General features: G+C 33.2%; 59 protein-coding genes (1 of these 59 only partly in view). 58 read left to right on the top strand and 1 reads right to left on the bottom strand.

Annotated features, from left to right (window positions below):
• From JOD07_RS04875 to JOD07_RS04800, 16 genes are all read left to right on the top strand, one after another.
• Nucleotides 1–714 carry the 3' portion of a penicillin-binding transpeptidase domain-containing protein gene (locus JOD07_RS04875; RefSeq protein ID WP_204612568.1) on the top strand. The gene continues 1,236 nt to the left of window position 1, outside the view, so 714 of the gene's 1,950 nt are visible here — the last part of the coding sequence; the start codon falls outside the window, past its left edge; the stop codon is at nucleotides 712–714.
• 104 nt (nucleotides 715–818) lie between these two features.
• Nucleotides 819–2,273 carry a UDP-N-acetylmuramoyl-L-alanyl-D-glutamate--2,6-diaminopimelate ligase gene (locus tag JOD07_RS04870; RefSeq protein WP_158738929.1) on the top strand — a complete coding sequence of 485 codons (1,455 nt, stop codon included), beginning with the start codon at nucleotides 819–821 and terminating at the stop codon, nucleotides 2,271–2,273.
• Nucleotides 2,274–2,276: 3 nt separating this feature from the next.
• On the top strand, nucleotides 2,277–3,677 hold the full coding sequence (locus tag JOD07_RS04865; protein ID WP_158738930.1) for a UDP-N-acetylmuramoyl-tripeptide--D-alanyl-D-alanine ligase: 1,401 nt from the start codon (nucleotides 2,277–2,279) through the stop codon (nucleotides 3,675–3,677).
• A 4-nt stretch (nucleotides 3,678–3,681) separates the two neighbouring features.
• Nucleotides 3,682–4,641 carry a phospho-N-acetylmuramoyl-pentapeptide-transferase gene (gene mraY, locus JOD07_RS04860; protein ID WP_158738931.1) on the top strand — a complete coding sequence of 320 codons (960 nt, stop codon included), beginning with the start codon at nucleotides 3,682–3,684 and terminating at the stop codon, nucleotides 4,639–4,641.
• 32 nt (nucleotides 4,642–4,673) lie between these two features.
• Nucleotides 4,674–6,044, top strand: coding sequence for a UDP-N-acetylmuramoyl-L-alanine--D-glutamate ligase (gene murD / locus JOD07_RS04855; protein WP_204612566.1), 1,371 nt, complete (start codon nucleotides 4,674–4,676; stop codon nucleotides 6,042–6,044).
• A 5-nt stretch (nucleotides 6,045–6,049) separates the two neighbouring features.
• Nucleotides 6,050–7,201 (top strand): putative lipid II flippase FtsW, encoded by a 1,152-nt coding sequence (ftsW, locus tag JOD07_RS04850; RefSeq protein WP_158738933.1) that lies wholly within the window; start codon nucleotides 6,050–6,052, stop codon nucleotides 7,199–7,201.
• Between the two features lie 120 nt (nucleotides 7,202–7,321).
• A complete protein-coding gene (murA, locus tag JOD07_RS04845) occupies nucleotides 7,322–8,575 on the top strand; it encodes a UDP-N-acetylglucosamine 1-carboxyvinyltransferase (protein ID WP_158738934.1) in 1,254 nt (417 codons plus the stop codon).
• A gap of 36 nt (nucleotides 8,576–8,611) precedes the next feature.
• Entirely contained in the window at nucleotides 8,612–9,352 is a 741-nt protein-coding gene (locus JOD07_RS04840) for a cell division protein FtsQ/DivIB (RefSeq protein ID WP_204612564.1), read from the top strand.
• A gap of 159 nt (nucleotides 9,353–9,511) precedes the next feature.
• Entirely contained in the window at nucleotides 9,512–10,633 is a 1,122-nt protein-coding gene (gene ftsZ / locus JOD07_RS04835) for a cell division protein FtsZ (protein ID WP_204612562.1), read from the top strand.
• 214 nt (nucleotides 10,634–10,847) lie between these two features.
• Nucleotides 10,848–11,777, top strand: a complete 930-nt coding sequence (gene spoIIGA / locus JOD07_RS04830; protein WP_158738937.1) for a sigma-E processing peptidase SpoIIGA — start codon at nucleotides 10,848–10,850, stop codon at nucleotides 11,775–11,777.
• Between the two features lie 24 nt (nucleotides 11,778–11,801).
• On the top strand, nucleotides 11,802–12,539 hold the full coding sequence (gene sigE, locus JOD07_RS04825; RefSeq protein WP_158738938.1) for an RNA polymerase sporulation sigma factor SigE: 738 nt from the start codon (nucleotides 11,802–11,804) through the stop codon (nucleotides 12,537–12,539).
• An 85-nt stretch (nucleotides 12,540–12,624) separates the two neighbouring features.
• A complete protein-coding gene (sigG, locus tag JOD07_RS04820; protein ID WP_158738939.1) occupies nucleotides 12,625–13,398 on the top strand; it encodes an RNA polymerase sporulation sigma factor SigG in 774 nt (257 codons plus the stop codon).
• A gap of 132 nt (nucleotides 13,399–13,530) precedes the next feature.
• A complete protein-coding gene (locus tag JOD07_RS04815; RefSeq protein ID WP_158738940.1) occupies nucleotides 13,531–13,794 on the top strand; it encodes a YlmC/YmxH family sporulation protein in 264 nt (87 codons plus the stop codon).
• 183 nt (nucleotides 13,795–13,977) lie between these two features.
• Entirely contained in the window at nucleotides 13,978–14,439 is a 462-nt protein-coding gene (gene nrdR / locus JOD07_RS04810) for a transcriptional regulator NrdR (RefSeq protein ID WP_158738941.1), read from the top strand.
• Nucleotides 14,440–14,458: 19 nt separating this feature from the next.
• Nucleotides 14,459–16,789: an anaerobic ribonucleoside triphosphate reductase gene (locus JOD07_RS04805; RefSeq protein WP_207756826.1), complete on the top strand. Its 2,331-nt coding sequence runs from the start codon at nucleotides 14,459–14,461 to the stop codon at nucleotides 16,787–16,789.
• Nucleotides 16,790–17,044: 255 nt separating this feature from the next.
• Nucleotides 17,045–17,857, top strand: a complete 813-nt coding sequence (locus JOD07_RS04800; RefSeq protein WP_204612560.1) for a MerR family transcriptional regulator — start codon at nucleotides 17,045–17,047, stop codon at nucleotides 17,855–17,857.
• A 51-nt stretch (nucleotides 17,858–17,908) separates the two neighbouring features.
• Here the strand turns inward: JOD07_RS04800 and JOD07_RS04795 are convergent, their stop codons facing one another.
• Nucleotides 17,909–19,438 (bottom strand): YifB family Mg chelatase-like AAA ATPase, encoded by a 1,530-nt coding sequence (locus tag JOD07_RS04795; protein ID WP_158738944.1) that lies wholly within the window; start codon nucleotides 19,436–19,438, stop codon nucleotides 17,909–17,911.
• Nucleotides 19,439–19,632: 194 nt separating this feature from the next.
• Between JOD07_RS04795 and dprA the strand changes: the two genes are divergently transcribed.
• From dprA to JOD07_RS04585, 42 genes are all read left to right on the top strand, one after another.
• Nucleotides 19,633–20,760 carry a DNA-processing protein DprA gene (dprA, locus tag JOD07_RS04790; RefSeq protein ID WP_158738945.1) on the top strand — a complete coding sequence of 376 codons (1,128 nt, stop codon included), beginning with the start codon at nucleotides 19,633–19,635 and terminating at the stop codon, nucleotides 20,758–20,760.
• Nucleotides 20,761–20,772: 12 nt separating this feature from the next.
• On the top strand, nucleotides 20,773–22,842 hold the full coding sequence (topA, locus tag JOD07_RS04785; RefSeq protein ID WP_204612558.1) for a type I DNA topoisomerase: 2,070 nt from the start codon (nucleotides 20,773–20,775) through the stop codon (nucleotides 22,840–22,842).
• Between the two features lie 313 nt (nucleotides 22,843–23,155).
• Nucleotides 23,156–23,935 carry a GTP-sensing pleiotropic transcriptional regulator CodY gene (codY, locus tag JOD07_RS04780; protein ID WP_158738947.1) on the top strand — a complete coding sequence of 260 codons (780 nt, stop codon included), beginning with the start codon at nucleotides 23,156–23,158 and terminating at the stop codon, nucleotides 23,933–23,935.
• A gap of 306 nt (nucleotides 23,936–24,241) precedes the next feature.
• Entirely contained in the window at nucleotides 24,242–24,619 is a 378-nt protein-coding gene (gene flgB / locus JOD07_RS04775) for a flagellar basal body rod protein FlgB (protein WP_180322420.1), read from the top strand.
• Nucleotides 24,620–24,634: 15 nt separating this feature from the next.
• On the top strand, nucleotides 24,635–25,075 hold the full coding sequence (flgC, locus tag JOD07_RS04770) for a flagellar basal body rod protein FlgC (RefSeq protein WP_158738948.1): 441 nt from the start codon (nucleotides 24,635–24,637) through the stop codon (nucleotides 25,073–25,075).
• A gap of 29 nt (nucleotides 25,076–25,104) precedes the next feature.
• On the top strand, nucleotides 25,105–25,413 hold the full coding sequence (gene fliE / locus JOD07_RS04765; RefSeq protein ID WP_158738949.1) for a flagellar hook-basal body complex protein FliE: 309 nt from the start codon (nucleotides 25,105–25,107) through the stop codon (nucleotides 25,411–25,413).
• A gap of 47 nt (nucleotides 25,414–25,460) precedes the next feature.
• Complete coding sequence (gene fliF, locus JOD07_RS04760; protein WP_204612556.1) at nucleotides 25,461–27,101, top strand: flagellar basal-body MS-ring/collar protein FliF; 1,641 nt, start codon at nucleotides 25,461–25,463, stop codon at nucleotides 27,099–27,101.
• Between the two features lie 6 nt (nucleotides 27,102–27,107).
• Nucleotides 27,108–28,121: a flagellar motor switch protein FliG gene (gene fliG, locus JOD07_RS04755; RefSeq protein WP_158738951.1), complete on the top strand. Its 1,014-nt coding sequence runs from the start codon at nucleotides 27,108–27,110 to the stop codon at nucleotides 28,119–28,121.
• Complete coding sequence (locus tag JOD07_RS04750; protein WP_204612554.1) at nucleotides 28,114–28,854, top strand: FliH/SctL family protein; 741 nt, start codon at nucleotides 28,114–28,116, stop codon at nucleotides 28,852–28,854. The genes fliG and JOD07_RS04750 overlap by 8 nt, the downstream gene beginning before the upstream one ends.
• A 20-nt stretch (nucleotides 28,855–28,874) precedes the next feature.
• Entirely contained in the window at nucleotides 28,875–30,188 is a 1,314-nt protein-coding gene (fliI, locus tag JOD07_RS04745) for a flagellar protein export ATPase FliI (protein WP_158738953.1), read from the top strand.
• A 23-nt stretch (nucleotides 30,189–30,211) separates the two neighbouring features.
• Complete coding sequence (gene fliJ, locus JOD07_RS04740) at nucleotides 30,212–30,652, top strand: flagellar export protein FliJ (protein WP_158738954.1); 441 nt, start codon at nucleotides 30,212–30,214, stop codon at nucleotides 30,650–30,652.
• A gap of 17 nt (nucleotides 30,653–30,669) precedes the next feature.
• The gene (locus JOD07_RS04735) at nucleotides 30,670–31,410 is read left to right on the top strand and encodes a MotE family protein (protein ID WP_204612552.1); all 741 of its coding nucleotides are present in this window, start codon (nucleotides 30,670–30,672) and stop codon (nucleotides 31,408–31,410) included.
• 19 nt (nucleotides 31,411–31,429) lie between these two features.
• Entirely contained in the window at nucleotides 31,430–32,833 is a 1,404-nt protein-coding gene (locus tag JOD07_RS04730) for a flagellar hook-length control protein FliK (RefSeq protein ID WP_158738956.1), read from the top strand.
• A gap of 32 nt (nucleotides 32,834–32,865) precedes the next feature.
• Nucleotides 32,866–33,666: a flagellar hook capping FlgD N-terminal domain-containing protein gene (locus JOD07_RS04725; RefSeq protein ID WP_243144507.1), complete on the top strand. Its 801-nt coding sequence runs from the start codon at nucleotides 32,866–32,868 to the stop codon at nucleotides 33,664–33,666.
• Nucleotides 33,667–33,682: 16 nt separating this feature from the next.
• Nucleotides 33,683–34,075: a TIGR02530 family flagellar biosynthesis protein gene (locus tag JOD07_RS04720; protein WP_158738958.1), complete on the top strand. Its 393-nt coding sequence runs from the start codon at nucleotides 33,683–33,685 to the stop codon at nucleotides 34,073–34,075.
• 94 nt (nucleotides 34,076–34,169) lie between these two features.
• Nucleotides 34,170–35,507 (top strand): flagellar hook protein FlgE, encoded by a 1,338-nt coding sequence (locus JOD07_RS04715; RefSeq protein ID WP_204612550.1) that lies wholly within the window; start codon nucleotides 34,170–34,172, stop codon nucleotides 35,505–35,507.
• 107 nt (nucleotides 35,508–35,614) lie between these two features.
• Entirely contained in the window at nucleotides 35,615–35,818 is a 204-nt protein-coding gene (locus tag JOD07_RS04710; protein WP_158738960.1) for a flagellar FlbD family protein, read from the top strand.
• 10 nt (nucleotides 35,819–35,828) lie between these two features.
• Complete coding sequence (locus tag JOD07_RS04705) at nucleotides 35,829–36,623, top strand: motility protein A (RefSeq protein ID WP_204612548.1); 795 nt, start codon at nucleotides 35,829–35,831, stop codon at nucleotides 36,621–36,623.
• A 1-nt stretch (nucleotide 36,624) separates the two neighbouring features.
• Nucleotides 36,625–37,401 (top strand): OmpA family protein, encoded by a 777-nt coding sequence (locus tag JOD07_RS04700; protein ID WP_158738962.1) that lies wholly within the window; start codon nucleotides 36,625–36,627, stop codon nucleotides 37,399–37,401.
• 20 nt (nucleotides 37,402–37,421) lie between these two features.
• Nucleotides 37,422–37,916 (top strand): flagellar basal body-associated FliL family protein, encoded by a 495-nt coding sequence (locus JOD07_RS04695; protein WP_158738963.1) that lies wholly within the window; start codon nucleotides 37,422–37,424, stop codon nucleotides 37,914–37,916.
• Between the two features lie 41 nt (nucleotides 37,917–37,957).
• Nucleotides 37,958–38,944: a flagellar motor switch protein FliM gene (gene fliM, locus JOD07_RS04690; protein ID WP_158738964.1), complete on the top strand. Its 987-nt coding sequence runs from the start codon at nucleotides 37,958–37,960 to the stop codon at nucleotides 38,942–38,944.
• Nucleotides 38,944–40,149 (top strand): flagellar motor switch phosphatase FliY, encoded by a 1,206-nt coding sequence (gene fliY, locus JOD07_RS04685; protein WP_204612546.1) that lies wholly within the window; start codon nucleotides 38,944–38,946, stop codon nucleotides 40,147–40,149. The genes fliM and fliY overlap by 1 nt, the downstream gene beginning before the upstream one ends.
• A gap of 120 nt (nucleotides 40,150–40,269) precedes the next feature.
• Nucleotides 40,270–40,632, top strand: coding sequence for a response regulator (locus tag JOD07_RS04680; RefSeq protein WP_158738966.1), 363 nt, complete (start codon nucleotides 40,270–40,272; stop codon nucleotides 40,630–40,632).
• 1 nt (nucleotide 40,633) lies between these two features.
• Nucleotides 40,634–41,113 (top strand): flagellar biosynthetic protein FliO, encoded by a 480-nt coding sequence (gene fliO, locus JOD07_RS04675; protein WP_204612544.1) that lies wholly within the window; start codon nucleotides 40,634–40,636, stop codon nucleotides 41,111–41,113.
• Entirely contained in the window at nucleotides 41,091–41,897 is an 807-nt protein-coding gene (fliP, locus tag JOD07_RS04670) for a flagellar type III secretion system pore protein FliP (protein WP_330636142.1), read from the top strand. Before fliO ends, fliP begins: the two co-directional genes overlap by 23 nt.
• 20 nt (nucleotides 41,898–41,917) lie before the next feature.
• On the top strand, nucleotides 41,918–42,184 hold the full coding sequence (gene fliQ, locus JOD07_RS04665) for a flagellar biosynthesis protein FliQ (protein ID WP_204612534.1): 267 nt from the start codon (nucleotides 41,918–41,920) through the stop codon (nucleotides 42,182–42,184).
• A gap of 13 nt (nucleotides 42,185–42,197) precedes the next feature.
• Nucleotides 42,198–42,983 carry a flagellar biosynthetic protein FliR gene (gene fliR / locus JOD07_RS04660; RefSeq protein WP_204612532.1) on the top strand — a complete coding sequence of 262 codons (786 nt, stop codon included), beginning with the start codon at nucleotides 42,198–42,200 and terminating at the stop codon, nucleotides 42,981–42,983.
• Nucleotides 42,980–44,104 (top strand): flagellar biosynthesis protein FlhB, encoded by a 1,125-nt coding sequence (flhB, locus tag JOD07_RS04655; RefSeq protein ID WP_158738971.1) that lies wholly within the window; start codon nucleotides 42,980–42,982, stop codon nucleotides 44,102–44,104. The genes fliR and flhB overlap by 4 nt, the downstream gene beginning before the upstream one ends.
• Before the next feature lie 65 nt (nucleotides 44,105–44,169).
• Nucleotides 44,170–46,215, top strand: coding sequence for a flagellar biosynthesis protein FlhA (gene flhA / locus JOD07_RS04650; protein WP_204612530.1), 2,046 nt, complete (start codon nucleotides 44,170–44,172; stop codon nucleotides 46,213–46,215).
• Nucleotides 46,212–47,426: a flagellar biosynthesis protein FlhF gene (gene flhF, locus JOD07_RS04645; protein ID WP_204612528.1), complete on the top strand. Its 1,215-nt coding sequence runs from the start codon at nucleotides 46,212–46,214 to the stop codon at nucleotides 47,424–47,426. Before flhA ends, flhF begins: the two co-directional genes overlap by 4 nt.
• Nucleotides 47,423–48,313 carry a MinD/ParA family protein gene (locus tag JOD07_RS04640; protein WP_204612520.1) on the top strand — a complete coding sequence of 297 codons (891 nt, stop codon included), beginning with the start codon at nucleotides 47,423–47,425 and terminating at the stop codon, nucleotides 48,311–48,313. The genes flhF and JOD07_RS04640 overlap by 4 nt, the downstream gene beginning before the upstream one ends.
• Nucleotides 48,314–48,344: 31 nt before the next feature.
• Nucleotides 48,345–48,989 carry a flagellar brake protein gene (locus tag JOD07_RS04635; RefSeq protein WP_158738975.1) on the top strand — a complete coding sequence of 215 codons (645 nt, stop codon included), beginning with the start codon at nucleotides 48,345–48,347 and terminating at the stop codon, nucleotides 48,987–48,989.
• A gap of 5 nt (nucleotides 48,990–48,994) precedes the next feature.
• Nucleotides 48,995–50,059 (top strand): protein-glutamate methylesterase/protein-glutamine glutaminase, encoded by a 1,065-nt coding sequence (locus tag JOD07_RS04630; RefSeq protein ID WP_158739266.1) that lies wholly within the window; start codon nucleotides 48,995–48,997, stop codon nucleotides 50,057–50,059.
• A gap of 1 nt (nucleotide 50,060) precedes the next feature.
• A complete protein-coding gene (locus JOD07_RS04625; protein ID WP_204612518.1) occupies nucleotides 50,061–52,151 on the top strand; it encodes a chemotaxis protein CheA in 2,091 nt (696 codons plus the stop codon).
• A gap of 14 nt (nucleotides 52,152–52,165) precedes the next feature.
• Nucleotides 52,166–52,612, top strand: coding sequence for a chemotaxis protein CheW (locus JOD07_RS04620; protein WP_158738977.1), 447 nt, complete (start codon nucleotides 52,166–52,168; stop codon nucleotides 52,610–52,612).
• An 89-nt stretch (nucleotides 52,613–52,701) separates the two neighbouring features.
• Nucleotides 52,702–53,325 carry a chemotaxis protein CheC gene (locus JOD07_RS04615; RefSeq protein ID WP_158738978.1) on the top strand — a complete coding sequence of 208 codons (624 nt, stop codon included), beginning with the start codon at nucleotides 52,702–52,704 and terminating at the stop codon, nucleotides 53,323–53,325.
• The gene (locus tag JOD07_RS04610; protein WP_330636139.1) at nucleotides 53,322–53,816 is read left to right on the top strand and encodes a chemotaxis protein CheD; all 495 of its coding nucleotides are present in this window, start codon (nucleotides 53,322–53,324) and stop codon (nucleotides 53,814–53,816) included. Before JOD07_RS04615 ends, JOD07_RS04610 begins: the two co-directional genes overlap by 4 nt.
• Before the next feature lie 10 nt (nucleotides 53,817–53,826).
• Nucleotides 53,827–54,084 (top strand): hypothetical protein, encoded by a 258-nt coding sequence (locus JOD07_RS04605; protein WP_158738979.1) that lies wholly within the window; start codon nucleotides 53,827–53,829, stop codon nucleotides 54,082–54,084.
• A 67-nt stretch (nucleotides 54,085–54,151) separates the two neighbouring features.
• The gene (locus JOD07_RS04600) at nucleotides 54,152–54,922 is read left to right on the top strand and encodes a FliA/WhiG family RNA polymerase sigma factor (protein ID WP_158738980.1); all 771 of its coding nucleotides are present in this window, start codon (nucleotides 54,152–54,154) and stop codon (nucleotides 54,920–54,922) included.
• A gap of 19 nt (nucleotides 54,923–54,941) precedes the next feature.
• A complete protein-coding gene (locus tag JOD07_RS04595; protein ID WP_204612516.1) occupies nucleotides 54,942–56,585 on the top strand; it encodes a DUF342 domain-containing protein in 1,644 nt (547 codons plus the stop codon).
• Between the two features lie 14 nt (nucleotides 56,586–56,599).
• Entirely contained in the window at nucleotides 56,600–56,908 is a 309-nt protein-coding gene (locus JOD07_RS04590; RefSeq protein ID WP_204612514.1) for a hypothetical protein, read from the top strand.
• 17 nt (nucleotides 56,909–56,925) lie between these two features.
• Nucleotides 56,926–57,447 (top strand): DUF6115 domain-containing protein, encoded by a 522-nt coding sequence (locus JOD07_RS04585; RefSeq protein WP_204612512.1) that lies wholly within the window; start codon nucleotides 56,926–56,928, stop codon nucleotides 57,445–57,447.
• The last annotated feature ends 224 nt before the right edge of the window (nucleotides 57,448–57,671 follow it).

Genomic DNA, 57,671 nt, shown 5'->3' with positions numbered 1-57,671 from the left:
GATATTGGGCCTGTAGAATTGGCGACGATGTCATTTGGCCAGTCTTTTCAAATTACACCGTTGCAACTCCTTAGAGCAGCTGCTGCAGTTGTTAATGGAGGAACTTTAGTAACTCCTCATTTTGGAGCTAAAATTATTAATGATCAGGGCGAAGTAATAAAGGAATTTGAATATAAAAATGATAAGCAAATCATATCTAAAGAAACTTCTGATACCATGAAAAAAATACTTGAAGGCGTAGTTGCACAAGGGACTGGAAATAAAGCATATATTCCCGGATATAGAATTGGTGGAAAAACGGCTACGTCAGAAAAACTTCCCAGAAGCGCGAAAAAATATATTGCGTCTTTTTTAGCGTTTGCTCCTTCAGAAAACCCGCAAGTTATGGCTTTAGTTATTATAGATGAGCCACAAGGTATTTATTACGGGGGAACTGTAGCTGGTCCGGTCATGAAGGAAATCATGGAAAATATTCTGCCTTATTTAAACATTGAGCCCAAATATACAGAAGCAGAACTAAAAATGGATGAAGTTGAAAAAGTGCTTGTGCCAGATTTGATTAATAAAGCTACGGATGATGCTATAAAAGAGTTAAAGAAGCTCAATTTGGGTGTTGAGATGATTGGGAATGGTAAAACGGTAACCGATCAGTTTCCGGTATCAGGAGAAGAAGTAAATCCTAAAACAAAAGTTATACTTTATACAAATCCATGATAAAGTCATTGTTATATTTTAATTTTTAAAGTGATTAGAGTGAATTCAATGTTTTAATATGATATAATAAACTGATGAAATTGTAACCAGTCAGGAGGAAAAATATGAAATTATGTGATTTGCTAAAATCTGTTGATTATACAGTAATACAAGGCAGTGAGGATATTGAGATTGATCACATTGCTTATGATTCGCGACAAGTAACCAGCAACACATTATTTATTTGTATTGAAGGATTTAAAGTTGATGGACATCAGTTTGCCTTGGATGCTGTTAAAAAGGGAGCAACAGCTCTTCTTGTTCAAAAAGATATAGATATAGAGGATATCCCAAATTATATTGCTATTATTCGCGTAGACAATACAAGAGAAAAAATGCCTTATATATCTGCTAATTTTTATAATAATCCTGTAAAGCAAATGAAATTAATTGGTGTAACAGGAACTAATGGAAAAACTACAACAACTTTTTTAATTGCTAAAATTCTGGAGCAATATAATAAGAAAGTAGGTTTAATAGGGACAATTGAAAACCGTATCGGAAACAAAAAAGCAGAAGCAAGTAGAACAACTCCTGAATCTTTAGATTTACAATCCTTATTTGCGCAAATGGCAAATGAAGATGTTAGTCATGTTGTTATGGAGGTTTCATCCCATGCTTTAGAGTTAAATCGTGTGGATGCATGTGATTTTGAAATCGGAGTATTTACAAATCTCACTTTAGATCATTTAGATTTCCATAAAACTATGGAAAACTATAGAAATGCTAAAGCAAAACTATTTAAGAAATGTAATTATGGAATCATTAATATTGATGACCCCCATGGAAAAGAAATTATAAAACAGGCTGAATGTAAAGTAATCACCTTTGGAATTGAAAACGATGCAGATTTTAAAGCTCATAATATCGTGATGAATTCTAAAGGAATAGAGTTTACTGTAACTTTTGAGGGTCAAGAAACTCGTTTTCATCTTAATACCATTGGCAGATTTAATATATATAACGCTTTAGGTGCCATTGCAGCAGGATATTATCTTAATGTACCTCTTGAGGTGATTAAGAGTGCCCTTGAAGAAATGGAAGGTGTTCCAGGTCGTGTGCAAAGAGTTGAGAGTAGCAAAGGATTTAGCGTTATTGTAGATTATGCCCATGCACCGGATGGATTAGAGAATGTATTAAAAACCATTAAAGAATTTGCAGAAGGCAGAATCATCACTGTCTTTGGATGCGGCGGTGACCGGGATCGCAGCAAGCGACCGATTATGGGAGAAATTGCAGGAAAGTATTCGAATTACTGCATTATTACTTCTGATAATCCGAGGTCAGAAGAACCAGAAAGTATTATCGATGAAATTGAGGTAGGAATGAAGAAAACTAATTGTCCTTATGAAAAAGTAGTAGACAGAAAAGAAGGTATAAAAAAGGCTATTGAAGCTGCAAATGCAAAAGATATCGTCTTAATTGCAGGTAAAGGCCATGAAACATATCAAATCATAAAAGATCAAGTCATTCACTTCGATGATGTTGAAGTGGTTAAGTCCATTCTTCAGGGGGCATAATTAATGGAACCATTGAAAATAAATGAAATTGCTTCTGCAGTAAAAGGAAAACTTATTCAAAATCAAATAAGATCCGATGAAAATGAAATTGTAATTACTGGAGTATCTACGGATTCTCGAAATATATCCGTTGGAGATCTATTTATTCCTCTTACAGGCGAAAATTTCGACGGCCATGATTTTATTCAACAGGCTTATGAAAAGGGAGCAAAAGCTTGTTTTTCCGAAAAAAATGATTTTTTGCCTCCAGAGGGTAAATTCTTGATACAAGTAGAAAACACTAAACAAGCTCTTATGGATTTGGCAGAATATTATAGGTCTCTTTTTTCTGTACCTGTTGTTGCCATTACAGGAAGTGTGGGCAAGACAAGTACAAAGGATATGATTGCTTCGGTATTAAGTCAGCATTATAAAGTATTAAAAACTCAAGGCAACTATAATAACGAAATAGGGGTACCTTTGACTATTTTCCAATTAAATAAAGAGCATGAACTCGCAGTCATTGAAATGGGAATGAATCATTTTGGGGAAATTCATAATTTAAGTAAAATTGCAAAACCTGATATTGCAGTGATTACCAATATAGGGGTTTCTCACATAGAAAATTTAGGAAGTCAAGAAGGAATTTTACAGGCTAAAAGCGAAATATTCGATTATCTCAATAAGGATGGCTTAGCAGTTTTAAATGGTGATGATGCTTTTCTTAGAACTTTAAAAGAGAAAATTCCTATTGAAATTGTTTATTTTGGATTGGAGACCACTAACCAGGCATACGCAAAAAATATCCGATTTCTAGGAATAGATGGAACGGAAGCTGATTTTGTTTTAAATGAACAGGAAGTTCATGTGCAAATCCCTTCTCCTGGCAAGCATATGGTTTATAATGCTCTTAGTGCTGCTGTGATAGGCTTAAAATTAGATTTATCACTTGAAGAAATTCAAAAAGGTATTTTTACATATCAGGCTTCTAAAATGAGGATGGACATATTAAAAACAAAAAAGAATCTATGGATTATTAATGATGTTTACAATGCCAGTCCTCAGTCCATGAAGGCAGCTCTTGATGTGCTTAATGAAATTTCCAAAGGAAAAAGAAAAATTGCTATCTTGGGTGATATGTTAGAAATGGGATTTTACTCTGAACAGGCCCATAAAGAAGTAGGTGAATATGCAGTCCAAAGCAATATCGATTATTTGTTATGTGTTGGCACTGAGGCAAAGCATATAGCACAAGGAGCAATCCATGCGGGTATGGATAAAAATAGAGTGATGACATTTTGGGATCAAGATACCTTATGGGATACTTTAGAGCATTTTGTTGAGTCAGAAGATACAATATTGGTTAAAGCATCCAGAGGGATGCATTTGGAAAATACTGTGGAAAAATTAAAAGAGGTGGAATAGTAGCATGTATTATAATGCAGCAATTTATGCCGCACTCATTGCATTTTTAATTAATCTTATCTTGAGTCCGATTTTAATTCCTTTTTTGAGCCGATTAAAATTTGGACAGTATGTAAGGGATGACGGGCCTAAAAGTCATCTGAAAAAGGCCGGAACTCCTACTATGGGCGGCATTATTATTCTTATTAGCATCATTTTAACTTCTATCTTATTTTTAAAAGATAATATGGATGGATTGGCAGTTTTATTTGTTACAGTGGGATTTGGTATTGTTGGCTTTGTAGATGATTTTATTAAGGTAGTTATGAAGCGCTCCTTGGGTTTACGAGCATATCAGAAAATTATTGCACAATTGATCATTACAGGATTTTTTGGATACTATCTCTTGAATTCGACGAATATCGGGACTAAAATTATTGTTCCTTTTTCAGGAGGAATGGTAATAGACTTAGGAATATGGTTTATTCCTTTTCTGATTTTTGCTATGTTAGGTACAGTCAATGCAGTGAATCTGACGGATGGCCTTGATGGTTTGGCTTCAAGCGTAACAGTATTGGTGGCAACATTTTTTACTATTGTAAGTTGGGGAGAAAACAGCAGTATTCTTCCTATTGGAGCAGCTGTAGTAGGAAGTTTATTAGGATTTTTGCTTTTTAATTCCCACCCTGCTAAAGTTTTTATGGGAGATACGGGGTCTTTGGCATTGGGAGGATTTGTTGTATCTACAGCTTTTATTTTAAAAATGCCCTTATTTATTATTATAGTAGGTTTAATTTATGTTATCGAAGCTCTTTCAGTGATGCTTCAGGTTGGTTATTTTAAGATGACCCGTAAAAGAATTTTTAAAATGGCACCGATCCATCATCATTTTGAGTTGTCTGGATGGACAGAAACGAAAGTTGTATCTGTTTTTTGCATCATTACGGCAGTGATGTGTTTATTTGGATTATTAGGCGTCCAGTAATTTTGAATCTTAAACTTCGGAGGACTTTAAATATGGAATGGCAGAATAGAAATATATTGATTATAGGTATGGCAAGAAGTGGAATTAGTTCAGCCAAATTATGTTCCAGATTAGGTGCAAAAGTAAAAATTCAAGATATGAAAAAGCGTGAAGAGCTTATTCCGCTTATGGAAGAAGAAATCAATCTGTTGGAAAGCATGGGTATTGAGCTTATCTTAGGGGAAGATCCAGAGCCAATCATAGAATCCCAAGATTTAATTGTCTTAAGTCCTGGAGTACCAACGGATTTAGAGTTTCTTCAAAAGGCAAAGCAAATGAACATACCCGTATGGTCTGAAATAGAACTAGGTTATGTTTTGTGCCCTTGCCCGATTATTGCAATTACAGGCACCAATGGCAAGACCACAACAACTACTTTGGTAGGAGAAATTATGAAAGCATATCATCCTGATACCTATGTTGTAGGAAATATTGGAACGCCATTTACGGATAAAGTTGAGCAAATGAAACAACAGGATTTTGTTGTGGCTGAAATCAGCAGTTTCCAGCTGGAAACAATACATACTTTTAAACCTAAGGTAAGTGCAATATTAAATATAACTCCTGATCATTTAAACCGACATAAAACCTTTGAAAATTATGTATCTGCTAAAGAAAGAATTTTTGAGAATCAAGACAGTGATGATTTTTGTGTTTTAAATGAAGAGGATGATATTTGTAGAAAAATGAAGGGAAAAATGTGTGCCCAAATCATACCCTTCAGCAGAAAAAAAGAATTAGATGAAGGAGTATTTGTAAAGGATGACGAAATATACGTAAAATGGAATAAAATTAATACTGGTATTTGCAAAATCAGTGACCTGCAAATTTTGGGAGATCATAATGTTGAAAACGCTTTGGCAGCAACAGCCATTACGATTTGCATGGGAGTACCTGTTGAGATTATTAGAAATATCTTAATTGGTTTTAAAGGCGTAGAACATAGAATAGAATATGTTGATACAATAGATGGAGTACAATACTATAATGATTCTAAGGCTACCAATGTTGACGCAGCAATTATTGGAATCAAAGCAATGAAAAGGCCGATTGTATTGATTGGCGGCGGAATGGATAAAGGAGCGGATTTTACAGAATGGATTGACGTATTTCCTAATAAAGTAAAGTATCTCATTTTAATAGGAGAAACTTCTGATAAGATCATTCAAACTGCCCATGAAAAAGGTTTCTTTAACATAAAGAAAGCCTCATCCATAAATGAAGCTGTAATTTTGGCAAAGGAAATTGCAGTGAGTGGAGACTGCGTTTTACTTTCTCCGGCATGTGCCAGCTGGGATATGTTTAAGAGTTATGAAGAAAGAGGAGAGATGTTTAAACAAGCGGTTTATGCTTTGAAAGGGTGAAAGAAATGGAATCTGCGGTATCCCGAAAATCCCAAGGACGAATAAAGGGAGCTAAGGAAAAAAGAATTAAAGCAATAAGAACCCAATGTGATTTCACCATTTTGTTTACCGTAGGATTGCTGGTATTATTTGGGCTGGTTATGATTTTTAGTTCGAGTTATTACTATGCTTTAAATCATTTTAATGACATGTACTATTTCTTAAAAAAGCAGGCACTTTGGTCTGTCATTGGTTTTTCAGCCATGATTTTTATGATGAATTATGATTATAAAAATATTAAATTGCTAGCGATTCCTGGGTATATTGTTTCTCAAATTTTGCTTGTACTCGTGTTATTGATTGGGCAAAAAGTCAACGGATCAAAGAGATGGCTTTTTGGATTTCAACCTTCGGAGTTAGCTAAACTTACAATTATTTTCTTTATGGCTCTTATCATCTCTTATAACAGAAATAAACTGAAGAAATTTTCGGGATTATTATTTTATTTAATATTTGTAGCAATTCCAGTTGTTTTAATTGCTATACAAAACTTGAGTACTGCAATTGTTGTTCTATTTATTGGAGTTGCCATGCTTTTTGTAGCGAGTCCTAAGATTTGGCACTTTTTTGTGTTAGCTTTACCGGTTTTAGGCGGAGGGGCTGCTGCGGTAATGCTTCCACAATTTGCCTATAGATTAGACAGAATTCAAATCTGGAAAAATCCATGGATAGATCCCACTGGTAAAGGATACCAGCCCATTCAATCCCTATATGCAGTAGGCTCTGGGGGTTTGTTTGGATTAGGGCTGGGGGAAAGCAGGCAAAAACTTGGCTTTATTCCTGAGGCTCATAATGACATTATTTTTGCTATTGTATGTGAAGAATTAGGATTAGTTGGAGCAATAGCTTTGTTATCTTTATTTTTAATTTTGATTTGGAGAGGTATAAAGGTGGCTATAAACGCTCCTGATTTGTTTTCATCTTTAGTGGCGTCGGGAATAGTATGCATGATAGGGATACAAGTTCTCATTAATGTTGCAGTTATTACAAAAACAATTCCTACAACCGGAATGCCGTTGCCTTTTATCAGTTATGGAGGATCGTCGCTATTGTTTACTATGTCTGCTATGGGGATATTGCTTAATATATCAAGATATTCTAAATTGAATAAGTTATAGAATTCATTGAACTCCTGAAGCTTGATGGGATACTTGTCCAGGTCTGTCACAACTTATATTATTATGCATACTATAGTTATATATAGGCTTACCTGACAGTTTCAGGAGGTGTCTTTCTTTATGGGCAAATTTTATATAGATGGAGGAAAGCGGCTTGAAGGAACACTGCGGGTCCAAGGAGGAAAAAATGCAGTACTTCCGATATTAGCCGCAACAGTATTGAATGGGAATATAAGTTATATTCATGATTGCCCTCAAATATTAGATGTTCTTACGATGATCAGTATTCTTGAAAGAATTGGGTGCAACGTGAAGTGGGAAGGTAAAACCTTGATTGTTGATTCCTCTACTGTTTCCTCCTATGAAGTACCGGAAGACTTAGTAAGAGAAATGCGTTCTTCGATTATTTTATTGGGTTCTGTGCTTGGAAGATATAAGAGGGTTATTATCTCCTATCCCGGTGGTTGTCCATTGGGCCCCAGACCGATTGATTTGCACTTAAAAGCGTTAAGGCAATTGGGTGTTCAAATTAAAGAGGAGCGCGGATTTATTATTTGCGAAGCTTCAAAATTAACTGGTGCAAAAATTCATTTAGATTTTCCCAGCGTAGGAGCTACAGAAAATATTATGCTTGCAGCATCTCTGGCAGAAGGGACAACGGTAATCTATAATGCAGCGAAAGAGCCTGAAATTAAAGATTTACAGGATTTTTTAAATGGTATGGGTGCAAAGATTTCGGGAGCTTCAACTGATGTCATTTATATTGAAGGAGTAAAAACTTTAGGTAAAGTAGAGCATAAAGTAATCCCTGATCGGATTGTTACTGGTACCTATCTTGCAGCAGCAGCAATTACAGGAGGGGAAATTGAACTTACTAATGTTGAACCCAATCATATACAGGCAATAACATCTAAATTGAGAGAAATTGGATGTACTCTTATTGAAAAAGAAAACAATATTTACTTAAAGGCACCAAAGCAACTAAGAAGTGTGGATATTGTCCGTACTCAACCATATCCCGGATTTCCGACAGATATGCAAGCACAAATGATGGCTTTATTAACAATTGCTTCAGGAACCAGTATTATTACTGAAACAGTATTTGAATCGAGATTTAAGCATGCGGAAGAGCTCATGAGGATGGGAGCAGATATAACTATAGAAGGACGTACAGCAATTGTTAAAGGTGTAAATGAACTCACAGGAACCGCGGTTCATGCAAAAGATTTAAGAGGTGGTGCGGCTTTAATCATGGCAGGATTAGTTGCACAAGGAAGTACAGTAGTTGAAGGAGCAAAGCATATTGAAAGAGGATATGAAGAAATTGATAAGAATCTTCAATTATTAGGAGCCAGTATCCGAAAGATCAATTAAAGCAATGATTTGAAGTGAAAAACGAAGGTGAAGCAAATGGGAAGAATTATACCAATTAATAATGTTCAAAACCAGCCCAAATTTACAAAAATCGTACTTATTATGGTTTTAGTTGTTGTGTTTTTCCTTTTATTTTTTACTTCTCCGCTTTTTTCAGTTCAAAAGATTGAAATAAGGGGAAATGAGCATTACTCAGAAGAGCAAATCCTTGAAAAAATAAATTTTCATTTAAACCAGAATATATTTTTGTTTCAACAAAAAAAAGCTGAAAAACTGCTGTGTAAAGATCCATATATTGAATCGGCAAGTATAGAAGTAAAATGGCCCAATCATGTCAGAATTCAAATTGATGAAAGAAAAGTGGTAGGATATGTTCCTTATGTAGGGACATATCTTTATATAGATAAAGATGGACGAGTATTGGAAACATCACCTACTTATAAAGATCATCTTCCAATAGTTCAGGGGCTGGAATTTGATCATTTTGAAATTGGAGAAATTATTCCGGTTAAAAATAAAAGTTCTTTAAATATAGTGGCAGTGATGGCACAGATGATGTTAAAATATGATTTGCTTGAAGATATTATAAAAATTGATGTAAGTGATCCAACCGATACGCATGTATATGTAAAGAAATTGGACGTATCTATGGGTAACATAGAAGAATTTGACAAAAAAATACAGTGGATGATTCAAATTATGAACGTGTACGATATGGGTAAGGTGGATCTGAAAAACATTGATAAAGGGCGAGCGGTTTTTTCACCGTTAACTTAATAAGTTTTAATTTAGAATAATTTATTATTGAATAATGCATAAAAACCAATTATTATATAGTTAATTGGAATATCCACTTAAGATAAATTTACATAGAAAATCATTGAGTTTTAGTGTATAATAAAACATTATGGAATGTTTAGCGAAGGGGGATTAGCTGTGCTGGAATTTGACATGAATCAGGACCATGTGGCACAAATAAAAGTAATTGGCGTAGGCGGTGGAGGGAATAATGCCGTTGATCGAATGATAGAAGAGGACTTAAAGGGTGTAGAATTTATTACTGTAAATACCGATCGGCAGGCATTAAGTCGTTCAAAAGCTACGGTAAAAATTCAAATTGGTGAAAAAATAACCCGAGGATTAGGTGCAGGTGCAAATCCAGAGATCGGTACCAAATCTGCAGAGGAGAGTCGTGAAGAAATTATTGAAGCGATAAAAGGTGCTGATATGGTATTTGTTACAGCTGGTATGGGTGGAGGAACTGGTACTGGAGCGGCCCCTGTGATAGCAGGTATTGCAAAACAAGAAGGAATCTTAACAGTAGGTGTTGTTACAAAGCCTTTTGGCTTTGAAGGCCGTAAAAGAATGTTGAATGCAGAAAAAGGTATTGCAGAATTAAAGCAAAACGTTGATACTTTAATTATTATTCCTAATGATAAGATATTGCATATTATTGATAAAAAGACAACTATTATTGAAGCGTTTAAAAAGGCTGATGAAGTTTTACGTCAAGGGGTCCAGGGGATTTCTGACTTAATTTCCAATCCTGGTATTATTAATCTGGATTTTGCAGACGTAAGAACTATTATGTCTAATAAGGGAATAGCACATATGGGAATTGGACGAGCTTCTGGCGAAAACAAAACGGAAGTAGCTGCCAAAGCAGCCATCCATAGCCCATTATTAGATACCAGCATTGATGGTGCAAAAGGTGTATTAATCAACATTAGTGGGGGATCCAATCTTGGTTTGCTTGAAGCAAATGAAGCAGCTAACCTTATTCGTGAAGCTGTTGACCCTGAGGCAGAGATTATTTTTGGAACAACTATTAATGATGATTTAGGAGACGAAGTGATTGTAACAGTAATTGCTACTGGTTTTGAAAGCAATTTTGGAAGTACGATTGGAAGTACGATTAAAACACCTACTCCTAAAAAAGAAGAAACGATCGTACAGCCTCAAAAAGAAATTATTACAAATCCACCTATTTCTTCGGAAAAAGTTGACGAACCTAGTTTTATTGATATTCCTATCTTTTTGCAAAGAAGAAGAAGATAATATAGAATGTTTATCGCATAAAATGGGACAATTCACTATGATTAATTAATATGTATTTGTATTGCATAAAAGGTATAACTTTGTGTTATATCTTTTTTTTATGCAATCAGACGATTTTACAAAAAATGGTACGATTATTATGTATAATAGTTATATGTACATCATAGAAAGAATATAAATGAATAGTAGTATTATAAATGGGGGAAGTATAACCATGGAACGACCATTTCAAATAGAAATATATGCGGATGTTGTATTCTTTCTTAATCTTGTAATGGATTATTTTATTTTATGGATCGTAAGCAAAATCATTAAGAAAAAAGTATCTTTTAAAAGACTTCTTTTAGGAGCTTTTTTAGGCGCACTTTTTTATTGCCTGATGATCTTTATTCCTATATTTAGAACAACATATAACTTAATAGGCATAATAGGATTGCCTATGATTCCTTTAATGATCACCTATAAACCCCAATCTTTAAAAAATTTAATTAAACTTTTTATCCTATTTCATGGAACAGCTTTTGCCCTTGGAGGAGCTGGGATTGCACTATTCTATTACTTAAATATCGGAAAGGTTATTCAGGATGCTTTCCAATTTAAAATAGAGAACTTTCCTATAGTGTTATTATTTGTTTCTTGTGTTTTATCGTATTTCTTTATAAAAACGATATGGTCTTGGATTCGTAAATATACTACGAAAGAAGGGACCTTATATCGCATCAAGATTTCCTTTAACGGACAGCAAATTGATGCCAGTGCGCTTCTCGATACGGGAAATGCACTATATGATCCTTTTAGTCAAAGCCCCGTTATTGTTGTAGAATTTTCTTCAGTTAAAGCATTTTTACCTGAATCCATTCAAAAATTGTTTTATGATAATAAAGAGAATGATTTAAGTCTACTTACCCAATCCATAATTCAAACTCCTATCAAGGCTAAGTTAAGAATGATTCCTTTTTCAAGCTTAGGCATGCCTAATGGTATGCTTGTGGGCTTTAGACCGGATCAAGTTGAAGTTATAGAACATGATAATACTTCTACAGTATTAAAAGATGTAGTTATAGGAATATACAATCAAAGACTTTCAAAAGACAATAGGTATCAAGCATTGCTTCATCCAGATATATTTCATAACATCGCATAAATGTAATTGATAGGGGGAAATAACGTGAAAGTGATTTATAAACTTAAATTTAGACTTTATTTTTATTGGAATAGATTATTAAAAGCCTTAAATTTAATAGAAGAAGATTTCATATATTACATTGGAGGCAGCGAAATTCTCCCTCCACCTTTAAACAAAGAAGAAGAAGATTCTCTTATTAATCAATTGGGAGGAGAACAGGACTTATATGTAAAATCAGTTTTAATTGAAAGGAATCTAAGACTGGTTGTTTACATAGCGAGAAAATTTGAGAACACAGGAATAGGTGTGGAAGATCTTATATCTATTGGAACTATAGGACTTATAAAGGCAATTAATACTTTTAAACCAGATAAAAAAATTAAATTGGCAACCTATGCATCACGATGTATTGAAAATGAAATTCTTATGTATTTGCGAAGAACGAATAAATTAAAGACAGAGATTTCCATAGATGAACCCCTTAATGTAGATTGGGATGGCAATGAATTATTATTGTCGGATATATTAGGTACAGATCCAGATATTATATATAGAAGTATTGAAGATGAAGTTGATCGTGATTTATTAAATAAAGCAATGGATAAGCTTTCGAACCGTGAAAAAGAGATTGTAGAACTGAGATTTGGCCTTACGGCAGAAGGCAAGGAAAAAACACAAAAAGAGGTTGCAGATTTATTAGGGATTTCACAGTCATATATATCAAGGTTAGAGAAAAAAATTATATATAGATTGAGAAAGGAAATAAATAGAATGCATTAAGCCAAATTCAACCAAATGTATAATTTAGTTCTCTCTGGCAATCATTTTTAGTAGGTAGAATTTTAACTATACTGGAGGGAACGGTATGGCAATTAACAAAGTAGAAATCTGTGGTGTAAATACTTCAAAACTGCCTGTTCTTAGTAATGAAGAAAAAGAAGAATTGTTTAAGAGGATATTAGAAGGAGATCAGGAAGCCAGGGAATCATATATTAAAGGTAATTTAAGATTAGTATTAAGTGTTATACAAAGATTCAATAATCGTGGAGAACATGTGGATGATTTATTTCAAGTGGGTTGTATAGGATTAATTAAAGCAATAGATAATTTTGATGTCACACAAAATGTTCGATTTTCAACTTATGCAGTACCAATGATTATAGGAGAGATCAGAAGATATCTAAGAGATAATAATTCTATAAGAGTAAGTCGATCTCTCCGTGATACGGCATATAAAGCATTGCAGGTAAAAGAAAAATTAATGAATCAAAATTCCAAAGAACCTACAATTAGTGAAATAGCTGAAGAATTAGGAATTCCAAAAGAGGATGTTGTATTTGCACTGGACGCAATACAGGATCCTATTTCCTTATTTGAACCCGTTTATCATGATGGCGGTGATGCTTTATATATTATGGATCAAGTCAGTGATAATAAGAATCAAGATGAAATGTGGCTTGAAAATATTGCTCTTAATGAAGCTATGAAGAAACTTAATGAAAGAGAAAAACATATCCTGTCGCTACGCTTTTTTGAAGGGAAAACTCAAATGGAAGTTGCTGAGGAAATTGGAATATCTCAGGCTCAAGTTTCAAGATTAGAAAAAACTGCACTTAAACATATGAGAAAATATATATAATGCACTTATATTCAGTCAAGAACGCATATAAGATGACAGATCATCGTCTTAATGCGTTCTATTGTTTTGTAGAGTTATTCAGAATAATCTTTTGAATATAATGTAATATAGTATTTTTAGGGGGTATTGGATTTGGTTAGAATTTATGATATGAAGCAAAAAGAAGTAATCAGTACTATAGATGGTTGCCGATTGGGATATATATGTGATATAGAAATTGACTTAAATGAAGGGCGAATTAAAAAAATTATTGTACCTGGGCCCGGAAAACTCTTGGGGTTTTTTGGAAAAGATATGGAATATCAAATTCCGTGGAGCAAAATAAGAAAAATTGGTGAAGATATCATTTTAGTTGATGTTACAGGTGATGATGTTTTAGTTGAATCGGAATATTAAAAACGATGGAAAAAGGTAGTAAAAAATAACTAGCTTAATACTATGAAAAATATTGACCAACAATATTTTGTGGATTATACTTTAATATACACAAAATATTGTTTTATTTTTTGTGTAAAAGTTTAATTATAAAAGAATGATCCTGGTATAGGATTTAAATATGATTTTGAAGGAGGCGACAAAATGAGGTGTCCATTTTGTAATTGTGAAGACACCAAAGTAATCGATTCCAGGCCGGCAGAAGAAAATAATTCTATTCGGAGAAGAAGGCAATGTGAAAATTGTGAGAAACGTTTTACTACTTATGAAAAAATAGAGACAATTCCAATTATGGTCATTAAGAGAGATGGAACAAGAGAGTTATTTGATCGTAACAAAATTTTAAATGGAATTGTAAAGTCATGTAACAAGAGAACGATTCCTCTTCATCAGATGGAAAGTATTGTAGATGATATTGAGAATATGATATCCAATACACTTCAAAAAGAAGTAAACAGTACAGAGATTGGTGAATTAGTTATGAAAAAATTAAAAGAGATCGATGAAGTTGCTTATGTCAGATTTGCTTCTGTATATAGACAATTTAAAGACATCAACACTTTTATGGAAGAGTTAACCAAGCTATTACAGGAAAAAAATAAATAGGGGGATTTTTAGAGTGCTAATGCAAATTAAAAAACGCGATGGAAGAATTGTAGAATTTAATCAAGAAAAGATTGCAAGAGCTATTTATAAAGCAGCCATGTCCGTTGGAGGTCATGATTACGAAACAGCAAAGCAATTAAGTAATGATGTTCTTGAATATCTGATCCGTATTTTACCTGAAAATGAACTTCCAGACGTTGAAATGATACAAGACTGTGTAGAAAAAATTTTAATTGAGAAAGGTCATGCCAAAACCGCAAAATCATATATTTTGTACAGAGCAGCCAGAACAAAAATCAGGGAAAGTCAAACAAGACTGATGAAAACATACCATGGAATTACATATGCAGAAGCTGAAGAAAATGACCTGATGAGAGAAAATGCAAATGTAGACGGAAATACGGCTATGGGAGCTATGCTTAAATATGGGTCAGAAGGTGCTAAAGAATTTTATCATCTTCATGTTTTAAATCCTGAACATTCAAAAGCTCATCAAGAAGGGAAAATACATATACATGATTTGGATTTTCTAACTTTGACACTAACATGCTGTCAAATAGATATTATCAAATTATTTAAAGATGGTTTTTCAACAGGGCATGGTTACTTAAGAGAACCACAGGATATATTCAGTTACGCAGCTCTTGCTGCAATTGCTATTCAAAGTAATCAAAATGATATGCACGGAGGGCAGTCCATTCCTAATTTCGACTATGGATTAGCTCCTGGGGTGGCAAAAACATATATAAAACTATATAAATCTAACCTGGGGAAATCCCTGGAATTTTTACTAGACCTTTCTGCTGAAGAAGCCAAAGAAATAGCTAATAAAGGTATAGATGAAACCATTATGAAAACAGGTTTAAAACCTCAATTGGAGATGAACACTGAATATTTAGATACAGAATTAGAAATACTTAAAAATCTGTTAAATATAGATGATATTCAAATAATAAGAAAAGCACAAAATTTTGCTTCAAAGCATGCAGCAAAGGAAGTAGATGAAAAAACATTTCAGGCAATGGAAGGTTTTATTCATAACCTTAACACAATGCATTCAAGGGCAGGAGCGCAAGTTCCTTTCAGCAGTATAAATTTTGGAACGGATACGTCACCGGAAGGCAGGATGGTTTCTAAAAACTTTTTATTGGCAACCGAAAGAGGACTTGGAAATGGCGAAACTCCAATATTCCCCATATCCATTTTCAAGGTAAAAAAAGGAATTTCATTTGAAAAAGGAGATCCTAATTATGATTTATTTAAATTGGCTTGTAGAGTTAGCGCTAAACGACTTTTCCCTAATTTTAGTTTTTTAGATGCACCTTTTAATAAAATTTACTATGATAAATATGGTACTGAGGGAGAAGTAGCGTATATGGGTTGCAGAACCAGAGTGATCGCTAATCACTATGACCCCAGTAAAGAGATTACTTATGGAAGAGGGAATTTAAGTTTTACATCTGTGAATCTACCTTATATCGCAATTACATCGAAGGGAAATGTGGAGGTCTTTTTTCAAAAACTGGATGAAACCATCGATTTAGTAATAACACAATTATTAGAGAGATTTGAAATCCAAGCAAAGAAAAAAGTTAAAAACTTTCCATTTTTAATGGGACAAAAAATATGGATCGATTCTGAAAAACTTGGAAGGAATGATGAGATTAGGGAAGTTATTAAACATGGTACTTTAACAATGGGATTTATTGGATTGGCTGAGGCATTGAAAGCGCTTATCGGCAAACATCATGGAGAATCCGAAGAAGCACAAGAATTGGGGTTAGAAATAGTTGAACATATGAGAAAACGTATGGATGAAGCTTGTGAAGAATATGGACTTAATTTTTCTTTGATTGCCTCTCCTGCAGAAGGATTGTCTGGAAGATTTACTGCCATTGACAAAAAGCGTTTCGGTATCATAGAAGGCATAACCGATAGAGAATACTATACCAATTCTTTTCATATTCCCGTATACTATCCAATATCTGCATTTGACAAAATCAGATTAGAAGCTCCTTACCATGAATTATGTAATGGAGGCCATATTACGTATGTTGAGTTAGATGGTGATCCTCTAAAGAATTTGGAAGCATTTGAAACGATCGTCAGAGCTATGGCTGAATCAGGTATAGGCTACGGTTCTATAAATCATCCGGTAGATCGTGATCCTATATGTGGTTATACTGGTATACTTGATAATGAATGTCCTAAGTGCGGACGTAAAGATGGAGAAGATGGTGTTTATTTTGAAAGAATACGTCGTATTACAGGCTATCTGGTAGGAGATTTAAGTAGATGGAATGATAGTAAAAGAGCAGAAGAAAGAGACAGAGTAAAGCATAGTATATAAATATTTTCAACTCATAGTTTAAAAGAGCTTACATTATTACATATAGTACGTAAGCTCTTTTAATTATATCCAATTTTTTATCTCAAATTATTCAAGATCAAGCGCATACAGGATGCTTATTGTATTTTAAGTATAGAATTTTAAGCCAGTTATATGCGTTGAAAAAATTAAGTTTTTGTTGTTGACTTTGACATTATGGGAAGCTTTATAATGATATTAACAGTTAACTGTTATTAATTAATTGGAGGTTTATATATGTATACAATCGGAGAATTCTCCAATATTGGAAAAGTCTCAACTAAGATGCTTAGACATTATGACAAAATAGGTTTATTAAAACCTAACTATGTAAACCCTGATAACGGATATAGATTTTATACAAAAGATCAGGTTCAAATAATTTTGCTCATTAATAAATTGAAAAGATATCAATTTTCCCTACAGGAAATAAGTAATCTTATTCATAACAGCAATGACAATAGAACACAATTAATTAAGTTGCTCAATGAAAAAGTTAAAAATATTAATACACAAATAGCTCTTTACAAATTTTTATTACAGGACATTGAAGACGAAATAAAAAGATTGAAAAATGGAGGAGATATTATGCCATCAAAACGTAATTTTGAAATAAAGATTGATGAACAGAAAGTAATTAGTGTTGTTAGTATAAGAAAAACAATCAATATGGAAGAGATAGGAAGTGTAATAGGAAAAGCATTTCAAACCATTCATGAGAATGGATTAGAGTCTGCAGCACAGGTTATGACAAAATATTATGATGAAAATTTTGATCCTGAGAGTGCAGATATAGAAATATGTATTCCGGTAAATAAAACCATACAAAACCTAACTAAAGACTTTGGAGGATTCACTTATGTTCATACAACTTATGTTGGCCCATATTCTGAAATAGGAGAAGCATATGCATATCTGACAGATTGGATAAAGGATAATGATTATGAAATTATACAGCCACCTTTTGAGAAGTATATAAAAGGTGCGGAATCAGGATGTTCTCCAAAAGAATTTATTACAGAAGTTTGCTTCCCAATAAGAAAAAAATAAAAAATTGATAGGTTTATAACTAAGAGCTTACAAATCATTTGTAAGCTCTTTTTATGCCCAATATTTTCTGTCCAAACTTCTGTATTGTATGGCTTCACTCAAATGATGCAATTTTATATTTTCTTCTCCATCTAAATCCGCGATGGTTCTTGCTACTTTTAAAATCCTATGGTATGCTCTGGCACTTAAATTTAACTTTTCAAAGGCGGTTTTAAGTAAATTCCTTTCGGTATCTCCTAGGGAACAATATTTTTCAATTTGAGCAGCAGATAATTGCGAGTTAAAGAAAATCGACTCATCTTTATATCGTTCTTGTTGAATTTTTTGGGCTTTTAATACTCTTTTTTTAATACTTAAAGAAGATTCGCTTTTTTCCCGAATATCTAAATCGGAATATTTAACAGGAGATGCTTCTACTTGAAGATCTATTCTATCCAGCAGCGGCCCTGAAATTTTCGATAAATATTTTTTTATTTGATCTGGCTGACAGTGGCATTTTTCTTCGTCTCCTAAATAACCGCAAGGACATGGATTCATTGAGCAGACCAACATAAAACTGGCAGGGTATGTAAGGGTCGCATTGATTCTTGATATTGTAACCTCACGATCTTCTAAAGGCTGTCTGAGAACTTCCAACACATTTTTATTGAATTCTGGCAATTCATCCAGGAATAACACACCGTAATGGGACAGGCTTACTTCTCCGGGTTTAGGAATTCTTCCGCCTCCAATAAGTGCAGTATTTGAGATCGTATGATGAGGAGCACGAAAAGGTCTTGTATTAATTAAAGCTTTTTTATTTGGAAGGAGTCCTGTAACACTATATATTTTGGTGATTTCAATACTTTCTTTAAAAGACAAATCTGGTAGAATTGTAGGCAATCTTCTGGCCATCATAGTTTTACCAGAACCCGGAGGGCCTATCATTAATATATTATGAGAGCCTGCTGCAGAAATCTCCAGAGCTCTTTTGACATGAACCTGTCCTTTAACATCTGAGAAATCCAAATTTGAATTCACACTGTTTTGCATTATTGAATTCACATCTACTGTAGTTTTAAAAAGAGGTTTTTCATTTTGTAAATGCAGTATAACTTCTTTTAATGTACGTACACCCATTACTTCCATATTTTCTACTAAAGCACCTTCTTCAGCGTTTTCGTAAGGAACAATACATTGGGTAATTCCATTCTGAGATGCTGAATATACCATTGGCAAGATACCATTAACGGGTTTGACGCTTCCATCCAGGGACAATTCTCCAACTATCATGGTTTTATTTAAAATATCTGCAGGAATAGGTTGACTGCAGCTTAAGATACCTACAGCAATAGGTAAATCAAAGGCTGAGCCTTCTTTCCTGATATCAGCAGGTGCTAAATTCACTGTAATCCTTTTTATAGGAAATAGAAATTCTGAATTTTTAATTGCAGCTCGAACCCGCTCTTTTGCTTCACGAATAGAGGAATCCGGAAGACCTACTAAATCAAAACCTGGTAGGCCCTCGCTTAAATCCACTTCTACGTCTACAAGGTATCCGTTAATACCATAAAGAGTGCAACTTTTTACCTTACTAATCATTTTAATCTCCTTCCAAAAGTTTAATTTCATCAGAAGTATTCCACATTTTTACATTTAATAAACTCACTAGATCAATGAGTGTTGAAATATATGGGAATGATGGTAAAATTGATATCGTTATATTTTTGAAAATTAAGAATACAGCTGGAATAAAAATATACAAATAGGAGAATATGAATAAGTAAAGAATATGAATGGGTGATATCGTGAAGGAAGAAATGAATCGAACTCTTTACTGGATTTGGATAACAACAATAAAGAGATTAAAAAAAAGTAGAGTTAAGCAACTGTTGGATTATTATAAAACACCTGAAGAAATTTGGAGAGAAGACTTAGGATTTTTAAAGGATCATTTTAAATTAACCGATGAAGAAGTATCTTTATTAAAAAATTCTAAGAGTCCCAAAATACTAAAAAAATGGATTAAAGAATTAGAGCAAATGGGTATATCTTATTATTCAATTGATCACCCTCTTTATCCAAGTATTCTAAAAAATATTGCTGATCCTCCTCTTGGGATTTATGTTAAAGGAAAGATGCCATTCTTTGATAAAGGTTTCCTGGCGATCGTTGGAACCAGAAAATGTTCTGAATATGGAAGAAGAGTAGCTAAAAAATTAGCACAAGAGCTTTCTCATAAAGGTTTTGGAATTATTAGCGGTCTGGCAGAAGGAATTGATGCAATGGCTCATAAAAGTACACTTGAAGCTGGAGGATTTACAGCAGCAGTAGTTGCAAACGGACTTGATCTATGTTATCCAAAATCTAATACTCAATTAATGGAGGAAATCGAGGAAAAAGGTGTATTAATTTCGGAATATCCTCCTGGAACAAGACCTATTCCAGTTTATTTTCCCACAAGGAATAGAATAATCAGTGGTCTTAGTCAAGGTGTTATTGTAATAGAAGCTGGAGAAAAGAGTGGTGCTTTAATAACGGCGGATTTAGCCTTAGAGCAAGGGAAAGAGGTTTTTGCAGTACCTGGAAGTATTTTTAGCAGTACGAGTAAAGGTACTCATAAACTTATTCAACAAGGAGCAAAACTTGTTACGGATATTGAAGATATAGTATGTGAAATTAGTACTAATTTTATCAATAATAAGGCTAATGAAAATTTGCAATATGAAGGTAAAATAACGAATAGACTTGCAATAGAAGAAAATATAGTATATGATTGTATAAGTTTTGAGCCTTCCCATATTGATGTATTATCTGTTAAAACTCATTATCCTGTAGATAAACTTCAGGGGATACTTACTCTTTTGGAATTAAAAGGATTAATACAACAACTGCCGGGTAAAAGATTTGTTCGAAATCAGTAATGGAGGGGTATTATGGCAAAATATTTAGTGATTGTAGAATCACCAGCAAAAGCAAAAACCATTAAAAAATTTTTGGGGAAGTCTTATAAAGTAGAAGCTTCTATGGGGCATGTAAGGGATTTGCCTAAAAGTCAAATGGGTGTAGACATAGATGATAATTTTGAACCAAAATACATTACGATTAGAGGTAAAGGTGAATTACTCAGCAAATTAAGGAAAGAAGCGAAAACTTCTGATAAGATTTATTTAGCGACTGACCCTGATCGAGAAGGAGAAGCGATTTCTTGGCACTTATTTCATGCTTTAAAATTAGATGATAAAAAAACTAGCAGAATAACATTTAATGAAATAACCAAAAATGCTGTGAAAAGTTCTATTAAAGAAGCAAGAAAAATCGATATGAATCTTGTAGATGCCCAACAAGCCAGAAGAGTATTAGACAGAATTGTTGGATATAGTATAAGTCCTCTTCTTTGGAAAAAAATACGAAAAGGTCTTAGTGCTGGTAGAGTCCAATCTGTTGCATTACGATTAATTTGTGACAGGGAGGATGAAATAGATAATTTTATTCCTACGGAATACTGGAGTATTGAAGCAGAATTTATTACTCCTTTAAATAAAAAATTTGAAGCAAAATTTTATGGGTTAAAAGATAAAAAACTTGAAGTAAATTCTAAAGAAGAAGCAGATGTAATTATTCAGGAAGTCAAAAAGCAGCAATTTAAAGTAGAAGAAGTTAAAAGAGGAGAACGTATTAAAAAGCCTGTTGCTCCTTTTACAACCAGTACGCTTCAGCAAGAAGCATCTAAATACTTAGGATTTTCTACTCAAAAAACTATGAGAATTGCCCAACAGTTATATGAAGGCATTGACTTAATAGGTGAAGGAACAGTTGGTCTTATCACTTATGTTCGTACAGATTCTGTCAGGATTTCTCAGGAGGCTCAGCAGCAAGCCAAAGAGTATATTGAACATACCTTTGGAAAAGAGTATTTAAACTTAAATCCTTCAGAATACAAAGGAAAAGGAAAAACTCAAGATGCTCACGAAGCAATAAGACCTACAGACATTAACAGGCATCCAAAAGAAATCATAGATTCTTTGTCGAAAGATCAGTATAAGTTATATGAACTAATATGGCAGAGATTTACTGCGAGTCAAATGGCTCCAGCAAAATATGATACATTTTCTGTTAAAGTAAGTGCAGGAAAATATATTTTTACAACTTCTGGTTCGTCTCTTAAATTTGATGGCTTTCTTGCAGTATATAACAAAGAGCAGGAAAAAGAAGAAATCACTGATTTTGAAATAAAAAACAATGATTTGTTACAGTTAAATACTTTAGAGGGCAAGCAACATTTTACACAGCCACCTGCAAGGTATTCTGAGGCTTCATTGGTAAAAACTTTAGAAGAAAATGGAGTAGGAAGACCTAGCACGTATGCGCCCACGATTACTACTCTTTTAGCTAGGGGATATGTAGTAAAAGAAAACAGAGTTCTTTATCCAACTGAGCTAGGAGAGATTGTGAATGATATTTTAAAAAATTACTTTAAGAGTATTGTGGATGTAGAATTTACAGCTCAAATGGAAGAGCAATTGGATGAAGTTGAGAGTGGAGAAATTCATTGGAGGAAAATTATTCAAAGTTTTTATCCAGATTTCAAGCAATCATTGCAAATCGCAGAGCAAGAAATAGGTAATATTGATTTGGAAGAAATTACAGATGTCATTTGCGAAAATTGCGGGAAGAATATGGTTGTCAAATATGGTAGATATGGTAAATTCCTTGCATGTCCTGGATTTCCTGAATGCAAAAATACTAAGCCATTATACGAAGAAGCAGGGGTGAATTGCCCTGAGTGTAATGGTAAAGTAATTATTAAAAAAACGAAAAAAGGGCGTAAATATTATGGATGTGAAAACAATCCTGAGTGTCAATTTATGTCTTGGAACAAACCATCAGGTGAAAAATGCCCGAAATGTAACAGTTACTTAATAGAAAAAGGGAAAAAAACACAGAATATAGTTTGCAGCAATTCTGAATGTGGATATATTCATATTAGTGAACATAATGAATGAAGAATTTGTTTAAATTTAGAAAAAATATTTTATAGTTAAGAAATAAAAAAAGTTAACTTTTTATTAAAGCTTATTAAAAGATATTGTTTTTTTAAAGAATCAGTGTTAATATATATTTAAAAGAAAAAAGTCATTATTTAGAAAAATTTAACAATTAAGTTGACTATGTCAGCTTTCTTTTTTTGATGATTGCAGATTGAGGTGAAACCATTAAAAAAATATTTGTAATTGTATAAAGTAAGAATTTTGAGAACATAATATTAGACAAATAATACAAATAATAATCAGAAAGAGTAATTAAGGAGGAAAGTAAATGTCAATTGAATTATTAGAAAAGACAAGAAAGTTAAATCGTTTATTGCAGCGCTCTGGTTCAGACCCAGTTATATTTAATGATATATGTAAAGTATTAAGTGAAGTTTTATCTTCTAATACGATGATTGTTAGTAAAAAAGGTAAGTTTTTGGGGGTATATTATACTAACCCCTCTAATGCACTATTTAGTTCAGAAGAAGAAATAATAGGAAAGTTTATTGATACTCAATTTAATGAGCAGCTTTTAAATATTGTAGAAACTAAAGAAAATATACCATTATCTGAGTTTTACATTAAAGATGTTGAAAAGGACATAATTGGGAAATATACAAGTACTATTATTCCTATCAGTGCTGGTGGTGAAAGATTAGGCACTCTTCTATTATATAAAGAATCAGGAGAATATATTACAGAAGATTTAATATTAGGAGAATATGGAGCAACTGTGGTTGGATTGGAAATACTTCGTTCCCAAAGCGAAGAATCAGCGGAAGAAGTTAGAAAAGCCACAATTGTGAAATCTGCTATAGGTACTTTATCTTATTCAGAATTAGAAGCAATACTTCATATATTTGAAGAGCTCAATGGATCAGAAGGATTGCTGGTGGCAAGTAAAATAGCTGATCGAGTTGGTATTACAAGATCTGTTATTGTCAATGCTCTTCGAAAGTTTGAAAGCGCTGGTGTAATTGAATCTCGTTCTTTAGGTATGAAAGGAACATACATAAAAGTACTTAATGATGTTCTTTTAGAAGAACTAGATAAGTTAAGAAAGTAAATTAAAAGCGGCGAAAGCCGCTTTTTTAATAATTATTAGTAAAAAATATTAATACTCTATTAATAAGTTTACATAAATTACAACAGGAATAGGTCTAATTATTTAAAACAATCTTGTTGTCCTTTTTTTATTTAGTGTATATAATTAAAATAAAAGTCGTCTAAATTAGAAAAAAGTTTATAATTATTGAATGGAAAGTTATAAAAAAATGATTTCTAAAAAAACACAATACTTTATAAAAATTCAATGATTTACATTAAATTGAGATTAGTGTAAAATATGTGTATTAAAGGAGGGGGCAAAGCAATGATTTTTAATCGTCTTTACAGTAATGCTAATGTTTTGGAAAAGGCTTTGGATGCTTCATGGCTTCGTAATGAAGCGATTTCTAATAATATCGCTAATGCAGATACACCAGGATATAAAAGAAAAGATGTAGAATTTGAAAAATATTTAGAAGATGCTGTCGCATTTAATAAATCTGTGCATAAAATAAATATAAATAGCATTCAACCTAAAATTGTTACAGATAATAGTTCTTTGCAAACACGTTTAGATGAAAACAATGTAGATATTGATGTTGAAATGACTGAACTGGCAAAAAACAGCATTAAATATAATACTTTAATTTCATTAGTTTCGAAGAAATTTAAAGGAATCGATACAGTTTTAAATCTTAAGTAGAGGGGAGCCATTTAGATGTCTTTTTTTAATTCTATGAATATAAATGCAAGTGGACTTACAGCTCAAAGGCTTCGAATGGATATTATTTCGCAAAATATTGCTAACATCAATACAACCAGGACAGAAAACGGACAACCATATAGAAGAAAAACTGTATTATTTGAAGAAAGAAGCAATAGCGCATCTTTTAATTCCATTCTTAAAAATAGTATGGATCAATTCAATGGTTCCGGGGTAAGAGTATCAAGAATAGCAGAAGACAACAGTGATTTTAAGATGGTTTATGATCCAGAACATCCTGATGCAGATGAGAATGGATATGTGAGAATGCCGAATGTGAATATTATTGAGGAAATGGTAAATATGATATCGGCAAATAGATCGTATGAGGCAAATGTGACGGCTATGAATACGAATAAAAATATGGCATTAAAGGCATTAGAAATTGGACGTTAAATTTATCCATAAAAATTAGGGGGATATTTATGAAAATAGGGTCAATAGGTTGGTTTGATTCCATAAAGAAAATTGAAAGTTCAAATCAAAACCAGGTAGAAAAAAAGGGAAAAGTATTTGAAGATTTTTACAAAACTGCAATGGAAATGATTGAGCAAACAAATACATTGCAGAAAGAAGCAGATCAAATCGGACTAGATTTTGCTATGGGAAAAACCGACAATATCCACAATGTGATCATTGCTCAAGAAAAAGCTGGCATAGCCCTTCAGTTTACTGTGCAAGTTCATAATAAAGTATTAGAGGCTTATAATGAAATTATGAGGATACAGCTGTAAAAAGCTTTTTTACTTTATATATAATTGCACAGAAATGAGGTGGATAAATGCAAGAGACAATTTCCTATATATCACAGCAGATTACTGAATACTGGAATAAATTTGATAAAAGTCAAAAACTCAGGTTAATACTCATAGCTTTTTTTGTTGTTTTAACTTTAGGAATTGCAATATTTATTACCACAAGACCAAAGATGGTTCGATTGTTTAACGAAGAATTGACAGTTTCTCAAGTAGCTCAGATTAAAGAGGTACTAGATGGTGCAAGTATATATAATACTACCAATGATGAAGGAACAGTAATTCAAGTAAAGAAAAAGGATTATGCTAAAGCTAAAATGACTTTGGCTAATGAGCAAATACCTGATAATGGTTTTACCTTCGAGGATGCATTAAATAATGATATGGGGACAACTGAAACAGAAAAAAAAGCAAAGTTAAAAGAAGCAAAACAGCAGGAGCTTGAAGCTGATATAGGTGCAATCGAAGGAGTAAATAAAGCAGAAGTTCATTTGGTTATTCCAGATGATGATAATTTTTTCTTAGCTTCTACCAGAGAGGCGAGAGCCAGCGTTAAGCTGGATTTAAAAACTCCATTAAGCAATAAACAAATTATGGGAATTGCCCATTATGTTGCTGGAAGTGTAGAAAATTTAGATGTAAAAAATGTACGAGTTATAGACAATAAGGGGAATATACTTTATCTGGGAAATGAAGAGAGTCCTGGAGTAAACATGGATGAACAACAGGATAGAAAACTAGCTGCAGAAAAAAATATTGAAAGCAAAGTAATATCGATATTAGGACCATTATTTGATGATGTTAGAGTTACACCTAACCTTGTTTTGAATTTTGATCAATACAAAGAAAAACAAGAATTAGTTAGTTCTCCAATTGAAGGAGAAGACCGCGGACTTATATCTTATGAAAATACTGCATCACGAAAGACTTCTAGTGGATCCGAAGGGGAAGAACCTGGCCTTGCAGCAAATGATAATGAGATACCGGCTTACGAGATGGGAGACCAGAATAATTATCAGGCTAAAGAAGATCAAAAAGAGATTAAATATGAATTAGACAAGAAATATACAGAGTTAGAAAAAAGTGTTGGAACGATTATACCTGAGCAATCATATGTATCTGTAGTTGTCTTGCGAGATAAGATATACGATCAAGAGAAGAAAGAAAAAGAAGAAAGAACAGGCAAAGAAGACGAGTTGCAGGAAAACGAGACCTGGGAAGAGTTTAAATATCGTATCAAGTCAAGAGCAGCCATGATAGACATTGATAATGAATATCCTGAATTGGAAAACTTAGTTGCAAAGGCAGCGGGAATTAGTGTAGATAATCTTGAGATTGTCGGGTATGAGGTTCCTGTATTTATAGATAAAGAGATTCAAAAAAGGCCTTATAGTGAATACGTAATGTTAGGGATTTTATTTGCCCTTATTGCATTGTTTGCGTTTGCATTAATTAAGAAAACTGAACCTCATGAGATTACTGAAATTGAACCTGAATTATCTGTGGAAGAAATGCTTGAAAATGCACAGACGAAGCAAGAAGAAGTTGATCCTATTGAATATAATGAAGAGTCAGAAATCAGAAAGCAAATTGACAAATTTGTTGAAGAAAAACCTGAAGCAGTGGCTAGTCTGTTGCGCAACTGGCTAAGTGAAGAATGGGAGTGAACATAAATGGCAGTTGTGAGGGAGGAATATTCAGGTAAAGAAAAAGCCGCCATGCTGCTTATTGCATTAGGACCTGAAAAATCTGCAAAAATATTTAAGCATCTGAAAGAAGAGGAAATAGAGCAGCTGACTTTAGAAATTGCAAATATTCGAACCGTTTCTGCACAAATGAAAGAGAAAGTACTGGAAGAGTTTTATCAAATTTGCTTGGCACAGCAGTATATTGCTGAAGGAGGGATTTCTTATGCCAAGCAAATTCTGGAAAAAGCTTTGGGAAGCGAAAAGGCTTTGGAGGTTCTCAACAAACTTACTGTTTCTCTCCAGGTTAGACCTTTTGACTTCGTTCGAAAGACAGATGCGTCTCAATTATTAAACTTTATCCAAAATGAACATCCTCAGGCTATTGCATTAATTCTTGCTTATTTAAAACCAAGTCAGGCGGCTACCGTTCTTGCAGCTCTTCCTCAAGAGAAGCAAGCTGATGTAGCAAGAAGGATTGCTTTGATGGATAGGACTTCGCCGGATATTATAAAAGAAGTTGAAAGAGTATTAGAGAAAAAACTATCTTCGTTAGTAACAGAAGATTATACTGCAGTTGGTGGAGTAGATGCAATAGTTGAGATTATCAATTCTGTTGACAGAGGTACCGAAAAGCATATCATGGAAACATTAGAAGTTGAAGATACTGAATTGGCAGAAGAAATTAAGAAGAAAATGTTTGTATTTGAAGATATTATTACTCTGGATAACAGATCTATTCAAAGAATCCTTAGAGAAGTTGATAATAATGACTTAGCAATAGCATTAAAAGGTGCTGGAGAAGAAGTTCAAAATGTTATTTTTGCTAATATGTCCAAGCGTCTTGCTACAATGATCAAAGAAGATATGGAATACATGGGTCCTGTTCGTTTAAGAGACGTAGAAGATGCTCAGCAAAAAATTGTTAATATCATTCGAAAATTAGAAGATGTAGGTGAAATCGTTATTTCCAGAGGTGGAGGTGACGAAATCATTGTCTAATATCATCAAAGGATCTAGTGTTAAATTGAATCGTGAACAGATTGTTCACATTGACATTAGTGACAAACCAATTGAAGACATTATATTGGAAGAAGATGATAATTCTTTAGAAATCATTAAGGAAAATATTGTTTTGAAAGCCAAGCAAGATGCTCAAAGAATGATCCATGAAGCCGAGAAAAGAGCTGCAGAAATTTTAGAACAGGCGAAAAAAGATGCCATGTTTGCAAAATTGAAGATTGAAGAAGAAGGACGACAGCAAGGATATCAAGAAGGCTTTCGTCAAGGGACAGAAGAAAGTAAAAAATTAATTCATCAGGCAAAGCTAGAATTGGAAAATGCACTTAAAGAAAAAGAGAGAATGATTCGTGAAATTGAACCTCGAGTTGTAGATATAATTATTTCAATTTCAAAGAAGATTTTAGATCATGCAGTTAGTATAAATAAGCAATCTATTGTATATTTAATAAGAAAAGGCTTATCAGAACTCAAAGATCGCAGTGAAAATGTCGTAGTTAAAATATCAGAAACAGATTACGCATCGTTAATGGAATCAAATGAGGATCCATTAAGCAGTTTCGGTGTCACTGGAAAAATTGATGTAGTCAAAGATTCGTCTTTAAAGACTGGTGATTGTATTATAGAAACTCAATATGGAAATATCGATTGCAGCTTAGGTACTCAGTTTGAAGGCTTAAAACAAGAATTACTGTTAATTTTGGACAGTAAATGACATATAGAATGGGTGAGGGTTTGAACAGAATTAATATTGAAAAATATCAAAGAGTATTGGATAAAAACTATATACGATATCAAGGTAGGGTATCCCAGGTTGTTGGATTGACTATTGAATCTATTGGCCCTATTTCAAATGTTGGTGATATGTGTTTTATTCAATCACAAAATGGTGAAAATTCTGTAATGGCAGAGGTTGTAGGATTTAAAAATAATAGAATATTATTAATGCCATTGGGAGACATGGCAGGAGTTGGTCCAGGAAGTATTGTCGAGGCCTCTAAAACTGTGCTTAGTGTTCCTGTTGGATCACAATTGTTGGGAAGGGTGCTTAATGGATTAGGTTATCAAATGGATGAAAAAGAACCTATCAATTGTGATTTGCAGTATCCGATTCAAAACCAACCGCCAGACCCTCTTAAACGTAAACGTATAAAAGATATATTACCATTAGGGGTTAAAGTCATTGACGGCCTATTAACTGTAGGTAAAGGACAAAGAGTTGGTATTTTTGCGGGTAGCGGTGTCGGGAAAAGTACACTGTTAGGTATGATTGCCAGAAATGCTAAAGCGGATATCAATGTCATTGCTTTAATAGGCGAACGAGGAAGAGAAGTAAGAGAATTTATTGAAAAAGACCTTAAAGAAGATGGTCTTAAACGTTCAGTTGTTGTCGTTGCCACGTCAGATCAGCCTGCTTTAGTCCGACTTAAAGCAGCCCAGACAGCCACTGCAATTGCTGAGTATTTTCGAGATGAAGGAAAAGATGTATTGCTTCTTATGGATTCATTAACGCGTTTTTCAATGGCTCAACGAGAAGTGGGCCTGGCTATTGGCGAGCCACCTGTTACAAGAGGATATACACCTTCAGTTTTTGCTGCAATGCCAAAACTCTTAGAAAGAGCAGGTAATTCTGATAAAGGATCTATTACGGGATTATACACAGTTTTAGTTGATGGAGACGATATGACTGAGCCTGTTACAGATACAGCTCGTGGGATCTTGGATGGACATATTGTATTGTCGAGAAAAATTGCTAATAGAAATCAGTATCCTGCTATAGATGTATTACAGAGTGTATCACGTGTAATGAGTGATATTGCTAGTGCCAGACATAAGGAATTGGCTTTTAATATAAAAAGATTGTTAGCTGTCTATAGAGAAGCAGAAGATCTAATTAATATTGGTGCCTATGTTAAAGGCAGTAATGAAGAAATAGATGAAGCAGTAGATAAGTACAAAGCAATTCTTTCATTTTTAACGCAGAAAGTGGATGAAAAATACGAACTTGACGAAGTTCTGGAAGAAATGAATAAAATCGTTTCTGCTTAAAAATTAATTAGAAGGAGCAGTTTATGGGCCGATTTCAATTCCGAATGGATAATATCTTAAGTCTTAGAGAGAAATTAGAGGATAAGAAAAAGCAAGAATTTGGAGCCGCGACAAGAAAGCTTCAAATTGAAAATGAAAAGAAACAGAGTTTAATTAATGAATCAATTTATTGTTCTGAGGACTTACGTAATAGAATAAAACATCAAATTATTCCTGAAGAAATTATTTCCTATAATCAATACCTTCAGTTATTAAAAAGAAAAACTGTTGAACAAGAGAAAAGAGTAAAAAAAGCAGCACTTTATGCTGATAAAAAACGAGAAGAATTATTAGAAGCAGTTAAGCAAAGAAAGATGCTGGAAGCTTTAAAGGAAAAGCGATGGAATGAATATTTGGAAGAGTCAAATAGAGAAGAGCAAAAGATTATTGATGAAATTGTCAGCTTTAAATCTCAAAGCCGATAATGGATGGAGGCAAAAAAATGGCAAAATTAACTACAAAGACTAAAGAAAGTAAAAATGACGAAATTGAAATTCAAGAGTATAAAAAAAGTAAAAAGCCATTAATTATTACTTCCACTATTATATTATTAATTATTATAGGGATAGGGACTGTAATTCGCTTTAATATAGGAAATTTAACAGAGAAATATCTGAGAACTCATTTGGAGAAAGTACCAATCGTAAATAATTTGCTTCTTCCCAAAAAGGAAAATGAAAATAAATATGCCCAATATTCAAAAGAGGATCTCATTCAAACTATAGAAAAACTTCAAGATGAATTGGAAAAAAAGCAACAACTGCTTGATATGGATAAAGATACAATTGAAAAGCTTGAGAATGAAATTGCTAGATTGAAAGAAATTGAAGCCACACAAATTCAGTTTAGAGAAGATAAGAAAAAGTTTGATGAAATGGTTGCAACACAAAATTCAACTGAATTTTTAGAGTTTTATAAGGAAATGTATCCTGATACAGCAGCAGAAATATATGAAAGATTGATTGGTGAAGAAAAACTGATACAGGATGCAAAAAAATATGCTGAACCATTTCAAGCTATGGACCCTGAAAATGCAGCAAAACTTTTTGAAGAAATGGTCAGCACAGATATTGATTTGGTTGTTCTTATTCTTCAAAATATAGATAGTGAACAACAAGCTGCTATCCTGGGAGAAATGAATCCCACAGATGCAGCAAAAATAGTTAAAACGATGGCACCATAAGAAGAAAGGAGGGAGACAGATGAATATTCAGCTATCTACAATGGAGTTTTCTATTGGGCGAGCACAGATCAATCAAAATGTTAGTAAAAGGGAACTTTTTAATGAGAATCAGGAGAGCTTTGGAAGTGTTTTAAAAAATACTCAAAACAGTAAGCAAAATCATGATCCTGTTCAATCAGAAGTTTCAATTTCTCGAAATGAAAAAAATATTAAAACTTCCCTTCATGAAAAACATAACGATAAGGTAGAAAACTCTCAAGCACAATACACAAATAAAGACAAAGAAGTTCCAACTGAAGATGAAGTAATTGATGCACTAGCAGAAAAAACTGGTATGACTGAAGAGGAAATAGAATCAGTTTTAAACGAACTTGGAATTACTGTGTTTGATTTACTTTTGCCTCAAAATTTACAGCAGTTTCTTCAACATATTCATAATGTTGAAGATTCTATGGAATTACTTTCTATTCCAAATATCAATCAGACTTATAAAGATATTATGAGTTTATTCCAAGATCTAAAAGAGAGTTTTCCTATTCTACAAAACATAGTTGGTAGTAATGAAATATTAAAAAGTACCACGATTAATAATGAAGAAATGATGCAGATAGATTTATTTATGGAAAAACAGACTCAAGAAGAATCAGCGCAAAACATACCAACTACTTCAAATAATGTGCTTTTAGAAAAGCAATCTCAATTTGATACTAATTTTTCACAGAACAATTCTGATACTCAGTCTCAAACGGTAACTGATGAAATTACTGTAATTGATATTAAGAAAGATGAGGCTATTTCAACCAATAGTTCATCTACTTTAAGTAATGATGAATTAGAAGAAAGCGATGAAATTGGAGCTGTTAACTTAAATAACGAATTCGTTGAAAACATAGAACTCAACGGCAATAATATCATCGTTCAGCAGAATATCATATCTGATGGTCGAATCATTGAGAGTACTCAGGCTCAAATTAACCCTCATTCAGTCAATACAGAGCAGCTTATTAATCAGATGGTAGAGCATATAAAGGTTAATATCACAGAAGATACAACAGAAATGAATCTTCAGCTCAAACCAGATCATTTAGGAAACTTATCTTTGAAAATCATAACTGAAAGAGGTATTATTACTGCTCAGTTTGTTGCTGAAAGTCAAACAGTTAAAGAAATTATTGAAGCGAACTTTAACCAACTTAAAGATGTACTTCAAGAACAAGGTTTTCTTATCCAAAATTTGGAGGTTTCAGTAAAACAAGAATTTCAGGATCAAGGCTCTAATTTCATGGAGAGAAATACATCTAAGTCAGCTAAAAGGATAAGAGAAATCCTTTCTGATCTGAGTGATGATTCGGTGGAAAACTACAATGCTGAATACAATAACCCTTATAGGCGATCTGACAGCGAGATCGATTTTTCAGCATAAAGTTTCATTGCATATATTTAGGAGGTGAAATGATGGCAAATGTAAACTATGTTAGTGCTACAGATTCAAAGATCCAGTATGAAAAAGCAAGTACCTCAGCTAAAAATGAATTAGGTAAAGATGCATTTTTGCAGCTTTTGGTTACACAGCTCAGATATCAAGATCCTTTAAATCCTACTGATGATAAAGAATTTTTAGCCCAGATGGCACAATTTACTTCCTTAGAGCAAATGCAGAATATGAATCGTAGTTTTGAAGCTACTAAGGCATTTGCATTACTGGGAAAAGAAATACAGGCAACTGTCACGAATGAACAGACATCTCAGACTGAAACTGTTCAAGGAAAAGTAGAGTATGTTAAAATGAAAAATGGTGAGCCATATCTTGTTGTAGAGGGTAAGGAAATTCCTGCTTCCAAAGTGGAAATTGTAACTGAATCTGAAATTATCGGAACTGATGATCAAATCACAAATGCTTTTGAACTCATTGGTAAGGTTGTACAGTTTGCAAGAAAGAATCCTGAATCTAATGAAACAGAATATATTGAAGGAAAAGTACAACACATTAATATGAAAGCTGGCAAACCGTATGTTGTGATCGGTTCTAATGAAGGAATGATTGAAACAGCTCTGGATAGTATCGAGGGAGTTGTAGAAAAAGATTCTCTGGTGGGCAAACGCATAATGGGCTCTTACTATAACACGGAAACACAAGATTATGAAAAGATTGAAGGGGAAGTAGAATATATCTTCATAAGAGGAAGAAATACTTATGCTGTTGTTAATGGAAAAGCAATGACTCTTGAAGATATTGATAAAGTGTTTAGGGATTAGCTTAGGAGGTGATTTAATGAAAATTACCAAGAACCTCATAACACACCCTATAACTAAAAACGATCAAATAACACGAAGCAATCCATTAAATCCTGTCTATGATGGAACTTTGAGTCAGTTTGATCAAATATTAAAAGATAAACTAGCGTTGAATGACCAAGTGAAATTTTCAAAACATGCTGCTATGAGGTTAAATTCCAGACAGATAAAATTAAGTGATGAGCAAATAAAAAAATTGCAAGTGGGAATTGAAAAGGCTGAAGAAAAAGGAATAAAAGATTCCCTTGTATTAATTGATAAAGTTGCATTAGTTGTTAATGTCAGAAGTCGTACTGTGGTAACTGCACTCGATTCAAGTGGAGAAAAAGAAGCAATTTTTACGAATATCGATGGTGCTGTTATTGTATAGCTGGACCTTTTTAGAGGAGGCTTTCATCTTGGACTGATTGAAGAGATGGATGACAGCACACCAATTTAACTAATCATAAGGAGGTCGATTGATCATGATGAGATCAATGTTTTCCGGAGTTTCCGGATTAAGAGTTCATCAAACAAAGATGGATGTTATCGGTAATAATATTGCCAATGTAAATACCACGGCTTTTAAATCCAGTCGCGTGACTTTCAATGAGATTTTTAGTCAGACTCTTCAAGGAGCCAGTGGAGCAAGTGCCCAGACGGGAAGAGGTGGAAGAAACCCAATGCAGGTTGGATTGGGAGTTAATGTCGCTTCTGTTGATACACTTATGACTACTGGTGCTTCTCAAAGAACAGATAATCCTTTTGATCTAATGATCGATGGCGACGGATTCTTTGTAGTTGGCGATGAAAGTGGAACATATTTTACAAGAGCTGGTGCTCTTCGTAAGGATGATGATGGAAACTTAGTTATTCCTAATGGTATGAAAGTTAAAGGATGGCCTGCAACAAGTGATGGAACAGCAATTCAAAGAGGAAATGTAGTGGATTTAAAATTAGATAAACCTGAAAACCTAAGTGCAGCTCCGGAAGCTACAACACATCTTCGTCTTGAAGGAAATATTAGTACAGCAAACAGAAATGAACCAGTTTCTGTTGAACTTCAATTCTATGATAGTTTAGGAAATCTTTATAGTGGTAATTTTGAAATAGCATATAATTCAACTTCCGCAAAATGGGAATTGCAGATTCCTGAAGATTTAGAAATAGTAGATACTAATGGGCAAAAATATACTTTAAAAGGTCCTACTGGAGGAAGTACTATAGAAATTGCATTTGATTCCAAAGGGAATTTTGATGCGGCAAATTCCACAGGGCAAGGAATATTTACAATAGCCAATGCTGGTGGCAATGCATTTGATTTATCATCAACTACTGACCTTGTAAGTGGAACACCTATAAAATCTACTATTGGACCACTTACAGTAAATGTTACAGGTTTAACACAATATAACCAAAAAACAGATATTGATCCTCTTATGGGAGATTCTAATGGATTAGGTGCTGGCCGTGCAGCGGGCAAACTTAATGGATACAGTATAGGTTCTGATGGAATTATCATAGGGCAATACAGTAACGGACAACAAAAAATATTAGGACAGGTAGTTGTTGCAACCTTTAGAAATCCTGCTGGACTTGAAAAAGTTGGAGATAATCTTTTTGCTGCTACTGCCAACTCTGGTGAGTTTGATGGAATCGGAGAAGAACCTGTACTTCTAGGAGGAGTACTTGAGATGTCGAATGTGGATCTTTCTAAAGAATTTACAGAAATGATTACTACTCAAAGGGGCTTCCAGGCTAACTCAAGAATTATTACTGCTTCAGATGAAATGCTTCAAGAGTTAGTTAATTTAAAACGTTAAAATAAAGTTCACACACTTTAAGTCTTAAAGACTTAAAGTGTGTGGAAATTTATTATGCCTTTTTACAATAGAATTTCAAATTTATGTCATAAAAGGCGGGATTATAAATGATTAAAGTAACAAGATTAAATGATACTCAGATCGTAATCAATGCAGAGTTAATCGAGTTTGTGGAAGAAACTCCAGATACGGTAATTACTATGACAACAGGGCGCAAAATTGTGGTAAAAGAGACAATTGATGAAATTATCGGCACTGTGATACAATATAAGCGAAAAATTTACAGTCGAATAGATCATCTAGCAGAGTGAGGTGGAGTTGTTGGATATTTCAACCATAATTGGATTTATATGTGGAATTGTATTTGTTATAACATCAATAATGATTAATGGAAGATTAGGTTTATTTTTTGATCTTCCTTCTGTAATGATTACAATAGGGGGTACTTTTGCATCTGTTTTAATTTCTTACCCTTTAAATAAATTTTTAAATTCATTAAAATCAGCACGTTTAGTTTTTAAAACTCAGGAGTTTGATACTGGAAATATCATTCAAAAGATTATTGATTTAGCAAATATCGCCCGAAAAGAAGGACTGCTTGCTTTGGAAGAAGCAGCTCAGTCTATGGAAGATAAATTTTTACAAAAAGGTATATTATTAATTGTAGATGGTACTGATCCTGAATTAGTTAGAAATATTTTGGAGACAGAATTAGCTTTTGTTGAAGGACGCCATAAAGAAGTTCAAGGTTTTTGGGAGACGGTTGCTAGTCTTGGGCCTGCTTGGGGAATGATTGGAACATTGATTGGTCTTATAAACATGCTTGACCAATTAAATGACCCCTCCTCAATTGGACCTTCAATGGCAGTTGCATTAGTAACAACTTTTTATGGTTCAGTTTTAGCTAATTTCATATCCACTCCAATTGCTAATAAATTAAAGATCAGAAGCAGTGAAGAAGTATTGTTAAAAGAAGTTATGATTGAAGGACTCCTTTCCATCCAAGCAGGGGAGAATCCAAGAATCATTGAAGAAAAACTGAAAGCATTCTTATCACCAACCTTACGTGATACTGTAAATGAAAAAGATGAAGGGGAAGCAAAGGCGGGTGAATAAAATGTCTAGGAGAAAACAAGAAGAAGAAGTAAAACAAGGTGCACCGGAGTGGATGAATACTTATGGAGATATGGTTACTTTGCTCCTTACTTTCTTTGTTCTTCTTTTTTCAATGTCAACTGTAGATGCTGAAAAATTCAGAGGTTTCATTAATTCATTGGAAGGTTCTGTTGGAATCTTATCGGGAGGAAGTTCTGTTATAGGTGATGGCAGTGAAATTGGAAATGGAATCAACCAATTGCCGGATTTAGAGAAATATTTTTCAGAAACTACTGACCAAATGGATTTAAAGAGTCTTGAGGAACTAAAAAAGATGCATTCAGATATGGAAAAGTATATTAAAGAAAATCATTTGACAGAAAAAGTGGATGCAAAATTGGGAGATAATTATGTAACTTTAACTTTTAAAGATGGTGTCCTTTTTGATACTGGTAAAGCGGAGTTAAAACCAGAGGCTATTGAGATATTAGATAAAATAGGTATCCAGCTTGCAAAATATCCTAATAATAGGATTCGGTTTGAAGGTCACACAGATAATGTGCCAATCCGTACTGTTCAATTTCCGAGCAATTGGGAATTATCAGCAGCAAGAGCTATTGCAGTTGCAAAGTATTATATCAATGAGCTATCTTTTGATCCTAAACAGTTTTCAACCGAAGGTTTTGGAGAGTATTCCCCTATCGCCGATAATTCTACTGCAGAGGGGAGAGCAAAAAATAGAAGAGTAGAAATTAAAATTTTGAGCGAGTACGCATCAAATGCAGCTATTAATCAGTAATGCTTAAAGGGGGAAATACAATGGAAAAAAGCAAAATATTTATTTATTCTGTTATCGGTGTCTTATTTGCAGCTGTAATTGCTGTTTCTGTTGCATTGTCTTTTACACTAAAGTCACTCAAGTCACTTGCTGAATCAAGTCAACAGAGTGTATCGATTGCAGAAGAGAGAAAAGTAGATCCGAAAGATATCACTATTTTGTCTATTAGTGATCCTATAACTGCTAACTTGATTAGTGATAAAGATAGCGATGAAAAGCATATACTTCGTCTATCAGTCGGATTAGCTTTAGATCGCAGCCAAAAAGATTATAAATCTTTAAATGAAGAGTTAAGCGGGAAAATGGATATTTTAAGGCATATTATTATTAATGTCATCCGTAATTCAACATATGAAGAAATGCAGGAGCCAAATGTACAAGAATTAATTGGAAAAGAAATATTAAATGAGATCAAAAACGAATTTCAAACAGATACGATAGTAGATATTTACTTTGGAGAATTTTTTGTACAATAGCTTTGCAAGATATGTTAGAATAGACTATGGGAGGTGGTTAAATGGGTGAAGTTCTATCGCAAAGTGAAATAGATGAGCTGCTGAAGGCTTTGAATACAGGAGAGTTAGATGTTTCAAATATTCAAACCACTGACCGGGAAAAGCATATAAAAAAATATGATTTTGCCAGGCCTTCGAAATTTGCGAAGGAACAATTGAGAACTTTGGAAATTATTTTTGATAATTACTCTCGAATTGTATCAACGTATTTATCCGGCTATTTACGCACTCCAACTCAAATAGATGTTGTGAATGCAGAAGCAGTCACATATTATGAATTTAGTAATTCTTTAGCGAATCCGGTCATATTGTCCAGTGTAGACTTTTCGCCTTTAAAAGGATCAATTTTACTTGAACTCTCTCCTAATTTAGGATATTGCATCATAGATAGAATTTTAGGCGGTATGGGTTCAATGATTGATAAAATAAGGGAGTTTACAGAGATAGAGAGAATCCTACTAGAAAGAATTGTTGCTCAATTGGTGAACTTATTACGAGAGCCATGGGAAAATGTTATTGCAATCAATCCAAGATTAGAGAAAATTGAGACAAATTCTCAATTTGCACAAATTATATCTCCGAATGAAATGATTGCCCTTGTAACTTTGAATATGAAAATTGGCGAAGTTGAAGGGATGATGAATATTTGTATACCGCATTTGGTTATTGAACCTATAATGGATAGGCTTAATACCAAATATTGGTTCACAACTGTTGAACAAGATGATAATGTAACCTATAGAAAGTATTTAGAAAGAAGGTTAGAAATCGCAAAAATTCCCGTGAAAGCCGTATTAGGAAAAACCTATATAACCGTTGGAGAATTTATTAATCTCCAAGTTGGTGATGTTATAAAATTGGATTCATATACAAATTCCGATCTAGATGTTATGGTTGGCAATCTTTTAAAATTTCGTGCTAAACCGGGAATCTTCAAAAATAGAAATGCAATTCAAATTACTTCAATTGAGAGGAAGGAGGATGAGTAATGGGAGATATGCTTTCGCAAGCAGAAATCGATGCATTGTTGGGAGGAACTGATGCAGATTTAAGTGAATCCAATGATGCATATGGCATAGTTAAAGATATCCTTACTGATGATGAAAAAGATGCATTAGGTGAAATAGGCAATATAAGTATGGGAACTGCTGCTACAACATTGTTTACATTGTTAAATCAAAAGGTAACCATTACAACTCCAAAAGTAAAGGTTGTGACTTGGAGTGAGTTATCTACAGAGTATGTTAAACCTTTCGTAGCAATTAATGTTGAATATAAAGAAGGACTGAAGGGAAGTAATTTACTCATCTTAAAAGAGGATGATGTTAAGGTTATTGCTGATCTTATGATGGGCGGAGATGGAACCAATGTACAAGGAGAATTGACTGAACTTCATTTAAGTGCTATTAGTGAAGCAATGAATCAAATGGTTGGTTCTGCAGCTACTTCTATGTCGTCTATGTTTAATAAAAAAATTGACATTAATCCACCCCATGCATTCGTTGTAAATCTACAAGATGGCAATATGGTAGATAGTTTTGGGTTTGGTGAAGAAGGTGTTGTAAGAATAGCCTTTAAGATGGAAATAGGCAATTTAATTGATAGTGAAATTATGCAAATTCTTCCTGTTGATTTTGCAAAAGACTTAGTAAGGAATTTGATCCATTCTGAGGAAAAACAATCTCAGCAGCCTAAAAACGTGGAACAACCGGTTAATTCAAATTCAGGCACTACACCAATACAACAAGAGGGAATGATGTTTAATAATCCGCAACCGAATTTATCCTATGGTCAATACACTCAGTACACTCAACCAAATAATATGGGCTATCAAATACCTCCTACACAACAACCACAAATGATGCCTCAAAATTCTTACCAACAAAGTGTTAATGTACATCCAGCAGAGTTTCAGAGTTTTGATGTTGCTGCAGTTATGAGACAAAAAGAAAATATTGATATTATCATGGATGTACCTTTAGAAGTAACTGTTGAATTAGGAAGAACACATAAATTAATTAAGGAAATCCTTGAATTTAGTCCGGGAACTATTATTGAGCTAGATAAATTGGCTGGTGAGCCTATAGATATTCTGGTTAATGGAAAATTTGTTGCTAAAGGTGAAGTTGTTGTGATTGATGAAAATTTCGGAATTAGAATTACTGAAATCACTAATCCCGAAAATAGGATATAATAATGTACTAAGGCAAATTTTATTACTTTTGGCATAGAAATTATAAAAAAAATATATTATAATACCTATAAGTTAAACAGCTAGATATTTTCAATAATCATTCAAAGGAGAGGGTATTTAATGGCAAAAAAGATTTTAATCGTTGATGACGCAGCTTTTATGAGAATGATGATTAAAGACATTTTAACCAAAAACGGATATGAAATTGCGGCTGAAGCTGAAAATGGAGCTAAAGCAGTAGAAAAATTTAAAGAATTATCCCCTGATTTAGTAATTATGGATATAACAATGCCTGAAATGGATGGTATTCAAGCGGTTAGGGAGATTAAAAAAATAGATGGCAATGCAACAATTATCATGTGTTCAGCAATGGGACAACAAGCGATGGTAATTGAGTCAATCCAAGCTGGAGCAAAAGACTTTATAGTTAAACCATTCCAAGCAGATCGTGTGGTTGAAGCTGTAAAGAAGGTTATTGGATAAGATGAACGTTCAACTTGATATTTCTTTTTCGTTCCTATTGTTTCAGAATAGCAATATTTCTAATACTGGAGGTCAGACGAATATAAACTGGTTTAATATGTTAGGCCAGTTTTTTTTCCTAATATTCCTATTTGCTTTGATTTTGTTTGGTGCATATTATGTTACGAGATGGCTTGGCAGGTTTCAATATCAGAATTACCAAGGAAGTAACATAAAAGTAATAGAATCTGTGGTGATCGGTCCTCAGAAGATGCTTCAGTTAATTCAAGTAGGAAATCATATTTACTTAATTGGTATTTCAAAGGATCATATTGCATATTTAGCAGAAATTGAAAAAGAAGCTATTCAAATTAAAAAATCGTCACAAATTAAATTTGATTCTTATTTGAAGCAATGGATTAAAAAGTTGGACAGAGATTCACAGAGTAAGGACATAAGTTCTGGTGGAGAGAATCATGATGAAAACAAGGAAAAATTTTAAATTTTTAGTATTTGGAATAATAATTACTTTATTTATGCAATTATTTTTTGGGTTTGAAGTTTATGCAGAACCAGTAGACAATGTAACTTTGCCAATACCTCAGATTGGTATTAATATAGAAGCTGCAGAAAATCCACAAGAGGTCGTTACCAGCTTGCAAATTCTATTTATCCTCACAATACTCTCATTGGCACCTTCTATATTAATTATGATGACGTCATTTACAAGAATTGTTATAGCGTTACATTTCTTACGTTCTGCATTAGGTACTCAGCAGACTCCGCCCAATCAAGTTCTTATTGGACTCGCTTTATTTTTAACATTATTCATTATGGGTCCTACTTTTTCAGAAATTAATGAGCAAGCTCTAAAACCTTATACAGCAGGACAAATATCTCAGGAGGAAGCTATTGAAAATGCCATGAAACCCATAAGAAATTTCATGTTCAGACAAGTGAGAAATAGCGATCTGAACTTATTTATGGGAATAGCTCAAATGGATCCTATTGAAAATACTGATGATGTAAGTATTACAGATCAAATTCCTTCAAGAGTATTAATTCCTGCATTTATCATTAGTGAATTAAAAACAGGATTTATGATTGGTTTTTTATTATACATTCCTTTTATTGTTATTGATATGGTTGTCGCTTCTACATTAATGTCAATGGGAATGATGATGCTTCCTCCTGTTATGATTTCGCTTCCTTTCAAAATATTGTTATTTGTTATGGTAGATGGATGGAATTTAGTTATAGGACAGCTTGTTCAAACTTTTAGGTAGAATAAGAGGTGGAAAACCTTATGGAGCAGATGGTTATAGATTTGGCACGGGATGCTTTGCTTGTTGTTATAAAAGTGTCAGCTCCTATGCTTTTAATGGGTTTAACTGTAGGATTAATTGTAAGCATATTTCAAACGGTTACATCTATTCAGGAATCGACATTGGCTTTTATTCCAAAAATCCTTGCAGTATTTGTGGCTATTTTGATCTTTGGTCCTTGGATGCTTACAACTTTATTAGAATATATAAATAATTTATATACAAATATGAATATGTACATTCGTTAAAGGAAAATGAACGATGGATTTTTTAATGAGCAATGTATTTTTAAGAATAGATATTCTTATATTGGTTTTTGTCAGATTTTTAGGCTTTTTTGCTACATCTCCTATTTTTGGAGGTAGAAATGCTCCTACTTATGCAAAAATAGGGTTTTCATTTATTGTCAGTACTATTGTACTTTCTACAATACCTACCATGACAGTGACTTATGAGGATACGATTTTAGGATATGTACTTCTTGTATTAAAAGAATTAACTGTAGGAGCCATATTTGGATTTTTAGTCTATATCATTTTGACTATCTTTTACTTAGCGGGACAATTAATAGACTATCAAATAGGGTTTTCAATGATCAGTGTCTTAGACCCTCTAAGCAACATACAAGTACCTATTACTGGTAATCTTTATTATTTTATGGTTTTGACAATACTTTTGGTAACTAATGGTCATCACAAAATCATTCAGGCATTATTCTATAGTTATCAAGTGTTGCCTATTGGTCAAGCAGTATTTAACAGTGAATTATTGGGACATTATATTGTTATTCTGTCTGATATTTTTATTATTTCCATTAAAGTTGCGTCTCCGATTATAGGAGCTATTTTAATTCTCGATTTTGCGTTAGGAATATTGGCTAGAACAGCTCCTCAGATGAATATGTTTGTTATTGGGTTGCCTCTAAAGTTGATTTTAGGTTTGGCATGCTTAGTGGTAGTAATGCCGTTATTTACTATGATTTATAATTATGTTTCAAAGGAATTGTTTGAAAAGTTATTTTTCATCATTAAGGGAATGATTCCATGACAGAAGAATTTAATATCGTTGGACCATCGGAATTAGTAAGATATGATTTGCAGTTTTTTGCAGATAAAGATGGAAAAACAGAAAAGCCTACTCCAAGAAAACGTAGTAAAGCAAGAGAAGAAGGGCAAGTAGTTAAAAGTATGGAGATTAATACGGCTTTTCTGCTTATATTGATGTTCTCATCTCTTGAAATATTCGGACCATATATTTACGGAAGATTTACTTCAATTTTTGAAAACACTTATATTTTATTGCCGGAATTGGATAATATTTTTACCAACACCTATATCCTAGAATTTGTGCCGCATGTATTATTAGAAATTATTATTATTGTAGCTCCATTATTTGCAGTTGCATTGACTGTAGGAATTACCATTAGTTATGTTCAGGTAGGCTGGCATCCTACATTTAAACCTCTGCGACCTAAATTTGCCAGATTAAATCCTATATCGGGTTTTGGCAGGTTATTTTCAAAGCATTCTATAGTAGAATTATTAAAATCTATAGTGAAAGTTGCAATTCTTAGCGCTGTGATTTACAGTTCGGTTATTAAAGAGGTAGATAATATTGTTCTTTTGATGGATATGGAATTATTACAAATGGTTCAATACATTGGAAAAGTCATTGTCGACATGGGCGTTAAAGTAGGTATGTTTTTTATATTTATTGCTACAGCAGATTATGCTTTTCAAAGATATGAGCATGAGCAGAATTTAAAAATGACTAAAGAAGAAGTAAAAGATGAATATAAAATGACGGAAGGAAATCCTGAAATAAAAAGTAAAATTAGGCAGAAAATGCGAGAAATTTCTTTGAGGCGAATGATGCAAGAAATACCAAAAGCCGATGTTGTTATAACAAATCCGACTCATTATGCTGTAGCTATACAATATGATTCTAATATTGCTTCTGCACCGATTGTAATAGCAAAAGGTGTAGATTATTTAGCGTTAAGGATCAAGACTATAGCAGGAGAAAATAATATAGAGATAGTAGAAAATAAACCGCTTGCAAGAGCACTGTATCAAACGGTAGATATTGGGAAAGAGATTCCACCTGAGTTGTATCAAGCTGTTGCAGAAGTATTGGCATTTGTGTATAGTTTGAAAAATAATAAATAGTTTGCTAGAATGAATACATCTTTTAATTATACGCTATTTTCATGGATGTTGAGGGAGGCTTTTGCGTGAAATCTGGAAATATGTTTCTAGGAGCATTTGTTATATCAATTATTATGATGATTATTATACCACTTCCCCAGTGGGTTTTAGATATATTTTTTACGATTAATATTGCTGTGGCACTGATTATTCTTCTTAATACGTTGTTTTCTAAAGAAGCCACTGATATGTCAATGTTTCCATCCATTTTGCTGATCACAACTTTGTTTAGATTAGCTTTAAATATTTCTTCTACAAGATCAATTTTAGGAGAAGGATATGCCGGTGAAGTCGTTAATGCATTCGGAAGTTTCGTTGCGGGTGGAAATATAGTCCTTGGTGCAGTTGTATTTATCATTATTGTTATTATTCAATTTTTGGTTATCACTAAAGGAGCGGAGCGTGTAGCGGAAGTATCTGCAAGATTTACTTTAGACGCAATGCCAGGAAAACAGATGGCTATAGATGCGGATTTAAATACTGGACTAATTGACGAAGCAGAGGCAAAAGCTAGAAGAAAGAAAATACAGGAAGAAGCTCAATTCTATGGTGCGATGGATGGTGCCAGTAAGTTTGTAAAAAATGATGCCATTGCCGGAATTATTATTACCTTTATTAATATTATTGGAGGACTTATTTTAGGAACTACAGGAATTACAACAGGAAAACCGATGCCTCTTTCCGAAGCACTTCAAGTATATACTATTTTAACAATAGGTGATGGGTTAGTAAGCCAGATACCATCACTTTTGATCTCGACAGCTACCGGAATACTCGTAACTAAAACAGCTACTGAATCTGAGATGAGTAGTGATTTATTTAAACAACTTGGAAGTACCCCTATGGTATTTCAAATTGCAGGAGGAACGTTAATTGTTTTAGGAATTACAACACCATTACCCTGGTATATAATGGTTCCAGTAGGGATATTGCTTATTGCAGGGGCTAATTCCATTGAAAAAAATATTAAACTCCAAACAATTAGTGAAGAAGTTTCAACTGAGGACATAGAAGCTGAAGAAGTAAGAAGACCTGAAAATGTTGTTTCTCTCCTTCAAGTTGATCCTATAGAATTAGAATTTGGATATGGGATTATTCCCCTTGCCGATGTGAATCAAGGTGGAGATTTACTTGATAGGGTTGTAATGATCAGGAGACAAATTGCATTAGAGCTGGGTGCAATCGTTCCGATCATACGTTTGAGGGATAATATTCAGCTAAGTCCTAATCAATATATTATAAAAATAAAAGGCGTTGAAGTCGCTCAAGGCGAAATTCTGTTTGATCATTATATGGCTATGAATCCTGGTTATGTTGAAGAGGAAATAGATGGAATAGAAACCATTGAACCTGCTTTTGGATTACCTGCTTTGTGGATATCAGAAAGTCAAAGGGAAAAAGCAGAAATGCTGGGATATACTGTTGTGGACCCGCCTTCAATTATTGCTACACATTTAACGGAAGTCATCAAAAAGCATTTACATGAATTACTGAGTAGACAAGATGTCCAAACGCTTATCAATAATGTTAAAGAAAAACATCCTGCTCTTATTGATGAATTAGTGCCGAAAATTTTAGGAATAGGAGAAATTCAAAAGGTTTTGGCTAATTTACTTAAAGAATCTGTATCAATAAGAGATTTGGTTACAATATTTGAAACTTTAGCGGATTATGGGACAGTAACTAGAGATACAGATTTGCTAACTGAATATGTTCGACAAAGCCTTGGAAGGGCAATTTCTAAAAAGTTTTTAAATCAGAAAGCAAATAATGTTATTACATTAGATCCATCGTTAGAGCAAAAAGTTATGGATGCTGTACAACAGTCGGAACAAGGTTCTTATTTAGCCTTGGATCCACAGACGACTCAACAGATTTTTGAAAAATTAACCCGTGAAATCAATCGTTTTAATTCTATAGGGCAGCAGCCAATTTTACTAACATCACCTATTGTAAGAATTTACTTCAAGAAACTAACTGAGCAGATTGCACCTGATTTAGTGGTATTATCATACAATGAAGTTGATTCCAATATTGAAGTGCAATCTATTGGGATGGTGAGTTTGACGTGAAGATAAGAAAATATGAAGCTAGAACGGAATATGAGGCAATTGAAAAAGTAAAAAATGATTTAGGTAAGGATGCCTTAGTTTTAAATATTAAAAAGATTAGTCCTAAAGGGATTTTCAAATTATTTAGGCGTCCTATAGTAGAAGTAACGGCTGCTTTGGATGATCAATTTACTAAAACTCAACATCAAAATGAGAAGAAAACAACTCATTATAATAGCACTGACTCAATCAAAGAAAATGATGTTGCTCATTCTGATTTAAGTACATCTCTGCAAGTGATAGACGAGCAAAAGAAAACAATAAAAAGTTTGGAGACTAAATTAGACAATCTTGAAGGATTGCTAACAAAAGTAATGGAAAAGGTAAGCACTGAAAGTCAAATCCGAATTATAGACCATAACGATAAAAGTAGAAAATATAATAGTACTATTTTACAGCTTTTTTATGACAGCTTAATCAAAAATGAGGTACTTCCTGAAATTGCGGAAATTATATTAAAAGATTTAGATCAAACAGAAGAACTCCAATCAAATAATATTAATGATTTAGTCGGAATTGTATATAATCGAATTATGCAAATCCTGGGAAAACCAATTCCTATTGAAATTAATAATACTACTCCAAAAGTTGTTTTTTTTATTGGACCTACTGGAGTAGGGAAGACTACAACAATTGCGAAGATCACGGCTCATTTTGCGCTCAATATGCAAAAAAAAGTAGGGTTAATTACTGCAGATACGTATCGTATAGCTGCTGTGGAACAGCTTAAAACCTATGCAGAGATAATTAATGTTCCAGTAGAAGTAATTTATTCTCCAGAAGAATTAACAGAAACATTGGATAAAATGAAGAATCGAGATATTATATTTGTTGATACTGCAGGAAGATCTCATAAAAACTTTCAGCAATTTCAGGAATTAAATCATCTCTTGTCGACAATAGATGAGAAAGAAGTATTTTTAGTTTTGAGTGCAACAACAAAATATAAGGATATGCTTCATATAATTAATAAATATTCCCCAGTTACTGATTATCGTATTATCTTCACGAAAATTGATGAGACAACTGCTCTTGGGGCAATTCTAAATGTACGCTATTTTACACAAAAGCCTCTATCCTATATTACATTTGGCCAAAATGTTCCAGATGATATTGAATTGATGAGTCCGGAAAAGATAACAAAAGCCTTATTAGGGAGTATGGAAGAATGATTGATCAAGCAGAAAATCTAAGAAAAATTATACACGGCAATAATCAGTTTAAAAATGAGGTTTCAAAGGCGCGTTCAGCGAGAGTAATAACAATTACAAGTGGAAAAGGGGGAGTCGGAAAGAGTAATGTTGCAGTTAACTTGGCAGTACAATTGAGAAAAATTGGAAAAAAGGTTGTAATAATCGATGCAGATTTTGGGTTAGCTAATATAGAAGTCATTCTTGGTATTGTTCCTCAATACACTATTAGTGATGTTATGAATGGTAAGAAGGTAATCACAGATGTTATGACTGAAGGCCCCTTGAATATTAAATTTATTTCTGGAGGATCAGGGGTACAGGATTTGATTCGGCTTAATGAGAGTCAGTTATCATATTTTATTAAAAACTTATATCTTCTCGATAAAATGGCTGATTTTATATTAATCGATACAGGAGCTGGTTTAACAGATCCTGTATTATCTTTCTCGAGAGCAGCGGATGAAATTATTTTAGTGACGACACCAGAACCCACTTCTATTACAGATGCTTATGCACTTGTTAAGACATTGTCTATTCAAAATAGCAAATCTATTCCCAATATTAAGCTCTTAGTAAATAGAGTAGATGATGAAGAAGAAGGAAAAGAAATATACTTAAAATTGAAACAAGTATCCAAGCGTTTCTTAGGCATAGAGATAGAGGAGCTAGGATACATTCCATATGATAGAGCATTAGTTAAGTCAGTTAAATTACAAGAACCAGTTTCTATAAGTTTTCCCAAAAGTGAAGTAAGCAGAGCATTTGAAGACGTTTCCAATAAAATTGCAAATATTGACAGTGTGGACAAAACAGGTTCGGGATTTACCTCATTTGTCAAACGTCTAATGAATATATTTAATTCTTAAATTCAAATAATCTTCAATGAGGAGGACAGCAATGAATGAACCGATAGTACCAGGACTGAAAGTTGAGATCATACGTCATAGTTTATTAGACAAGAATTTATCTCGAAGTTTTATTAGTCAGATAGAAGAATGCGTTGATGATAAAACTTTAATTATCGCGGCACCTATATCAGGTGGAAAAATTGTACGTCTAAAGATTAATAATCAATACAATTTGGTTATATATGCGACTAATGGATATTACAGATGTAATGGTGTCGTTAAAAAATCTTTTAGAAAAGGCTTAATTGAAATGTTGGAAGTTGATTTGGTAACACCCTTCGAAAAATTTCAAAGAAGGGAATTTTTTAGATTTGAATGTGTTATTCCATTTCAATTTCAAGTAGGAGACCTTTGGGAATCGGGAATTATAAAAGATATTAGCGGCGGAGGCATACGATTTATTACAAATTCACAATTAAATACAAAAGAAAATCTTGTGATGAGAATTCCTCTAGAAGCAGAAGAAATACTTTTATCCGGCAAAATATTGATAAAAGAAGATTCGAATACAGAACTCTACAAATATCAACATAGAGTCTTGTTTGATGATATCAAAAAAAATGACCAAGATGCTATAATACAGTATATTTTTATGCAGCAGAGAAAACAAGTCAGACAATATAAAGGATTGTGATTGCAATGCTTGAAAAGAAAAAAGTATTGGTTATTGATGATTCTGCTTTTATGAGAAGAGTGATTTCTGATATAATTAATAGTGACCATAGGTTTATTGTAGTGGGAACTGCAAATAATGGCGAAGAAGGTCTTAAGAAAACTCAAGAGTTGGATCCGGATGTGATTACACTTGATGTAGAAATGCCTTCTATGAATGGATTAGAGATGCTGAATGTCTTAATGAAAACAAATCCCAAACCAGTTATAGTAATCAGTGCTTTAACAAAAGAGGGGGCAGATACAACTATTCAGGCATTAGGATTAGGAGCAGTTGACTTTATTACTAAGCCTAAAAACATTTTTAAAATGAATGAAGAGGAAATTAAAACACACATCTTGGAAAAAATCTTTCTTGCTTCAAAAATACACAATTTTCCTACTAGAAATGAAAAAAAGATTGAGAAGCATACTGTAAAAAGAGTATTTTCGTCTCCTAGTTCAAACGTGAAGAAGATTGTTGCAATAGGCACTTCTACTGGAGGGCCAAGAGCTTTACAAGAGGTGTTACCTTATCTTCCCAAGGAATTGCCGGCATGTTATGTAATTGTTCAGCATATGCCTCCGGGTTTTACTAAATCACTTGCTGAAAGATTAAATACTTTAAGCGAAATTACAGTTAAAGAAGCAGAAGATAAGGATATTTTGCGGCCAGGAGTTGCATATATTGCACCTGGTGATTACCATATTTTAATTGAAAAGTCAAGTAATTCATCTGATTATTGGATTAGATTATCCAGTAGTCCTGCTGTGGGAGGTCATCGACCATCTGTTAATGTCATGTTAAATTCTTTATCAGAGACTAATCTAGATAATATAATTGGTGTCATTATGACTGGAATGGGTTCAGATGGATGTGAAGGTATGAAAAATCTTAAAGTGAAAAATAATGCTTATATCATTGCTCAGGATGAAAAAACCTGTGTTGTTTATGGAATGCCTAAAGCTGTCGTTGAATCAGGAATTGCTGATGTTGTTGTACCTATACAACGGATTGCTAAAGAAATAGTTAAAGCGGTGGAGGTGCTTTAGTATGGACATGAGCCAATATTTAGAAATATTTATCGAAGAATCAAAGGAACATCTTCAAGGATTGAATGAGAATTTACTTCAACTTGAAAATGAGCCTGAAAATATGGCGATTTTAAATGAAATATTCCGTGTAGCACATACTTTAAAGGGTATGTCGGGTACTATGGGATTTACAAAGATGCAAAAATTAACGCATAATATGGAGAATGTACTTTCAGAAATACGAAATGGACATATTAGAGCAAATTCGAATTTGCTCGATACTCTATTTAAATGTTTGGATGCATTAGATAATTACGTCAATGAAATAACAAATACTGGAAGCGAAGGACAAGAAGAGTATAACGATATCCTAAAAGAATTAGGAGAAATATTATCAGGCAATTCAGAAAAAGATGAAGACGAAAGTGAAAAGAAAGAGAACACAGTTGAATCTCATTCAGAAACAGTTGCTCAATCTTCCAATTCAGATATTTCAACTATTGAATTAAGTGAGTTTGAAAATAATGCAGTAAAGACTGCTATTTCAAAGAATTTTAATGTATATGAAATAAATATTCATCTTAATAAGAGTTGTGTTTTAAAATCTGCCCGTGCATTTATTGTATTCAGAACATTGGAGAACTATGGTGAAATCATAAAGGCTATACCTAAAGTTGAGGATATAGAAGATGAAAAGTTTGATTTTGAATTTACTGTAGTAGTGATTTCAAAAGAATCAAAAGAAGTATTGAAAAAAGGTTTGCTTAGTATCGCTGAAGTTGAGGAAATTATTATAAAAGATGTTACATCACAAAATAACATTCTTTCTAGTTCAACAGATTATTCAAGCGACTACACAAGTTCTAGAATACATGAAAGTCTTTCATCAGAGGATATAATTCAAAACACTACATATGAAGAGAGCAATGATGTTTCAAAAGATGCTGCTTCAAAGTCAAAGCCAAAAGCAGGGAAAACTGTTCGTGTAGATATAGATCGACTGGATACTTTAATGAATCTAGTCAGCGAGCTCATCATAGTAAAGACAAGACTTGAAGGAATTGAAGGAGAAAATAATAGCCAGAATTACAATGAAGCAGTAGAATATTTAGAACGAATTACAACCAATATCCATGATGCTGTTATGAAGGTAAGAATGGTTCCTGTAGAAAGAGTATTTAATCGTTTTCCAAGAATGATCAGAGATTTATCTAGAAAGTTGAATAAGGATATTGAGCTTACTATGTCAGGAGAGGAAACAGAGTTAGACAGAACAGTAATTGATGAAATAGGAGATCCTTTGATTCATTTGCTCAGAAATGCTGCTGATCATGGCTTGGAGACAACTGAAGAGCGTATACGCAAAGGAAAAGAAAAAACCGGTCATATTTATTTACGTGCTTATCAAGATGGAAATAATGTAGTCATTGAAGTAGAAGATGATGGTAATGGTATAGACACTAGAAAGGTTAGAGATAAGGCGATTGAGAAAGGAGTTATTACTCCAGAATTAGCTGCTAATTTATCTGAGCAAGAAATCATTGAATTATTATTCAAGCCTAGTTTTAGTACTTCAGAAACGATTTCTGATGTTTCAGGAAGAGGCGTAGGGTTAGATGTAGTTAAAACAAAAATCGAAGCATTGGGTGGAGACATTGAAGTTAAAACTACTTTAGGGAAAGGAAGTAAGTTTATTGTTACTCTTCCACTTACTTTGGCAATTATTCAAGCTCTTATGGTTAAAGTAGGGGAAGAAAAATATGCTATTCCACTTAATACAATTCAAAATATAGAAGATGTAAAAGTTACTGACATACAATATGTGCAAAAGCAAGAGGTTATTGTTTTAAGAAATCAAGTTATACCTATTGTTCGCTTGGATAAAGTTTTGGATGTGCCAAATCAAAATCAGACAGATGTTATTACAGTTGTTATTGTTAAAAAAGGAGAGAAACAAGCAGGTTTTGTAGTTGATGGTTTGATTGGTCAACAAGAAATTGTAATTAAATCCCTGGGTAAATATCTTAGCGGTATTCGAATGATTGCCGGTGCGACTATCTTAGGGGATGGAGAAGTAGCTCTTATTTTAGATATTAATACACTAGTATAGACGGGGGCGATACTATGGAGAATATTTCTAATTCAGAATCTAAGCAATATGTAGTATTTAAGTTGGGCAATGAAGAATATGGTATTGACATACAAAAGGTTCAAATCATTGAAAGAATACAAAATATTACAAGAGTTCCAAAGTCCCCTTATTTTATAAAAGGAGTAATTAATCTTCGAGGGGAAATTATTCCAGTAATGAGTTTAAGAAGTAAATTTGGTTTGCAAGAGGATGACTATAATGATGAAACAAGAATTATTATTGTTGAAATAGAAGACAGCAAGATTGGAATGATTGTTGACCAGGTAAAAGAAGTGCTGCAAATTTCTTCTCAAGCGATCGAAAATGTTCAAGGCTTTACATCAGATATTAACTTTAATTATATTCAAGGTGTAGGTAAAGTAAATGATCATATTGTTACCTTATTAAATTTAAAGAATATTATTGATTCCAATATGTAATCCATATTATATTTATTCTTAAAAGATTTCCGATTTGAGTATTATTTTACTCTTATTGGAAATCTATCATTATTTGAAGGAGTGAAAAAATGCCAGGTATCGATATTGACATGTTAAATACGTTACATCTGGATGTTTTAAAAGAGATTGGCAATATTGGAGCAGGTAATGCTACGACTGCACTCGCTCAAATGTTAAATAAAAAAATCGATATGGGTGTTCCTAAAGTGAATATTTTAGAGCTTAAAAATGTTGCGGATGTTTTAGGAGGCCCAGAAAACTTGGTTGTTGGTATTTTACTTGATGTGTCAGGAGATATTAGTGGTATGATGATGTTCGTGCTTGAACAGAGATCTGCCCATATACTGGTTAATATTTTAATGGAACGAGATATTCATGATATATCTGAATTTACAGAACTCGATATCTCAGCACTTCAAGAAATTGGTAATATTTTAACTGGATCATATTTATCTTCATTGGCGGCATTAACCAAATTGACTATTATTTCATCCATTCCTCAGATGGCTTTTGATATGGCGGGTGCTATATTAAGTGTTCCAGCAATTGAATTTGGAAAAGTAGGAGACAGAGTTTTATTTATAGAAACTGAATTTGCAGAAGGAATTGACCATGTCACAGGGTATTTTATCTTAATACCTGATATAGATTCGTTTGAAAAAATCTTGACGTCATTAGGGGTTAGTTTATGATGGATCCAAATTTAATTATCAAAGTTAAAATGGCTGATCTAAATGTAGCAAAATCCCCCGGTATTTTAACTACTTTAGGGCTCGGATCTTGCGTGGGAATTGCATTATATGATCCTGTAGCAAAAATTGGGGGGTTAGCTCACATAATGCTTCCAGATAGTACACAAATAAAGAACAATTCAAATATTGCAAAATTCGCTGATACAGCAACTGTTAAATTAATTGAAGATATGATTAATATAGGGGCTAGAAAAGACAGAATAGTTGCAAAGCTTGCTGGAGGAGCTCAAATGTTTTCATTTAGTCAATCCAGTGATTTGATGCGAGTTGGTGCAAGAAATGTAGCTGCTTCTCAAGCCATTTTGACAAAACTTGGAATACCTATTATTGCTTCTGACACAGGAGAAAATTATGGAAGAACCGTTGAGCTGTACACTGAAGATGGGAGACTTGTTATTAAAACAATTGGTCATGGAATAAAACAAATATGAGGGATAAAATATGGTTAAAAAGTTGGATATTATTCTGCCTTTATTTATGGGTATAATTATATGGGCAATAAGTTTCTTTCAAAAGGATTCGCTTAATTCGATGGTTTTAAAACTTATTATAACTCTTTTGGTGTTTTATGTTATAGGTTTTATTATACGTTTGATGATTGAAAAAGTCTATTCAAGCACAAAGCATGATCATGATCCGAATGCAGATGAAAATCATGACCCTAAAGAGGTTTTAGACGAAGATCTCACGCAAAACTAATTTTTTATTAAAAGCGTTCCTGTGATTAATTGCCGGCTGAAGTTAAATTCGTTTCAGGAGGAATCATATGACTGAAAAAAATCTCCAAGAGTTATGGGAACAATATGAGAAGACGAATCAGCCTTCTTTAAAGGAAAAGCTAATTATTGAATATGCACCTCTGGTTAAATATGTTGCAGGGAGATTGAATATTTACTTAGGTCAAAATGTGGAGTATGAGGATCTTATAAGTTATGGTATATTTGGACTAATTGATGCAATTGATAAATTTGATCTTTCAAAAGGAGTAAAATTTGAAACATATGCTTCTCTTAGAATTAGAGGCGCAATATTAGACAGTATACGTAAATTAGATTGGGTTCCTAGATCATTAAGACAGAAATATAAGCAAATTGAAAAAATTTGCATGGAACTGGAAACAGAGTTGGGTAGAAGTGCTACAGATGAAGAACTAGCTGAAAAAATTGGAATATCTAAAGAAGAAGTGCAGGAGACATTAAAAAAAATTAATTTACTTTCTCTCATTTCGCTTGAAGAATATGTCGAGCAGAATAATGAACCAAGGGCGGATACAGATTTTCCCAGAAGCGCTGAGCAACCTGAAACTTATATAGAAAAACAAGAGCTAAAAAGGATTCTTAAAGAAGCTATTGAAAAACTTCCTGAAAGAGAACAGAAGATTTTATTTTTTTATTACTTTGAAGAGCTAACTTTAAAAGAGATAAGCGCAATTATGGGAGTTTCAGAATCTAGGATATCACAGCTTCATACTAAAGCTATTACTCGTTTAAAAGGAAAATTAGGAAGGTATAGGTCCATTCTCTTTGAATTATTTTAGCTATAATGGAGGGAATATTATGCAAAATTTTGAGGGTTTATCACCAAACCCCCAACAGGATTATGATGGCTTCTTTGATTTTGAAATGAAGGAAGATGGTCTTTATCTTGTTGTTTATGCACCTCATGGAAAAGGAAAATTTGTGACTGTAGAAGATGTGGTTAAGCGTCTCAATCAAAGAAATTATAAGCAGTATAATCTGGAGACTATTAAGCAAGCAGTTAATGCTGTAAAATCTCAAGAAAAAATCGAAGTTTTACTTTCTTCACATGAAGATGTAGAACCTGTGAACGAGCAAGTTCTTGTAGAGATTTCAAAAGATAAAATGTTTGCAGTAATTTCTTTTATTCCTCCTCAAAATAATGGTGTCCTTCTTTCATATGATGACGTTCTTAGACAAATTGAAGCTAAGGGTGTAGTTTTTGGTATAGAGAAAGAAGAATTGCAAAAGGCATTAGATGAAAGGAAACCAAACTTCAAGTATATCATTGCACAAGGCATTAAACCAATTAATGGAGATAATGCCAAATTAGAGTTTCATTTTAGAGCACATAAGGAAATTAAGCCTAAGATTTTAGAAGATGGAAGTGTTGATTTTTATAATTTAGATTTGATTGAAAATGTTTCAAAGGGACAGATTCTTGTAACACTGATTCCTCCTACTGAAGGTGTTCCAGGAAAAAATGTATTGGGAACAGATTTGCTTCCAATTAAAGGCAAAAATGCAAAACTCCCTCGGGGGAAAAATACTGAGATTTCAGAAGATGGTACTAAATTAATTGCATCTATTGATGGTCAAGTGGTGTACAGCAATAATGTTGTAAATGTTTATGAGACATATGAAGTTCCTAATAATGTGGACAATGAAGTAGGTAACATTGACTTTGTAGGCAATGTGATTGTAAAAGGAAATGTGGTAACTGGCTTTTCAATTGTAGCCGGTGGAAACGTTGAAGTATACGGAGTTGTTGAAGGTGCTCGTATTGAAGCTCAGGGGGATATTATTCTCCATAGAGGCATTCAGGGAATGAGCAAAGGTTATTTAAGTTCTATGGGCAATATCGTTGCTAAGTATATTGAAAACAGCACAGTAGAAGCAGCAGGTGATATTAGTAGCGAAGCCATTATGCATAGCCAGATTAAATCCGGTGGCACAGTTAAGGTAGAAGGAAAAAAGGGGTTAATCGTTGGAGGCGTTGTTCGGGCGAGAAAACAAGTTGATGCCAAAGTTATCGGTTCACATATGGCTACTGTAACAGAAATAGAAGTTGGAATAGACCCAGCTTTGGTAGAAAGATACCGTTATTTAAAAGATGAATTGGCAAAAACAAAAAAAGAGATCATAAAAACAGACCAAGTTATTGAATTATTAAACAAAATGAAAGAAGCGAATAAACTTACTGACGAAAAAAGAGATATGTTGCAAAAATCCATTCGTACTAAAATATTTTTAAATAGCAGACTGAAGAGTATTACGGGAGAAATTGCAGAAATTGAACCACAATTAGAGGAAAAAGAAGATGGAAAGGTTCGGGCCTATGGTATTATCCATCCCGGAGTTAAAGTTACAATTGGTACAGCTTGTATGTATATCAGAGAAGAATTAAAATATTGTACGTTATACAAGGATAGGGCCGATATAAGAACAAGTAGTTATGCTTAAGGGGGGAGCGAAATATGTCCATTCGCCCTTTAGATATGCAGGTTATGATTCCTAAGACCCCAGAAATTTCACAACAGTATCAAGATCAGTCTCATCGCGTAATAACTGAGCAGCAACAATTTGCTCAGTTCATGGAAGAGCAGATCTCTCAAAACAAGGAAAAAGTTCAAAGTTCCAATAAACCTGAGTATGCAGTTAATAAAGATGCTCAGAATAAAAACCAATATCAAAAGAGTGATTCAAAAAAGAAAAAACAAGACAAAGATAAAAATAAAAAGGAAGATATGTCTGATCGTAGCAGCATAATAGATATCAGAATATAAATTGAGGTGTGTTTAGAATGCCCCAGATGGAAATTGTGACTGTAATGATTTTATTTGCTGTATCTGTTGTAGCAATTGTATTAATAATTGGATTGATTTTTCTGAAAGATAAATCAGAATCTAATTATAATCAAATGATGATTGAGCAGCAAATTAAAGTTGAAAAAGAGTTAAAAGAAAGAATTGATGAAGCTGATCAAATGTTAAAAGAGCTCAATCAGTTTTCTTCGTATATTCAGTCAGAATTGGAAAAAAAGCATAAAGAACTCTTGTTTTTATATCAAATGATTGAAGATAAAGAAAAAAAATTTGCAATTTCCAAAGACGTAGTGACTGAACAACATTCCCTTGAGGACTTTTCCAATGAGATAAAAGAAAATGAAAACGGGTCAGAAGTTCATGGTGTATTAAATAATAAATACTATAATTCAATTATTGAACTGTACAAATCAGGAAAGGATACTTCTTCTATAGCAAAAGAATTAAACATTGGAAAAGGTGAAGTTGAGTTGATTTTAGGGCTTTCTAAAACGAGATAAATCGTTTTTGAATATCAAGAAGATCTAACTGAATTCTTATAAAATATTAAAACACGACTGTATATTATTAGAATAGTCGTTTTTTTTATGCCGGGAATATATTTTGAATTTTTGTAAATAATACGCAATAAATGATTTTGGAGAACGAAATTTATAATAATAAAAGAAATAAAAATATTGATTAACTTACAAGAATATGCTATACTTCCATGTGGAAATAAAAC

Origin of the sequence: Defluviitalea raffinosedens (genome assembly GCF_016908775.1) — a bacterium.
Lineage (GTDB): Bacteria > Bacillota > Clostridia > Lachnospirales > Defluviitaleaceae > Defluviitalea > Defluviitalea raffinosedens.
The sequence above is the reverse complement of the archived record's forward strand: the minus strand, read 5'-3'. Positions and strand labels throughout refer to the sequence as shown.

Excerpts from the sequence above, each read along its gene's own strand:
- JOD07_RS04585 (WP_204612512.1), top strand. The coding sequence starts at position 56,926 with ATGCCCCAGATGGAAATTGTGACTGTAATGATTTTATTTGCTGTATCT.
- JOD07_RS04700 (WP_158738962.1), top strand. The coding sequence starts at position 36,625 with ATGTCTAGGAGAAAACAAGAAGAAGAAGTAAAACAAGGTGCACCGGAG.
- fliY (WP_204612546.1), top strand. The coding sequence starts at position 38,944 with ATGGGAGATATGCTTTCGCAAGCAGAAATCGATGCATTGTTGGGAGGA.
- JOD07_RS04620 (WP_158738977.1), top strand. The coding sequence starts at position 52,166 with ATGGAGAATATTTCTAATTCAGAATCTAAGCAATATGTAGTATTTAAG.
- fliF (WP_204612556.1), top strand. The coding sequence starts at position 25,461 with ATGCAAGAGACAATTTCCTATATATCACAGCAGATTACTGAATACTGG.
- spoIIGA (WP_158738937.1), top strand. The coding sequence starts at position 10,848 with ATGGAACGACCATTTCAAATAGAAATATATGCGGATGTTGTATTCTTT.
- murD (WP_204612566.1), top strand. The coding sequence starts at position 4,674 with ATGGAATGGCAGAATAGAAATATATTGATTATAGGTATGGCAAGAAGT.
- JOD07_RS04610 (WP_330636139.1), top strand. The coding sequence starts at position 53,322 with ATGATGGATCCAAATTTAATTATCAAAGTTAAAATGGCTGATCTAAAT.
- codY (WP_158738947.1), top strand. The coding sequence starts at position 23,156 with ATGTCAATTGAATTATTAGAAAAGACAAGAAAGTTAAATCGTTTATTG.
- fliO (WP_204612544.1), top strand. The coding sequence starts at position 40,634 with ATGAACGTTCAACTTGATATTTCTTTTTCGTTCCTATTGTTTCAGAAT.
- fliM (WP_158738964.1), top strand. The coding sequence starts at position 37,958 with ATGGGTGAAGTTCTATCGCAAAGTGAAATAGATGAGCTGCTGAAGGCT.
- sigG (WP_158738939.1), top strand. The coding sequence starts at position 12,625 with ATGGCAATTAACAAAGTAGAAATCTGTGGTGTAAATACTTCAAAACTG.
- JOD07_RS04615 (WP_158738978.1), top strand. The coding sequence starts at position 52,702 with ATGCCAGGTATCGATATTGACATGTTAAATACGTTACATCTGGATGTT.
- JOD07_RS04695 (WP_158738963.1), top strand. The coding sequence starts at position 37,422 with ATGGAAAAAAGCAAAATATTTATTTATTCTGTTATCGGTGTCTTATTT.
- JOD07_RS04640 (WP_204612520.1), top strand. The coding sequence starts at position 47,423 with ATGATTGATCAAGCAGAAAATCTAAGAAAAATTATACACGGCAATAAT.
- JOD07_RS04605 (WP_158738979.1), top strand. The coding sequence starts at position 53,827 with ATGGTTAAAAAGTTGGATATTATTCTGCCTTTATTTATGGGTATAATT.
- JOD07_RS04710 (WP_158738960.1), top strand. The coding sequence starts at position 35,615 with ATGATTAAAGTAACAAGATTAAATGATACTCAGATCGTAATCAATGCA.
- JOD07_RS04600 (WP_158738980.1), top strand. The coding sequence starts at position 54,152 with ATGACTGAAAAAAATCTCCAAGAGTTATGGGAACAATATGAGAAGACG.
- JOD07_RS04720 (WP_158738958.1), top strand. The coding sequence starts at position 33,683 with ATGAAAATTACCAAGAACCTCATAACACACCCTATAACTAAAAACGAT.
- JOD07_RS04625 (WP_204612518.1), top strand. The coding sequence starts at position 50,061 with ATGGACATGAGCCAATATTTAGAAATATTTATCGAAGAATCAAAGGAA.
- flgB (WP_180322420.1), top strand. The coding sequence starts at position 24,242 with ATGATTTTTAATCGTCTTTACAGTAATGCTAATGTTTTGGAAAAGGCT.
- JOD07_RS04725 (WP_243144507.1), top strand. The coding sequence starts at position 32,866 with ATGGCAAATGTAAACTATGTTAGTGCTACAGATTCAAAGATCCAGTAT.
- JOD07_RS04840 (WP_204612564.1), top strand. The coding sequence starts at position 8,612 with ATGGGAAGAATTATACCAATTAATAATGTTCAAAACCAGCCCAAATTT.
- flhB (WP_158738971.1), top strand. The coding sequence starts at position 42,980 with ATGACAGAAGAATTTAATATCGTTGGACCATCGGAATTAGTAAGATAT.
- topA (WP_204612558.1), top strand. The coding sequence starts at position 20,773 with ATGGCAAAATATTTAGTGATTGTAGAATCACCAGCAAAAGCAAAAACC.
- murA (WP_158738934.1), top strand. The coding sequence starts at position 7,322 with ATGGGCAAATTTTATATAGATGGAGGAAAGCGGCTTGAAGGAACACTG.
- fliJ (WP_158738954.1), top strand. The coding sequence starts at position 30,212 with ATGGGCCGATTTCAATTCCGAATGGATAATATCTTAAGTCTTAGAGAG.
- fliQ (WP_204612534.1), top strand. The coding sequence starts at position 41,918 with ATGGAGCAGATGGTTATAGATTTGGCACGGGATGCTTTGCTTGTTGTT.
- mraY (WP_158738931.1), top strand. The coding sequence starts at position 3,682 with ATGTATTATAATGCAGCAATTTATGCCGCACTCATTGCATTTTTAATT.
- JOD07_RS04595 (WP_204612516.1), top strand. The coding sequence starts at position 54,942 with ATGCAAAATTTTGAGGGTTTATCACCAAACCCCCAACAGGATTATGAT.
- fliG (WP_158738951.1), top strand. The coding sequence starts at position 27,108 with ATGGCAGTTGTGAGGGAGGAATATTCAGGTAAAGAAAAAGCCGCCATG.
- JOD07_RS04870 (WP_158738929.1), top strand. The coding sequence starts at position 819 with ATGAAATTATGTGATTTGCTAAAATCTGTTGATTATACAGTAATACAA.
- flgC (WP_158738948.1), top strand. The coding sequence starts at position 24,635 with ATGTCTTTTTTTAATTCTATGAATATAAATGCAAGTGGACTTACAGCT.
- JOD07_RS04730 (WP_158738956.1), top strand. The coding sequence starts at position 31,430 with ATGAATATTCAGCTATCTACAATGGAGTTTTCTATTGGGCGAGCACAG.
- fliP (WP_330636142.1), top strand. The coding sequence starts at position 41,091 with ATGAAAACAAGGAAAAATTTTAAATTTTTAGTATTTGGAATAATAATT.
- JOD07_RS04680 (WP_158738966.1), top strand. The coding sequence starts at position 40,270 with ATGGCAAAAAAGATTTTAATCGTTGATGACGCAGCTTTTATGAGAATG.
- fliE (WP_158738949.1), top strand. The coding sequence starts at position 25,105 with ATGAAAATAGGGTCAATAGGTTGGTTTGATTCCATAAAGAAAATTGAA.
- JOD07_RS04630 (WP_158739266.1), top strand. The coding sequence starts at position 48,995 with ATGCTTGAAAAGAAAAAAGTATTGGTTATTGATGATTCTGCTTTTATG.
- JOD07_RS04795 (WP_158738944.1), bottom strand. The coding sequence starts at position 19,438 with ATGATTAGTAAGGTAAAAAGTTGCACTCTTTATGGTATTAACGGATAC.
- JOD07_RS04590 (WP_204612514.1), top strand. The coding sequence starts at position 56,600 with ATGTCCATTCGCCCTTTAGATATGCAGGTTATGATTCCTAAGACCCCA.
- JOD07_RS04735 (WP_204612552.1), top strand. The coding sequence starts at position 30,670 with ATGGCAAAATTAACTACAAAGACTAAAGAAAGTAAAAATGACGAAATT.
- JOD07_RS04865 (WP_158738930.1), top strand. The coding sequence starts at position 2,277 with ATGGAACCATTGAAAATAAATGAAATTGCTTCTGCAGTAAAAGGAAAA.
- JOD07_RS04800 (WP_204612560.1), top strand. The coding sequence starts at position 17,045 with ATGTATACAATCGGAGAATTCTCCAATATTGGAAAAGTCTCAACTAAG.
- nrdR (WP_158738941.1), top strand. The coding sequence starts at position 13,978 with ATGAGGTGTCCATTTTGTAATTGTGAAGACACCAAAGTAATCGATTCC.
- JOD07_RS04715 (WP_204612550.1), top strand. The coding sequence starts at position 34,170 with ATGATGAGATCAATGTTTTCCGGAGTTTCCGGATTAAGAGTTCATCAA.
- fliR (WP_204612532.1), top strand. The coding sequence starts at position 42,198 with ATGGATTTTTTAATGAGCAATGTATTTTTAAGAATAGATATTCTTATA.
- JOD07_RS04805 (WP_207756826.1), top strand. The coding sequence starts at position 14,459 with ATGCAAATTAAAAAACGCGATGGAAGAATTGTAGAATTTAATCAAGAA.
- ftsW (WP_158738933.1), top strand. The coding sequence starts at position 6,050 with ATGGAATCTGCGGTATCCCGAAAATCCCAAGGACGAATAAAGGGAGCT.
- JOD07_RS04635 (WP_158738975.1), top strand. The coding sequence starts at position 48,345 with ATGAATGAACCGATAGTACCAGGACTGAAAGTTGAGATCATACGTCAT.
- dprA (WP_158738945.1), top strand. The coding sequence starts at position 19,633 with ATGGGTGATATCGTGAAGGAAGAAATGAATCGAACTCTTTACTGGATT.